General features: G+C 71.2%; 46 protein-coding genes and 1 pseudogene. 27 read left to right on the top strand and 20 right to left on the bottom strand.

What is annotated here, in order from left to right; all coding sequences use genetic code 11:
- The first annotated feature begins 42 nt into the window (after window positions 1-42).
- The 11 genes and pseudogenes from KDK95_RS15765 to KDK95_RS15715 all read left to right on the top strand — a co-directional run bounded on the left by KDK95_RS15765 (window position 43) and on the right by KDK95_RS15715 (window position 11,747).
- Window positions 43-1,263: a substrate-binding domain-containing protein gene (locus KDK95_RS15765; RefSeq protein WP_212518918.1), complete on the top strand. Its 1,221-nt coding sequence runs from the start codon at window positions 43-45 to the stop codon at window positions 1,261-1,263.
- A gap of 51 nt (window positions 1,264-1,314) precedes the next feature.
- The gene (locus tag KDK95_RS15760; RefSeq protein ID WP_212518917.1) at window positions 1,315-3,783 is read left to right on the top strand and encodes an ATP-binding cassette domain-containing protein; all 2,469 of its coding nucleotides are present in this window, start codon (window positions 1,315-1,317) and stop codon (window positions 3,781-3,783) included.
- Window positions 3,780-4,796 (top strand): ABC transporter permease, encoded by a 1,017-nt coding sequence (locus KDK95_RS15755; protein WP_212518916.1) that lies wholly within the window; start codon window positions 3,780-3,782, stop codon window positions 4,794-4,796. The genes KDK95_RS15760 and KDK95_RS15755 overlap by 4 nt, the downstream gene beginning before the upstream one ends.
- 47 nt (window positions 4,797-4,843) lie before the next feature.
- Window positions 4,844-5,254: a VOC family protein gene (locus KDK95_RS15750; protein ID WP_212518915.1), complete on the top strand. Its 411-nt coding sequence runs from the start codon at window positions 4,844-4,846 to the stop codon at window positions 5,252-5,254.
- Window positions 5,255-5,403: 149 nt separating this feature from the next.
- Window positions 5,404-6,720, top strand: coding sequence for a histidinol dehydrogenase (gene hisD, locus KDK95_RS15745; protein ID WP_212518914.1), 1,317 nt, complete (start codon window positions 5,404-5,406; stop codon window positions 6,718-6,720).
- Window positions 6,721-6,799: 79 nt separating this feature from the next.
- Complete coding sequence (locus tag KDK95_RS15740) at window positions 6,800-7,615, top strand: SDR family NAD(P)-dependent oxidoreductase (RefSeq protein ID WP_212518913.1); 816 nt, start codon at window positions 6,800-6,802, stop codon at window positions 7,613-7,615.
- 46 nt (window positions 7,616-7,661) lie between these two features.
- The gene (locus KDK95_RS15735; protein ID WP_212518912.1) at window positions 7,662-8,804 is read left to right on the top strand and encodes an FAD-dependent monooxygenase; all 1,143 of its coding nucleotides are present in this window, start codon (window positions 7,662-7,664) and stop codon (window positions 8,802-8,804) included.
- Window position 8,805: 1 nt separating this feature from the next.
- Window positions 8,806-9,219 (top strand): annotated as a pseudogene (locus KDK95_RS15730) (aldo/keto reductase); the annotation flags it as partial.
- A gap of 142 nt (window positions 9,220-9,361) precedes the next feature.
- Window positions 9,362-10,183, top strand: a complete 822-nt coding sequence (locus KDK95_RS15725; RefSeq protein ID WP_212518911.1) for an SAM-dependent methyltransferase — start codon at window positions 9,362-9,364, stop codon at window positions 10,181-10,183.
- Between the two features lie 200 nt (window positions 10,184-10,383).
- The gene (locus KDK95_RS15720; protein WP_212518910.1) at window positions 10,384-10,971 is read left to right on the top strand and encodes a hypothetical protein; all 588 of its coding nucleotides are present in this window, start codon (window positions 10,384-10,386) and stop codon (window positions 10,969-10,971) included.
- Between the two features lie 200 nt (window positions 10,972-11,171).
- Entirely contained in the window at window positions 11,172-11,747 is a 576-nt protein-coding gene (locus tag KDK95_RS15715) for a hypothetical protein (RefSeq protein WP_212518909.1), read from the top strand.
- Window positions 11,748-11,804: 57 nt separating this feature from the next.
- Here the strand turns inward: KDK95_RS15715 and KDK95_RS15710 are convergent, their stop codons facing one another.
- From KDK95_RS15710 to KDK95_RS15700, 3 genes are all read right to left on the bottom strand, one after another.
- On the bottom strand, window positions 11,805-12,239 hold the full coding sequence (locus KDK95_RS15710) for a DUF5709 domain-containing protein (RefSeq protein WP_212518908.1): 435 nt from the start codon (window positions 12,237-12,239) through the stop codon (window positions 11,805-11,807).
- Window positions 12,232-14,709: an ATP-dependent Clp protease ATP-binding subunit gene (locus KDK95_RS15705; protein ID WP_307844386.1), complete on the bottom strand. Its 2,478-nt coding sequence runs from the start codon at window positions 14,707-14,709 to the stop codon at window positions 12,232-12,234. The genes KDK95_RS15710 and KDK95_RS15705 overlap by 8 nt, the downstream gene beginning before the upstream one ends.
- Window positions 14,710-14,801: 92 nt before the next feature.
- A complete protein-coding gene (locus KDK95_RS15700; RefSeq protein WP_212518907.1) occupies window positions 14,802-15,917 on the bottom strand; it encodes a PP2C family protein-serine/threonine phosphatase in 1,116 nt (371 codons plus the stop codon).
- 143 nt (window positions 15,918-16,060) lie between these two features.
- Between KDK95_RS15700 and KDK95_RS15695 the strand changes: the two genes are divergently transcribed.
- From KDK95_RS15695 to KDK95_RS15650, 10 genes are all read left to right on the top strand, one after another.
- Entirely contained in the window at window positions 16,061-17,116 is a 1,056-nt protein-coding gene (locus tag KDK95_RS15695; protein WP_212518906.1) for a LacI family DNA-binding transcriptional regulator, read from the top strand.
- A 93-nt stretch (window positions 17,117-17,209) separates the two neighbouring features.
- The gene (gene araB, locus KDK95_RS15690; protein WP_212518905.1) at window positions 17,210-18,910 is read left to right on the top strand and encodes a ribulokinase; all 1,701 of its coding nucleotides are present in this window, start codon (window positions 17,210-17,212) and stop codon (window positions 18,908-18,910) included.
- Window positions 18,911-18,915: 5 nt separating this feature from the next.
- Complete coding sequence (locus KDK95_RS15685) at window positions 18,916-19,608, top strand: L-ribulose-5-phosphate 4-epimerase (protein ID WP_307844383.1); 693 nt, start codon at window positions 18,916-18,918, stop codon at window positions 19,606-19,608.
- The gene (gene araA, locus KDK95_RS15680; RefSeq protein WP_212518904.1) at window positions 19,608-21,101 is read left to right on the top strand and encodes an L-arabinose isomerase; all 1,494 of its coding nucleotides are present in this window, start codon (window positions 19,608-19,610) and stop codon (window positions 21,099-21,101) included. The genes KDK95_RS15685 and araA overlap by 1 nt, the downstream gene beginning before the upstream one ends.
- A gap of 193 nt (window positions 21,102-21,294) precedes the next feature.
- Complete coding sequence (locus KDK95_RS15675) at window positions 21,295-22,428, top strand: substrate-binding domain-containing protein (RefSeq protein WP_212518903.1); 1,134 nt, start codon at window positions 21,295-21,297, stop codon at window positions 22,426-22,428.
- A gap of 2 nt (window positions 22,429-22,430) precedes the next feature.
- Window positions 22,431-24,011, top strand: coding sequence for a sugar ABC transporter ATP-binding protein (locus KDK95_RS15670; RefSeq protein WP_212518902.1), 1,581 nt, complete (start codon window positions 22,431-22,433; stop codon window positions 24,009-24,011).
- Complete coding sequence (locus KDK95_RS15665) at window positions 24,008-25,027, top strand: ABC transporter permease (protein WP_212518901.1); 1,020 nt, start codon at window positions 24,008-24,010, stop codon at window positions 25,025-25,027. The genes KDK95_RS15670 and KDK95_RS15665 overlap by 4 nt, the downstream gene beginning before the upstream one ends.
- Before the next feature lie 86 nt (window positions 25,028-25,113).
- Window positions 25,114-26,259, top strand: a complete 1,146-nt coding sequence (locus tag KDK95_RS15660) for a substrate-binding domain-containing protein (RefSeq protein WP_212518900.1) — start codon at window positions 25,114-25,116, stop codon at window positions 26,257-26,259.
- Between the two features lie 22 nt (window positions 26,260-26,281).
- The gene (locus tag KDK95_RS15655; protein ID WP_212518899.1) at window positions 26,282-27,298 is read left to right on the top strand and encodes an ABC transporter permease; all 1,017 of its coding nucleotides are present in this window, start codon (window positions 26,282-26,284) and stop codon (window positions 27,296-27,298) included.
- Window positions 27,295-28,140, top strand: coding sequence for an ATP-binding cassette domain-containing protein (locus KDK95_RS15650; protein WP_212518898.1), 846 nt, complete (start codon window positions 27,295-27,297; stop codon window positions 28,138-28,140). The genes KDK95_RS15655 and KDK95_RS15650 overlap by 4 nt, the downstream gene beginning before the upstream one ends.
- A 154-nt stretch (window positions 28,141-28,294) precedes the next feature.
- On the opposite strand, the gene KDK95_RS35850 is transcribed toward KDK95_RS15650, so the two are convergent.
- Window positions 28,295-29,974 (bottom strand): glycoside hydrolase family 99 protein, encoded by a 1,680-nt coding sequence (locus tag KDK95_RS35850; protein WP_249161355.1) that lies wholly within the window; start codon window positions 29,972-29,974, stop codon window positions 28,295-28,297.
- A gap of 161 nt (window positions 29,975-30,135) precedes the next feature.
- Here KDK95_RS35850 and KDK95_RS15640 point away from each other — a divergent pair, with 161 nt between their 5' ends.
- Entirely contained in the window at window positions 30,136-31,710 is a 1,575-nt protein-coding gene (locus tag KDK95_RS15640; protein ID WP_212518897.1) for a purple acid phosphatase family protein, read from the top strand.
- A 269-nt stretch (window positions 31,711-31,979) separates the two neighbouring features.
- On the opposite strand, the gene KDK95_RS15635 is transcribed toward KDK95_RS15640, so the two are convergent.
- The 4 genes from KDK95_RS15635 to KDK95_RS15620 form a co-directional block, all read right to left on the bottom strand.
- A complete protein-coding gene (locus KDK95_RS15635; RefSeq protein ID WP_212518896.1) occupies window positions 31,980-32,345 on the bottom strand; it encodes a GNAT family N-acetyltransferase in 366 nt (121 codons plus the stop codon).
- Window positions 32,342-32,824, bottom strand: a complete 483-nt coding sequence (locus tag KDK95_RS15630; protein ID WP_212518895.1) for a cupin domain-containing protein — start codon at window positions 32,822-32,824, stop codon at window positions 32,342-32,344. The genes KDK95_RS15635 and KDK95_RS15630 overlap by 4 nt, the downstream gene beginning before the upstream one ends.
- On the bottom strand, window positions 32,824-34,479 hold the full coding sequence (locus KDK95_RS15625) for a chloride channel protein (RefSeq protein ID WP_212518894.1): 1,656 nt from the start codon (window positions 34,477-34,479) through the stop codon (window positions 32,824-32,826). Before KDK95_RS15625 ends, KDK95_RS15630 begins: the two co-directional genes overlap by 1 nt.
- Window positions 34,480-34,555: 76 nt before the next feature.
- A complete protein-coding gene (locus tag KDK95_RS15620; RefSeq protein WP_212518893.1) occupies window positions 34,556-35,035 on the bottom strand; it encodes a MarR family winged helix-turn-helix transcriptional regulator in 480 nt (159 codons plus the stop codon).
- Window positions 35,036-35,209: 174 nt separating this feature from the next.
- Here KDK95_RS15620 and KDK95_RS15615 point away from each other — a divergent pair, with 174 nt between their 5' ends.
- Window positions 35,210-36,088, top strand: coding sequence for a COG4705 family protein (locus KDK95_RS15615; RefSeq protein ID WP_212518892.1), 879 nt, complete (start codon window positions 35,210-35,212; stop codon window positions 36,086-36,088).
- Here KDK95_RS15615 and KDK95_RS15610 read toward each other — a convergent pair.
- The 5 genes from KDK95_RS15610 to KDK95_RS15590 form a co-directional block, all read right to left on the bottom strand.
- Complete coding sequence (locus tag KDK95_RS15610) at window positions 36,069-37,079, bottom strand: DUF3048 domain-containing protein (RefSeq protein ID WP_307844378.1); 1,011 nt, start codon at window positions 37,077-37,079, stop codon at window positions 36,069-36,071. The two genes, KDK95_RS15615 and KDK95_RS15610, sit on opposite strands and share 20 nt — an antisense overlap.
- A gap of 20 nt (window positions 37,080-37,099) precedes the next feature.
- A complete protein-coding gene (locus KDK95_RS15605; RefSeq protein WP_212518890.1) occupies window positions 37,100-38,260 on the bottom strand; it encodes a glycoside hydrolase family 3 N-terminal domain-containing protein in 1,161 nt (386 codons plus the stop codon).
- A 168-nt stretch (window positions 38,261-38,428) separates the two neighbouring features.
- Window positions 38,429-39,118, bottom strand: a complete 690-nt coding sequence (locus KDK95_RS15600) for a 4'-phosphopantetheinyl transferase family protein (protein WP_249161365.1) — start codon at window positions 39,116-39,118, stop codon at window positions 38,429-38,431.
- Between the two features lie 81 nt (window positions 39,119-39,199).
- A complete protein-coding gene (locus tag KDK95_RS15595) occupies window positions 39,200-40,471 on the bottom strand; it encodes a glycosyltransferase (protein WP_212518889.1) in 1,272 nt (423 codons plus the stop codon).
- A 153-nt stretch (window positions 40,472-40,624) separates the two neighbouring features.
- Entirely contained in the window at window positions 40,625-41,221 is a 597-nt protein-coding gene (locus tag KDK95_RS15590; protein WP_212518888.1) for a GNAT family N-acetyltransferase, read from the bottom strand.
- 100 nt (window positions 41,222-41,321) lie between these two features.
- Between KDK95_RS15590 and KDK95_RS15585 the strand changes: the two genes are divergently transcribed.
- Window positions 41,322-42,137, top strand: coding sequence for a HEAT repeat domain-containing protein (locus tag KDK95_RS15585; protein ID WP_212518887.1), 816 nt, complete (start codon window positions 41,322-41,324; stop codon window positions 42,135-42,137).
- Window positions 42,138-42,155: 18 nt separating this feature from the next.
- Here the strand turns inward: KDK95_RS15585 and KDK95_RS15580 are convergent, their stop codons facing one another.
- From KDK95_RS15580 to KDK95_RS15555, 6 genes are all read right to left on the bottom strand, one after another.
- Window positions 42,156-42,932 carry a GOLPH3/VPS74 family protein gene (locus KDK95_RS15580; protein ID WP_212518886.1) on the bottom strand — a complete coding sequence of 259 codons (777 nt, stop codon included), beginning with the start codon at window positions 42,930-42,932 and terminating at the stop codon, window positions 42,156-42,158.
- Between the two features lie 54 nt (window positions 42,933-42,986).
- Window positions 42,987-43,334: a ribosomal protein L7/L12 gene (locus tag KDK95_RS15575; RefSeq protein WP_212518885.1), complete on the bottom strand. Its 348-nt coding sequence runs from the start codon at window positions 43,332-43,334 to the stop codon at window positions 42,987-42,989.
- 46 nt (window positions 43,335-43,380) lie between these two features.
- On the bottom strand, window positions 43,381-44,580 hold the full coding sequence (locus KDK95_RS37715; protein ID WP_212518884.1) for an EfeM/EfeO family lipoprotein: 1,200 nt from the start codon (window positions 44,578-44,580) through the stop codon (window positions 43,381-43,383).
- Between the two features lie 50 nt (window positions 44,581-44,630).
- Window positions 44,631-45,512, bottom strand: coding sequence for an alkaline phosphatase family protein (locus tag KDK95_RS15565; protein WP_212518883.1), 882 nt, complete (start codon window positions 45,510-45,512; stop codon window positions 44,631-44,633).
- 115 nt (window positions 45,513-45,627) lie between these two features.
- On the bottom strand, window positions 45,628-46,620 hold the full coding sequence (gene trpS / locus KDK95_RS15560) for a tryptophan--tRNA ligase (RefSeq protein WP_212518882.1): 993 nt from the start codon (window positions 46,618-46,620) through the stop codon (window positions 45,628-45,630).
- Between the two features lie 227 nt (window positions 46,621-46,847).
- Window positions 46,848-47,630 carry a TetR/AcrR family transcriptional regulator gene (locus KDK95_RS15555; RefSeq protein WP_212518881.1) on the bottom strand — a complete coding sequence of 261 codons (783 nt, stop codon included), beginning with the start codon at window positions 47,628-47,630 and terminating at the stop codon, window positions 46,848-46,850.
- Between the two features lie 598 nt (window positions 47,631-48,228).
- On the opposite strand from KDK95_RS15555, the gene KDK95_RS15550 reads away from it, so the two are divergent.
- Window positions 48,229-50,289 (top strand): phosphocholine-specific phospholipase C, encoded by a 2,061-nt coding sequence (locus tag KDK95_RS15550; RefSeq protein WP_212518880.1) that lies wholly within the window; start codon window positions 48,229-48,231, stop codon window positions 50,287-50,289.
- Window positions 50,290-50,350: 61 nt separating this feature from the next.
- On the opposite strand, the gene KDK95_RS15545 is transcribed toward KDK95_RS15550, so the two are convergent.
- Complete coding sequence (locus tag KDK95_RS15545; protein ID WP_212518879.1) at window positions 50,351-51,529, bottom strand: alpha-hydroxy-acid oxidizing protein; 1,179 nt, start codon at window positions 51,527-51,529, stop codon at window positions 50,351-50,353.
- A 175-nt stretch (window positions 51,530-51,704) separates the two neighbouring features.
- On the opposite strand from KDK95_RS15545, the gene KDK95_RS15540 reads away from it, so the two are divergent.
- Complete coding sequence (locus KDK95_RS15540) at window positions 51,705-52,382, top strand: maleylpyruvate isomerase family mycothiol-dependent enzyme (RefSeq protein ID WP_212518878.1); 678 nt, start codon at window positions 51,705-51,707, stop codon at window positions 52,380-52,382.
- Between the two features lie 303 nt (window positions 52,383-52,685).
- A partial coding sequence (locus KDK95_RS15535; protein WP_212518877.1) for an MFS transporter occupies window positions 52,686-53,290 on the top strand: 605 nt, incomplete at its 3' end.

The raw sequence follows: 53,290 nt of genomic DNA, 5'->3' as shown, positions 1-53,290 counted from the left end.
ATCCGCCCTCCCGCCCCCTCCTCTAGTCAACGGAGACTAACCATGAGAAACCTCCCACGGCCGGTCGTCGGTCTGACGGCGCTCGCCCTGGCCGCGAGCCTCGGCCTGTCGGCGTGCTCCGCCAAGAAGACGGCCGCCGCGGCGTCGGGCTCGTCAGCCTCCGGCAACTGCGGGACCATCCCGACGGACTCGCCGAAGGACCCGGACAGCGTGCTGTCCTCGCTCTCCAGCTCGACCCGGGCCCTGTACAACGGCTACCCGGTGTCGGTCTACAAGAGCGCCTTCGCGGACTGGAAGCCGAAGTCCGGCACGAACAAGACCGTCGGCTTCCTGATCTCCGAGACCAACAACGGCTACCAGCTGGCGCTGGAGTCCATCCTCGCCGGGATGCTCAAGTCGGCCGGATACACCGTGGACGAGGTGACCTCCTCGGACCAGGTCACCGACCAGGTCGCGGACTTCAACCAGATGGTCGAGCAGAAGGTCGCGATGATCGTCTACGAGCCGCTGTCCTCCTCCGCCTTCACCACCGCCGTCTCCACCGCGGCGAGCGCGGGCATCCCGTCGATCTCGCTGCTGAACTCGGTGGACTCCGCCGACACGGTCAGCCTCGGCGCGAACGACTGGCTGCAGGGCGCCGAGATGGCCCAGTACGTCGCCAAGGAGATCGGCGGTTCCGGCAAGGTCCTCGACGTCCACGGCATATCCGGCGTCGGCATCGACACCGCCACCTACGCGGGCATCAAGGCCGTGTTCGCCGAGTGCTCCGGCATCACGACGGACGACACCATCTACGACCAGTTCGCCGACTCCACCGCGAAGAGCGCTGTGCAGACCTACCTGGAGACGCACCCGCAGAAGATCGCGGCGGCGATGACCTCCGGCGCCGGCGCCACCGGCGTGATGGAGGGCTTCCAGGCGGCGGGCAAGTCCGTGCCGATCATCGCGAACGACTCGATGGAGGACGGCCAGCTCGCGTACTGGTACCAGAACAAGAGCTCGTACAACGGCGTCGGCATCACCGCCACCCCGCCGCAGCTCGCCACCTCGGCCCTGTCCCTGGTCAACGCGCTGTTCAAGGGCGAGGGCATCAAGGTCTCGGCCGTCGTGCTCAACACCCCGCTGGTCACCGACGAGAACGTGGCCCAGTGGTACACCGCCGGCACGACCACGTCGTCGACCGGCAACGCCGGCGGCCCGAGCAGCCTCAACGTGCTGCCGACCGCCGAGCTGAACGAGCTGCTGAGCAACCCCGGCAGCTGAGCCCGGCACAGTCCCTGACTCGGACCACGGACCTCGGGAACGAATGAGCACATGGATACGATGACACCCACCGAACCCGCGCCGTCGACGGCCAACGCCACGACGCTGCTGCTGACGGTCGACGGGCTCGCGAAGTCCTTCGGCCCCACCAAGGCGCTGCGCAGCTGCTCGCTCGAGCTGCGCGGCGGCGAGGTGCACGCCCTGATGGGCGAGAACGGCTCGGGCAAATCCACCCTGGTGAAGATCCTGGCCGGGGTGCACCGGCCGGACGCCGGGCGGATCGAGCTCGCCGGAAGCGTCGTCTCGCCGCGGGGCCCGCGCGAGGCGATCGCTTCGGGGGTGGCCACCGTCTTCCAGGAAGTGCAGTGCGTCGCCCAGCAGTCCGTGCTGGACAACCTCTGGCTCGGCACGGACGGCGTGCTGCGCCGGGCCAGGGGTGCGGGCCTGGGCCCCGAGGAGCGCCGGGCCCGCGCGGGGCGGGTGCTGACCGATCTGCTCGGCACCTGCCCCGACCTCGACGCCCCGGCCGGCTCGCTCTCGCTGAGCGAGCGGCAGGCCGTGGCGATCGCGCGCTCCCTGCTGCGCGAGCCCGAGGTGCTGATCCTGGACGAGGCCACGTCCGCGTTGGACGTGGCCACGCGGGACAGACTGTTCGCCGCCTGCCGCGCGCTCACCGCACGCGGCGGGGCGGTGCTGTTCATCTCGCACCGGATGGACGAGGTCGAGCAGATCGCCGAGCGCGTCACGGTGCTGCGTTCCGGCGAGAGCGTCGGCACGCTGGAGAAGCACGAGGCGGACATCGCCACGCTGGTGCACCTGATGACCGGCGGCGAAGCGCTGGTCCAGTCCGCGGCCGCCGAGCGCCCCGAGCCCGGCGCGGTGGTGCTCGAGGGCCACGGTCTGAACCTGCGGGCCGGCGAGATCATCGGCCTGGCCGGCCTCGAGGGCCAGGGCCAGGACCACTACCTCAGGTCCCTGTCGAAACTCGCCGACGCCGGCACCCGGGTCGGGTACGTGGCGCGGGACCGGCGCGAGGAGTCGATCTTCCCGCCGCTGAGCATCCGGGAGAACTTCACCGCCTCGACGCTGGGCCAGGACGCCAGGGCCGGGCTGATCTCGACCTCGCGCGCCCGGGCCCGGTTCGACGCGTACCGCGAGCGGCTGAAGATCCGGCTCGGCAGGGACGGCGACGCGATCACCACGCTGTCCGGCGGCAACCAGCAGAAGGTCGTCATCGCCCGGGCGCTGGCCGGCGACCCGCAGGTGCTGCTCCTCAACGACCCGACCCGCGGCATCGACATCGGCGCCAAGCACGACGTGTACGCGCTGCTGCGCGACCTCGCCGCCTCCGGGATGGCGATCGTCATGCTCTCCACCGAGGTGGACGAGCACCTCGAGCTGATGGACCGGGTGCTGGTCTTCCGCGAGGGCGAGCCGGCCGCGGAGCTGGACCGGGCGAGCCTGAGCCGCTCCGCGCTGGTCACCGAGTTCTTCGGCCCCGCGGGCGCGCAGACGCCGGAGGCCGAGGCGCAGGCCCGGCCCGCGGCGGACCGGGGCGCGGTCGTCCGCTTCCTCGCCGAGCACACCTGGGTCGTGCCGGCGGTGCTCACCGTCGGACTGCTGATCGCGAACGTCGTCGTGCAGCACAGCTTCCTGGCCTGGCACTCCTGGATCCTGACCTTCGCCGAGCTGGCCACGCCGGGACTCGCCGCGATGGCTTCGACCCCTGCGATCCTCGGCGGCGGCGGCGGCATCGACATCTCGATCGCACCGCTGTTCGTCATGGTCTCCGTGGTCATCGAGGTGATGCTGCTCGGCAACAGCATCACGAGCGCGGCGGTCATCATCCCGGTGGCGGTGCTCGTCGGAGCGGCGGTCGGCGCCCTCAACGGAGTGCTGATCAACTACGGCCGCTACCAGGCTGTCGTCGCGACACTCTGCATGAACTTCATCCTCTCGGGCCTCGCGCTCGGCTACGCGCCCTCCCCGGCCAGCGGCACCTCCGGCTGGCTGACGTCGCTCGGATCGACCGTCGCCGGGATCCCCGGCGGCCTGATCCTGCTGGCGATCCCGCTGATCGCCTGGGCGCTGCTCGCCCGCACGCCGTTCGTCCGGACGCTGTGCGCGGTCGGCGGCAGCGAGATCACCGCGTACACGGCGGGCGTGAACGTGCCGCTGATCCGCACCCTGGGCTACACGCTCGGCGGCGCGATCGCCGGCCTGGCCGGCATCGCGATCACCGCGCAGCTGCACCAGGCCGAGGCCGACACCGGCTTCGTCACCCCGTTCATCCTGATGGCCATCGCGGCCGTAGCGCTCGGCGGCACCTCGCTCGGCGGCGGACGCGGCGGCCTGCTCGGCTCGCTGCTCGGCGCCGCGGTGATCTTCCTGATCGAGAACCTGCTCGGCGCCCTGCACATCTCCTCGTTCTGGTCGCAGGCCGTCTACGGCGCGACCCTCATCGCCGCGGTCCTGTTCGCGGCGCGCACCGCGACGCTCGGAAAGAAGGCCGCGCGATGACCACCCTCACCCAGACGCCCGCGCCGACGCGGGAGCGCGGCCTGTCCCCGATCGCAAGGCTCGCCGGGCTGCAGAGGCGCCTGCCGCTGCTGCAGATCGTCATCCTGGTGGCCCTCGTGCTCTACGTGGGCAACGCGGACGGCGACTACAGCTGGAACGACCTGCTCGCCCCGATCCTGCTGCAGGCGTCGTTCCTGGGCATCGCGGCGGCCGGCCAGACCCTCGTCATCCTGGTCGGCGGCCTCGACTTCTCGATCGCCGCCTACATCGTGGCCGGCAACCTGCTGGTGACGCACCTGGTCGGCAACGAGCACTGGAACTTCGGCGCCGTGGCGCTGCTGGTGGCCGCGATCTGCGTGGCCGGCGGCGGCTTCTCCGGCTGGCTGTGCCACAGGTTCAAGCTCGAGCCGCTGGTCATCACCCTCGCGATGAGCTCGATCGTGGTCGGCGTCCTGGTCGGCTCGAACACCGGCCTGCTCAACGGTTCCGGCCCGGGCTGGCTGCAGTCCTTTACGAATCAGACCTCGGACACCTTCGGCCTGCCGATCCCGCCGATCGTGGCGTTCTGGATCCTGCTGGCGGCGGCGATCACCGTCGTGCTGCTCAAGACCCCGCTCGGCCGCAGGCTCTACCTGGCCGGCGCGGGCCCGAAATCCGCGGATCTCGCGGGCGTGAGCACCCGGCGCGTGTGGACGGCGGCCTACGCGGCGAGCGCGCTGCTGGCCGGACTGGCCGGCGTGCTGCTGGCCGGGTTCAGCACCGGCGGCGACACGAACGTCGGCAACAGCTACCTGTTCCCGGGCCTGGCGGCGGTCATCGTCGGCGGCACGATGATGGGCGGCCGCGGCGACTACCTGCGCACCTGCCTCGGCGCGCTGATCGTCACCACGCTGAACTTCGTGATCTCCGTCAACAATCTGAGCGCGTCCGCGGCGAACGTCGTGTTCGGCGCCCTGATCCTGCTGGTCGTCGCGCTCTACGGACGCGAGCGCCGGCTGCGGGACCGCGTCTAGCCCGCAGCACCCCACCCACCTTTCCCGCATGAGAGAGAACCACAGCAATGCGACTGCATCACGCCGGGCTCAGCGTCCCCGACCTCGAACGCTCCCTGGACTGGTACTGCCGGGCGCTGAACCTCACGGAGGGCCACCGCTTCGAGGTGCCCTCGCTCGGGCTGCGCGGCGCGTTCGCGCTCGCCGCGGACGGGGCCGGCGTGGAATTGCTGGAGATGCACGGCGCGCTGCCCGGCGTCAACCGGGCGGACCCGCCGTCCGCCAACTCCGTGCACGGCTTCAACCACGTGTGCTTCGAGGTCACCGACCTGGAGTCGGTCTACGAGCACGCGCTGAGCCACGGCGCGGTCCCGGTCTGGGACCCGCGCGAGTCGCCAGAGCCGGGCGTGCGCATGGCGTACGTGACCGACCTGGACGGAAATCTCATCGAGCTGATCCACCGGGTGGTCAAGGCCTGACGGCATGGCCATGGCGCGAACCGGGGGAACGCTCCGACGCCGCCCTCCACGATCAGCAGTTGACCGCAATGCAGCGGCTACGCGCCCTGCACGACCCTGCCGGAGTCTTCGCCGGCCACCCGAATCAGTGATTGAAGAGGTCTGGAGCCATGGCCAAGCAGTACTTGAAGGAAGCCGTCCCCGCAGCCCAGGTCGCCAAGGACCTCGCCGGGGTCCGTACCGTGGTGGAGTCGGTGATCGCCGACATCCGGGAGAACGGCGACGCGGCCGTGCGCGAGTACTCGGCCAAGTTCGACAACTGGTCCCCCGACTCCTTCCGGCTGAGCGACGAGCAGATCGCCGCGATCGTGGCCGACGTGCCCGAGCAGGTCATCGAGGACATTGAGTTCGTCCAGGCGCAGGTGCGCCGGTTCGCCGAGGCCCAGCTCGCCTCGATGCGCGACGTGGAGATCGAAACCCTGCCGGGCGTCTACCTCGGCCATAAGCACGTGCCGGTGAGCGCGGCGGGCGCGTACGTGCCCGGCGGCAAGTACCCGCTCACGGCTTCGGCGCACATGACGATCATCACCGCGAAGGTCGCCGGCGTGGCCCGGGTCGCCGCCTGCACCCCGCCGATCCGCGGCGAGGTCCCCAAGGCCACCATCGCCGCGATGCACCTCGCCGGCGCCGACGAGATCTACCTGCTCGGCGGCGTGCAGGCCGTCACCGCGATGGCGCTGGGCACCGAGACCATCGGCAAGGTCGACCTGCTGGCCGGGCCGGGCAACGCGTACGTCGCCGAGGCCAAGCGGCAGCTGTTCGGCGAGGTCGGCATCGACCTGTTCGCCGGACCCACCGAGATCATGGTCGTCGCCGACGAGCACGCCGACCCCGAGGTCGTCGCCGTCGACCTGCTCTCCCAGGCCGAGCACGGCCCCGACTCCCCGGCAGTGCTGGTCACCACTTCGCGCGAGATCGGCGAGAAGGCCCTCGAGTACATCGAGAAGATCCTGCCCGGCATGAGCACCCGCGACTACGCGGGCCCGGCCTGGCGCGACCACGGCCAGATCATCGTCGTCGACGACCTCGACGAGGCCTTCGACGTGGCGGACTCCTTCGCTTCCGAACACGTCGAGGTGCTCACGGAAAACCCGCGCCAGGCCCTGGACAAGATGCACGACTACGGTGCGCTGTTCCTGGGCGAGGGCACCTGCGTCTCCTACGGCGACAAGGTCATCGGTACCAACCACGTGCTGCCGACGCGGGGTGCGGCCCGCTACACCGGCGGCCTGTGGGTCGGCAAGTACCTCAAGACCGTGACGTACCAGGAGGTGCGCGAGCCCGAGTCCGGCGCGCGGCTCGGCGAGGTGTGCGGCCGCGCCGCGCGCGTCGAGCTGTTCGAGGGCCACGCCCGCTCCGGGGACGTCCGGGCCGCGAAGGTGCGCGGCACCCGGCCCGAGTGGCTCAGCGAGGCCCTCGATGGCTGAGCCCGCCCCGGGTCGCGGGACCGGTGACGAGCAGGCTGGTCGCTCAGCCCCCGTCACCGGGGCCGGTCACGGTGTCACCGTGCCGGGCGACGACCCGGCACGGTACACCGCCGGTCCGGGCGGCGAGGCAGCCGGTCGCACGGCCCTCGTCACCGGGGCCGGAAACGGGCTGGGCCGAGCGATCGCCCTCGGCCTGGCCCGGGCCGGCGCCCGCGTCATCCTCGTCGGGCGCACCGCGGCCAAGCTCCAACAGACCGCGGCGCTCTTCCCCGACCCGGGGTCGGCCCGGATCGAGGTCTGCGACGTCTCCTCGCCGCCGTCCGTCGACGCCCTGCGCGCCGGCCTGGACGCGGGCGCCGAGGAGATCAGCATCCTGGTGAACAACGCGGGCATCGGCGGCCCGGTCAAGGCCCTGACGGACATCGAGCCGGAGGAGTGGGACGAGGTCTTCTCGGCGAACGTGCGCAGCATCTATCTGATGTGCCGGGCGTTCCTGCCGCAGATGACCGAGCGCGGCATCGGCGACGTGATCAACGTCGCGTCCGTCAGCGGCAAGCGCCCGCTGACCCGGCGCACCCCGTACACGGCCTCGAAGATGGCCGTGCTCGGCCTGACCCGCACGCTCGCGTTCGAGGTGGGCCCGGCGGGCGTCGCCGTGAACAGCCTCTCCCCCGGCCCGTGCCGGGGACCGCGGATGGAGCGCAACTTCACCCTCGAGGCGGCGGCGACCGGAACCACGTACGCCGAGGCCGAGGAGGCATTCGTCAGCCGCGCCGCGCTGCGCCGCCTGGTCGAGGAGGACGAGGTCGCGGCAGCCGTCCTCGCCATGCTGCGCATGCCCGGCCTGTGCGGCGCGGACATCGACCTGTCCGCGGGCATGATCGCCCCGGCCTGATTCTTCATCTCGAAATCGGCTTTTCGTACTTGCAAAGGAGCATGCCGTGGGCGTGCAGAAGGTTCTCGTCGTCGGCGGCGGCATCACCGGCAGCGTGCTGTCGCTCGCCCTGGCCCAGCGCGGCGTCCAGGTGGACCTGGTCGAGATCAGCCCCGTCTGGCACGGCGTCGGGCACGGCATCACCGTGCAGGGCAACGCGCTGGCCGCCTTCGAGAAGATCGGCATCCTCGACGACGTGCTCGCCCGCGGCGTGCCCTACGACAAGCTGAAGATGTGCAAGGCGGACGGCACGGTGATCGCCGAGGTGCCGACGCCGCGCACCGGCGGCGAGCGGCTCCCGGCGACGATGGGCGCGCTGCGCTCCGACCTGCAGAGCATCCTGTGCGACCGGATCTACGCGGCCGGCGTGAAAGTACGCCTCGGCCTGACGGCCACCTCGCTCGCGCAGGACGCGCAGCGCGCCTACGTCGAGTTCAGCGACGGCACCACCGGCACCTACGACCTCGTGGTCGGCGCGGACGGCATCCGGTCGAAGATGCGCGGCATGCTCGGCATCGACACCCTGCCGCAGCCGACCGGCATGAGCATCTGGCGCGTCGTGGCCGAGCGCCCCGCCGACACCGAGACCCACGAGGTCTACTACGGGGGCCCGCGTTACAAGGCCGGTTACTCCCCGATCTCGAAAGACAGTTGCTACGCCTACGTCCTTGACGAGGACGGCACGATCGCCGACTTCGGCGGAGGCGAGGGCGGACGGCCCGCGTGGGAGTTGATGTACGAGCGCTCCGAGGGCTACACCGGCAAGTGGGGCAAACTGCGCGAGGCCATCGGCCCGGAGTCGAACGTCGTGCACACCCGGATCGAGTGGCTGCTGGTCGAGGACCCGTGGTTCCGCGGCCGCGCCATCGTCATCGGCGACGCCGCGCACGCCTGCCCGCCGCTGATCGCCCAGGGTGCGGCGATGTGCGCCGAGGACGCCACCGTTCTCGCCGAGATGGTCACCGGCGACGCGCCGGTGGAGAAGGTGCTGCCCGCCTTCATGAAGCGGCGCATGCCGCGCGTCGAGATCGTGGTGCGCAACTCGATGAAGCTGGTCGGCTTCGAGATCGACGCCGGCGAGAGCACCGACCGCGACGTCGCGGTCACCATGAGCGAGGCGCTCGGCTTCCTCGCCTCCGGCGAGGCGTAGGCAAGTACCGCAGCAGGGTCTGATCCGCCACCTCGGCGTCAGCAACGCGACGGCGGATCAGGTCGCTGAGGCGAGGTCCATCGCGCCGATCGTGTGCGTGCAGAACATGTACAACCTCGCCTACCGTCACGACGATCCGATGATCGACGAGCTCGCGGAGGCTGGTATCGCATACGTGCCCTTCTTCCCCCTCGGCGGCTTCACCCCCCTCCAATCCGACGCACTCTCGGCCGTCGCCACCCGCCTCGCCGCGACGCCGATGTCCGTCGCCCTGGCATGGCTGCTGCATCGCTCGGCGAACATCCTGCTCATCCCCGGCACCGCGTCCAGCGCGCACCTCCGCGAGAACGCCGCGGGCGCGGGGATCACACTCACGGAAGACGACCTGGCCGCCCTCGACAAGATCGGCCGCTAGGGAAGGAGCGGTCAACCCGCGCATGACCGCGGGACCGGTGGTCCGATTCCGGGCGGCGTCGGCTGAGAGGAATTCGCCTCGGGTTGCGGTACCGGGCGTGACTCCGCTCTGGTATCAATGGCGGTGCGAAGGAGGTCGCCTGATGCAGCATCGACCCGCGTGGGCACCGGATGAGATCGACATCGAGCGGCCGTCGGTGGCGCGGATGTACGACTGGTTCCTCGGTGGCTCGCACAATTTCGCCTGCGATCGGGCGCTGGCCGAGCAGGCGATGAAGGTCTTCCCGGACGCGCCGCACGTGGTACGGGCGAATCGGTCGTTCCTGTACCGGGCCGTGACGGCGCTGTGCGAGCTGGGAATCGACCAGTTCCTCGACCTGGGGTCGGGGATTCCCACCGCGGGCAACGTGCACGAGGTGGCGTCGGCCGCCCGGCCGGGGGCGCGGACGGTGTATGTGGATTCTGATCCGGTGGCGGTGGCGCACGCGTCGGCGCTGCTGTCGGGGACGCCGTCGGTGAGCGTGCTGCACGCGGACCTGCGGGATCCGGACGCGGTGCTGCGGGACGCGGTGCGCGCGGGAGGCCTGGATCTGTCGCGGCCGGTCGGCGTGCTGCTGGTGTCGGTGCTGCCGTTCGTGCCGGACGCCGACGATCCGGCCGGAATCGTCGCGGCGTACCGGGAGGGGACGGTCCCCGGCTCCTACCTCGCCGTGAGCCACGGCACCAACGACTACCGGCCGAAGGCCGTCGGCGAGGTCGAGGACGTCTACGCGAACACGACGCAGCCGGGGGTGTTCCGGAGCAAGGCGGAGCTGGCCCGGATCCTCGAGGGCTACGAGATGCTGCCGCCGGGGCTGACCGACCTGATTCACTGGCGGCCGGAGCCGGGGGCGCTCGAGTCGGATCCGCTGAACGGGGACGTGTCTCGGTACAGCTTGATCGGCGGGGTCGGCATCAAGCGGTAGCGGGCCGGCTGCCGGTCGTGCACCTGCTGCCGCCAGCGGGCCCGCTGGCGGCAGCAGGCGGCCCGCCGGGAGCGGGCCGGCCGCCGACCTGTTCGGATCAGGCACGTGAACGGCGTCGAGCCGGTCTTCCCGCGCATCGGCGAGCGGGCACGACGCAGGACGCGCTGGACCTGCTGCCGGAGGCATAGTAAGCAGGACCGATGACGATCCCCTCGGTTCCGGTCACCGCGGCGGAGTTCCCGCTCGTGCTGCTGCGCCGGATGGCCGACTACCAGCCGCAGCTCGTCGAGGACGCGCGCACCCGCCTCGGGTACGACGTGTCCGAGATGCGCGCGGTGAACGCCACCTGGCAGCGGATGCTGCGCAGCAGGCACTCGCGCGGTCCGCTGGGGCAGCTGCACAGCGTTCTCGGCAGGCCGGTGGAGGTCGTCGAGCGCACGGTGGGCGACGCGCCGTGCCGCTGCGAGCAGTGGGAGTTGCCGCAGGAGGTGTGGCCGGGCCTGCGCTTCGAAGCGTTCATCGGGCCCGGCGACATGCTGCTGAAGGAGCATCTGGTGCGCGCCCCGGGCGCGGCTCGGCCTGTGCTGCGCGGACTCGGCGACCTGACGCCGTGGTCGTGCGTGCTCGGGGACGTCGCGGTGGCGTTCGGGCGGCTGCGGCAGCTCGAAGGCTCGGCGCCGACGCGCGATCTGGCCCTGATCGACGATATCGACGACGGGTCCGGTCAAAAGATCACGGTGGCGGCCGAATTCGTCTACGGGCTGCTGCAGTCGGCGTATCGGTATTGATCATATCCCTGTGATCAAAGCGTCCCGAGACGTGGAATCTCCCTGGTCACGATGCGGGACCGCGGCCGTCGGTCCGTTCGGCTACCCAGGCATACCGCATGGCTCTACAATCCCTGGGAATCGTTCTGGAATCTGCAGCCGCGGGAATATGGCTGCTGTTTTCCGTGTCGCAACGGATCTTCTCTGGGAGGGCACAACACATGGATCTGAGCAAACTCGGTCGGACCGAGCAAGTAATTTCGGCGGTGGGCCTGCTGCTGTTCGTCTTCAGTTTCCTGCCGTGGTACTCGATCAGCTACCTGGGTCTCAGCTGGAGCGCCGACGCCTGGTCGGACCCCAGCGGGTTCCTCGACTGGTTCCCGGTCCTGCTGCTGCTCGCCTACGGGGTGATCCTCGCGCTCCCGGCCTTCGGCGTCGCGCTCGACATCCCGACGCTCGCCGGCGCCGTCAACCGGGCGTTCATCGGGCTCGCGCTGTCCGCGTTCGCGGTGCTGCTGTTCGCGATCCAGGGCCTGACCTACCCGTCGGCCGACGGCTACGGCGGCCCGTCCTGGGCGTACTTCGTCGCACTGGTTCTCGCGCTGGCCGCGGGCGCGCAGAGCTACCTCGGCTTCACCCGGCAGGGCGGCTCCTTCGCCCAGGTCAGCGAGGGATTCAAGGCCCGTACGCAGGGCGCGGCGCCGGCCCAGCAGGTGCCGGCCCAGCAGCAGTACGAGCAGCAGCCGTACCAGCAGCCCGAGGAGCAGGGCCAGCAGCCGCCGGCCCCGCCGGTCTGATCGCGCGGGTGCGACTGACGACGGGGGCGCGTTCCGCGGAGCGCGCCCCCGTCGGCGTCAGTCCTCTTCGTGCATCGAGTGGTAGCGGATCTCGCCGTTGTCCATCAGGTGCACGGCGGCCTCCTCGGCCCCGGCGGCGTACGCGTCGGTCCCGACGTCCTCCGCCATCAGCCGCCCGTCCGACACCAGCCGCCCGGAGCGCGGACCCGGGCCGTCGGCCCAGCGGTCGTCGACGACGTCCGGCGCGTCGGCGTCGATCTCCGGCTCCTCCTCGGCGAGGAGTTGGTCCAGGCTCTCGCCCGCGCGCGCCTCGGCCTCAGTGACGCCGTACCAGTTCGAGGCGCCGTAGTGATCGGGCGGCTCGATGCCGGTGTCCAGCGGGTCGTCCTCGTAGTCGTCGGTGGACAGGTCGTCCGCGGGCTCGAGGACGCCGTCGTCCTCGGGATCGTCGTAGGTGTACTCGTCGTACTGGTAGTCACTGGTCTCAGTCATCGTTCTCCGCACCTCCAGCGAGACGCACGGTCAGCTTTCCGTCCTCGCCCACGTCGGCGACGATCGTGTCCCCCGGCTTGGCCGTGCCGTCGAGCAGCAGCACGGCGAGCCGGTTGTCGAGCTCCGTCTGCAGCGTACGGCGCAACGGCCGCGCACCGAACTCCGGCCGGTGCCCGAGCTCGACGAGCCTGCGCTTGGCCTCGTCGGTCACCTCCAGTTCCATGCCCTGCGCCTTGACACGGCGCCGGCTCCGGTCGAGCAGGAGCTCGATGATGCTGCTCAGGTCCTGCTCGGTGAGCGCGTGGAAGACCACGATCTCGTCGATCCGGTTCAAGAACTCCGGCAGGAAGCGCTTCGCCAGCTGCTCCATCAGCTGGTCCCGGATCTCGTCCGCGCGGCCCTGGTGCGCGAGGATCAGCTGAGAGCCGACGTTGCTCGTCAGGATGACCACCGTGTGCCGGAAGTCGACCGTGCGGCCCTTCGCGTCGGTCAGCCGGCCGTCGTCGAGGACCTGGAGCAGGGTGTTGAACACGTCCGGGTGCGCCTTCTCGATCTCGTCGAAGAGCAGCACGCTGTACGGACGGCGGCGCACCTTGTCGGTCAGCTGCGCGGCGTCCTCGTAGCCGACGTACCCGGGCGGGGAGCCGACGAGCCGGGAGACGGTGTGCTTCTCCTGGAACTCGCTCATGTCGAAGCGGATCATCCGGTCCTCGTCGCCGAACAGCAGCTGCGCGAGCGCCTTGGCGAGCTCGGTCTTGCCGACCCCGGTCGGGCCGAGGAAGAGGAACGAGCCGACCGGGCGGTTCGGGTCGCCCATCCCGGCGCGGTTGCGGCGCACCGCCTCGGCGACGGCGGCCACGGCCTCGTCCTGGCCGACGACCCGCTCGTGCAGGGCGTCCTCGAGGCCGAGCAGCCGCTGCTTCTCGCTCTCCGTCAGCTGGGCGACCGGGATGCCGGTGCGCCGGGAGACGATCTCGGCGATGTCGTTCGCCGTCACCTGCATCACGCCCTCGCGGCGCTCCTCGACTCCGGCCAGCTCGGCCTCGACGCGGTCGATCTCCGACTTGAGCTCGTTGGCCTTCTCGTAGTCCTCGGCGCCGACGGCCTGGTCCTTCTCGCGGCGCAGCCTGGCGAGCTCGTCCTCGCGCGAGACGACGTCGGTGGACTTGCCGAGCGAGCGCAGCCGGATCCGCGCGCCGGCCTGGTCGACGAGGTCGATCGCCTTGTCCGGCAGGAAGCGGTCGGAGACGTAGCGGTCGGACAGCTCCGCGGCGGCCACGAGCGCGTCGTCGGAGAAGCGGACCTGGTGGTGGGCCTCGTAGGAGTCCCTGAGGCCCTCGAGGATCTGGATCGTCTCCTCGACCGTCGGCTCGGGGATCATCACCGGCTGGAACCGGCGCTCCAGCGCGGCGTCCTTCTCGACGTGGCGGCGGTACTCGTCGATGGTCGTGGCGCCGACGACGTGCAGCTCGCCGCGGGCGAGGGCGGGCTTGAGGATGTTGCCCGCGTCCATCGCGCCCTCGCCGCCGGAGCCCGCGCCGACGACCGTGTGCAGCTCGTCGATGAACAGGATCGTGGAGTCCGAGGCGCCGCGCACCTCCTCGATCACGCCCTTGAGCCGCTCCTCGAACTCGCCGCGGTACTTCGCCCCGGCGACCAGGCCGGGCAGGTCGAGGGCGACGACGCGCTTGCCCTCCAGCGTCTTCGGCACCTCGCCGGCCACGATCCGCTGCGCGAGCCCCTCGACGATCGCGGTCTTGCCGACGCCGGGCTCGCCGATCAGCACCGGGTTGTTCTTGCCGCGCCGGGAGAGGATCTCGATCGTCTGCTCGATCTCCCCCGCGCGCCCGACCACCGGGTCGAGCCTGCCCGCGCGGGCCTCCTCGGTCAGGTCGCGGCCGTACTGGTCGAGCGTGGGCGTGTCGGAATCGGCTCGGGGGCGCCGGCCGCGCGGGGCGGAGGGGTCGGAGACCTCGATCCGCTGGCCGCGCAGGAAGCGGCCGGCGCCGGAGTCCGGGTCGTCGAGCAGGGCGGCGAGGATGTGCTCGGCGCCGATGTACGAGGCGCCCTCGCCCTGCGAGCGGGCGTGCGCGCCGAGCAGCACGCGCTTGGCCGCCGGAGTCAGGCCCGGCTCGGCGGACGCCGCCTCGCTCTCCCCCGGCAGCGCCGCCTCGATCGCCTTCGCCACCTGGTCCGGATCCGCGCCCGCGCGGGAGAACGCGGAGCGGGTCGGCTCGATCCGCGTCGCCGCCCACAGCAGGTGCTCGGTGTCCAGGTCGGCGCTGCCGTCCGCCTGCGCGCGCACGGAGGCCTGGGTCAGCAGCTCCCGCGCCGACTCGGTGAGCAGCCGTCCGATGGGCACCCGCTGCACGGCCGGCGGCGAGCTCGCCGGCGACATGCCGAAGAAGCGGCCGAGCAGTTCGCCGAACGGGTCCTGTCCGCCGAATCCGCCGTAGGACGAGATGGACACGGGGCTCACTCCTTCTCGGTGATGCGGGGCGACGCTCAGACCGTACGTAGCGGTGCCGCGCCGCCGCCGCCGGAGTGGGCCGATCGAGCGAATCAGCCCGCCGGAGCGGGCGGATGCGCGGCGGGCCGCTGGACCGTGAGGATCGCGATGTCGTCCTGCTGGCGCCCGCGCGAGAAGGCCCGCGCGTCCCGGCGCAGCGCCTCGGCGACCCGCTCGGCCGGCACGCCGCGCGCGGCCCACAGGGCCCGCTCCGGCGGGTAGAACTCGCCCTTGCGCGAGCGCGATTCGCTCAGCCCGTCGGTGTAGAGCACCAGGCATTCGCCGGGCAGCAGCTCGAAGGCGTTGAGCTCGCGCGGGGCGTCGAGCAGGTCGCCGAGCCCGAGCGGCAGGCCGACGGAGGCGAGCTCGACCGGCACCGGCCCGCCGCGCCGGCCGAGCAGGATCGGCGGCAGGTGGCCGCAGTCGACGGCGAGCGCCTTGGGCTGGCCTACCGGCCCGATGTGCAGCACGAGCGCGGTGGCGAAGCGCTCGGAGCGCCCGGCCTGGACGGCGAAGGCGTTGTGCCGCGCGAGGGCCGATTCGAGCGCGTCGACGACGTCCAGCAGCTCCGGTTCGCGGTACGCGGCCTCCCGGAACGCCCCGACGATGCCGAAGGCCGCGCCCATCGCCGGCAAACCTTTTCCCTGCACGTCGCCGATCAGCACCCGGGTGCCGAACGGGCTGGCCACGACGTCGTACACGTCCCCGCCGACCAGCTTGTCCTCGTCGACGGGCTCGTACACGCCGCCGACCACGACCTCCGGGGTGTGCTGCGGCAGCGGGGGCAGGATCTCGCGCTGCATCGCGGTCGCGGTGAAGCGCAGCCTGGCCATCCGCTCGTTGCGCCGGATCCGCTGCCGGCACAGCACCACGGCGGCGACGCCGAACAGGAGCACGACGGCCACCGAGAGCAGCGCGTCGCGGCTGCGCGGGTCCGGATAGTAGAGCAGTTCGGCGATCGTGACGCCCAGGCTCCAGGCCGCCACGAACACCGTCTGCCGCACGGTCGCGAAGCCCGCCATGATGGCCGGCAGGAAGACGAAAAGTCCGATGAGCCGGGTATTGGTGCCCAGCACGACTCCCGTGCCCAGCACGATCGCGGTGAGGGTGACCGTCCAGGTCAGCACCGAGACGAGAGCCGGCGGCCTGGGTTGCGCGGGGCTGCTCATAGTGACACAAATGGTACCTAACCGGCCGCTCGCGGGCCCGTCGCGCCTCGCGGACGCCACGTTTCCAAAGCGTGACCGGAGCTTCGCGCCGAGCGGCCCCTCAAGCCTTGACCCGCCAAAATGTTTGCGCTATCAATTTCCCCATGCAATCCACTGGGAATGGTCGGGCACCCGTCATGGCCGACGTCGCGCAGGCCGCCGGCGTCTCGCACCAGACGGTCTCTCGCGTGCTCAACGACCACCCCAATGTGAAGCCGGCCACCCGGGAGCGGGTGCTCGCGGCCATCAGGGAACTGGGCTACCGGCCGAACGTGGCCGCCCGGGCCCTGGTGACCCGCCGTACCCGTACCCTCGGCGTCATCAGTTTCAACACGACGCTCTACGGTCCGGCCTCGATGCTCTACGGGATCGAGCAGGCGGCCAAGGACCTCGACTACTTCGTCGCGGTCGCCGCCCTGTCCGCGCTGGACCGGCGCTCGGTGCTGGACGCCGTCGAGCGGCTGCGCGACCAGGCCGTCGAGGGCATGATCGTGATAGCCCCGCAGAACAGCGCGGTCAACGCGCTCTCGCAGGTGCGCTCCGACATCCCGCTCGTCGCCGTCGGCTGCGGCACTCACGCCGCCCTGTCCTCGGTCGCCGTCGACAACGAGGCGGGCGCCGAGCGGGCCACGAACTACCTGCTCGACCTGGGCCACCGCACCGTGCACCATGTGGCCGGGCCGCGCTCCTGGCTGGACGCGCAGGAGCGCGAGGCCGGCTGGCGGCGCACCCTGCTGGCCCGCGGCGCCGCGGTGCCGGAGCCGATCTACGGCGGAGACTGGAGCGCGCGCAGCGGCTTCGAGATCGGCCGGGAGATCGCCGGGCGGGTCCGCGACGGGCAGGACCCGGTCACGGCCGTGTTCTGCGCCAACGACCACACCGCGCTCGGCCTGCTGCGCGCCGTGCAGCAGGCGGGGCTGAAGGTGCCGGAGGAGCTGAGCATCATCGGCTTCGACGACATCCCCGAGGCGGAGTACTTCGGTCCGCCGCTGACCACCATCCGGCAGGACTTCGACGAGGTCGGGCGGCGCGCCCTGGCCACCGTGATCGACCTGGTGGACAACGCGGCGGCGGGCGCGCCCGCCCCGCGCCAGGCGCCCCGGGTGACCGTGGGCCCCAGCCTGGTGGTGCGCGCCTCCACCGCCCCGCCGCAGGTCTAGCTCTCAACCGCAGCAGATCGACCACTACTCAGCACACGTACAGCGCACGATCCCCGATCCACCTCCGCGAACGATGCCGATGGGAACTCGACGATGAGCACCGACGCCGATTTTGTTAACGCTCACAATCCACACCTTGATAAATACGTGATCGGCGTGGACTACGGCACGCTCTCCGGTCGGGCCCTGGTCGTGCGCGTCTCGGACGGCGCCGAGCTGGGCAGCGCCGTGCACGAGTACGCCAGCGCGGTCATCGAGCGGGCGCTGCCGGCCACCGGCGCCAAGCTGCCGCCGGACTGGGCGCTGCAGGACCCTGACGACTACCGGGAGGTGCTGCGGCGCGCGGTGCCGGAGGCGCTGCGGGTCGCGGGCGTCGCGGCGCAGGAGGTCGTGGGCATCGGCGTGGACTTCACCGCGTGCACCGTGCTGCCGACCCTTAAGGACGGCACGCCGCTGTGCGAGCTGCCCGAGTTCCGCGACCGGCCGCACGCGTATGTGAAGCTGTGGAAGCACCACGCGGCCCAGTCGCACGCCGACCGGATCAATGCGCTGGCTCACGAGCGGGGCGAGCCGTGGATCGGGCGCTACGGCGGCAAGATCTCCTCGGAGTGGGAGTACGCGAAGGGCCTCCAGTTGCTGGAGGAGGACCCTGAGATCTACCACCGCGCCGAGCGCTGGATCGAGGCGACGGACTGGATCACCTGGCAGCTGACGGGCACCGAGTCGCGCAACGCCTGCACCGCCGGGTACAAGGGCATCCTGCAGGACGGCGCGCGGCCGGGCGCCGAGTACCTGGCCGCGCTCAACCCGGAGTTCACCGGCTTCACCGCGAAGCTCGAGTATCCGATCTCGCAGCTCGGCGAGCGGGCCGGCGGGCTGACCAAGGAGGCGGCCGGCTGGACCGGGCTGCCGGAGGGCATCGCGGTCAGCGTCGGCAACGTGGACGCGCACGTGACGGCTCCCGCGGTCAAGGCGGTCGAGCCGGGCCGGATGGTCGCGATCATGGGTACCTCGACCTGCCACGTCGTGTCCGGCCCCGGCGGCGGGGCGCCTGCGGACGTGGCCGGCATGTGCGGCGTCGTGGACGGCGGCATCATCGCCGGTCTGTGGGGCTACGAGGCCGGGCAGAGCGGCGTCGGCGACATATTCGCCTGGTTCGTCAACGGCTTCGTCGGGCCGGAGTTGCACGCGGCCGCGATCGAGCGGGGCATCTCGCTGCACGAGCTGCTCACCGAGCGGGCCGCCGCGCAGGCGCCCGGCGAGCACGGCCTGGTCGCGCTCGACTGGCAGTCCGGCAACCGCTCGGTACTCGTCGACCATGCGCTCTCCGGCGTGATCCTCGGCCTGACGCTGGCCACCGAGCCGCACGAGGTCTACCGGGCGCTGCTGGAGGCCACCGCCTTCGGCACCCGGGTGATCGTCGAGGCGCTGAAGGCGGGCGGGGTCGAGGTGGTCGAGTACATCGCGGCGGGCGGGCTGACCAAGAACAGCTTCCTGATGCAGATGTACTCCGACGTGCTGCGCTGCCCGGTCAGCATCGCCGGCTCGGCGCAGGCTCCCGCGCTGGGGGCGGCGATCCACGCGGCGGTGGCGGCCGGGGCGTACCCGGACGTGCCGGCCGCCGCGCACGCGATGGGCAGCGTGATCCCGAGCGCCTACACCCCGGATGCGGACCGCGCCGCCGCCTACGACCTGCTGTTCGCCGAGTACCTGACCCTGCACGACCACTTCGGCCGCGGCGGCAACGACGTGCTGCACCGGCTGCGCGAGATCAAGGCTGGAACCCAGAAGTGAGCACTGTGACATCAGAGATATCCGCGGACGTGCGGGCCGCGGTCGAGGCCGCCAAGGCCGACGTCTGCGCCCTGCACGCCTACCTGCCCGCGGCCGAGCTGGTCGCCTGGACCTCCGGCAACGTCTCGGCCCGGGTGCCCGGCGCCGACCTGATGGTGATCAAGCCGAGCGGCCTGGAGTACGCGGACCTGACCCCCGCCTCGATGGTCGTGTGCGACCTGTACGGCAACAGGGTCGAAGGCGACTACGCGCCGTCGAGCGACACCGGCTCGCACGCCTACGTCTACCGGCACCGCCCGGACGTGAACGGCGTGGTGCACACCCACTCCCCCTACGCGACCTCCTGGGCCGCGCGCGCCGAGGCGATCCCGTGCTGCCTGACGGCGATCGCGGACGAGTTCGGCGGCGACATCCCGGTCGGGCCCTTCGCCCTGATCGGCGACGAAGCCATCGGGGAGGGAATCGTCGAGACGCTGGAGGGGAGCAACTCGCCCGCCGTCCTGATGCGCAACCACGGAGTGTTCACCATCGGCGCCTCCGCGCGGGCCGCGGTCAAGGCCGCGGTGATGGTCGAGGACGCGGCGCGCACCGTGCACCTGGCCCGGCTGCTCGGCCCGGTGACTCGACTCGACGACGCCGACATCGCTTCGCTGCACGACCGGTACACGAACGTCTACGGCCAGAAGGGCGCCAAGTGATGTCTGAGAAGACTGTCTGGTTTCTGACGGGAAGCCAGGGCCTTTACGGCGAGGACACGCTGCGCCAGGTCGCCGACCAGTCCCAGCGGATCGCCGGGACTCTGGCCGACTCCGGCCTGCCGGTGCGGATCGAGTGGCGCCCGGTGCTGCTGACCGCGGACTCGATCCGCCGGGCCCTGACGGACGCCTCGGCCGACGACTCGGTGGCCGGCGTGATCACCTGGATGCACACCTTCTCCCCCGCGAAGATGTGGATCGGGGGCCTGAGCGCCCTGGACAAGCCGCTGCTGCACCTGCACACCCAAGCCGACGCGCCGCTGCCGTGGTCCACCATCGACATGGACTTCATGAACCTCAACCAGGCCGCGCACGGCGACCGGGAGTACGCGCACATCAACGTGCGCGTCGGGGTGGCCAGGAAGACCGTGGCCGGGCACGTCTCCGACCCGGCGGTCATCGCACGCATCGACGACTGGGCGCGCGCGGCGCTGGCGAGGGCCGATCTGCGCACCCTGAAGCTGGTGCGCTTCGGCGACAACATGCGCGACGTGGCGGTGACCGAGGGCGACAAGGTCGAGGCGCAGATCCGGCTCGGCGCCTCCATCAACACCTACGGCGTCAACGATCTCGTCGAGGCCGTCGACGGCGCCGAGGAATCCGCGATCGACGCACTGGTCAACGAGTACGAAGACGTATATACTGTGGATGCGTCACTGCGGAGGGGCGGCGAGCGGCACGGCTCGCTGCGCTACGCGGCGCGGATCGAGGCCGGCCTGCGGCAGTTCCTGACCGCCGGCGGCTACGGCGCCTTCACCACCAACTTCGAGGACCTCGGCGGCCTGCGGCAGCTGCCCGGCCTGGCCGTGCAGCGCCTGATGGCCGACGGCTACGGCTTCGGCGGCGAGGGCGACTGGAAGACCGCGCTGCTGCTGCGAGCGCTGAAGACCGCGGGCGCCGGCCGGGCCGGCGGGACCTCCTTCATGGAGGACTACACCTACCACCTGGAGCCCGGCAAGGAGCTGATCCTCGGCGCGCACATGCTCGAGGTCTGCCCCTCGATCGCCTCGGCCACCCCGTCCTGCGAGATCCACCCGCTGGGCATCGGCGGCCGCGAGGACCCGGTGCGCCTGGTGTTCGACGCCGCGCCCGGACCGGCGATCGTGGCCGGCCTGGCCGACCTCGGCGACCGGCTGCGGATCATCGCCAACGAGATCGACGTGGTCGACCCGCCCGAGCCGCTGCCCGCCCTGCCGGTCGCCCGCGCCGTGTGGGCCCCGCGCCCGGACTGGCGCACCTCCGTCGAGTCCTGGCTCACGGCCGGGGCCCCGCACCACACCGTCCTGTCCTGCGCGATCGACCGCGAGGTGCTGACCGACCTCGCCGACCAGCTCGGCGTCGAGCTCGTGACGATCGGCGCGGACACCACCGTGCGCCGCTTCGCCCAGGAGCTGCGCTGGAACGCCGCGTACCACCGGCTGGCCCGCGGCCTCTAGACCAGCGCGGGCGGCGGGCGAGGGCCGCACACCCCCCGCCGCCCGCGCTCCCCAAAGACTTCCGCCGCATTCCCGGCGGGACGCACCACCGGCACCATTCGCTCCACCTCGCACCAAAGCGCACCACGAGAACCGAGGCACCACCCACTTTTCCAGCACCACCAACCCTCACACTCTCGAAGGGCACTGATCAATGAGGATCAAGCGACACCAGACCGCCGTTGCCGCCACGGCACTGATAATCGCGCTCACCGCCGCCGGCTGCTCGAAGTCAAGCGGAAGCACCACCAGCGCCAGCTCGAGCACGACGGCCGCGGCGGTCACCCTGACGGGCAACGTGTCGTTCAACGACGCGAACCTCACCGCCCTGGACACTAAGATCGCCGCGGCGCTCAAGGGCAAGAGCCTGTCCGGCGTCAACATCGCCATGGTCGTCAACGTGGCCGCCGACTACTGGAACGCGGGCAAGACCGGCTTCCAGGCGGGCTGCACCGCCCTCGGCATCAGCTCCTCGAACTGCATCTTCTACGCGCCGCCGAACGGCACGCTGACCGAGCAGGACTCCGAGCTCGAGTCGCTGCGCGGCAAGGGAATCACCGGCTACTCGATCTCCGCGATCGACCCGGCGTCGGCCAAGTCCGCCATCGCGACCGACGTGTCCAAGGGCATCTTCGTGCTCGCCATCGACTCCCCGCTGCCCGGCACCGCCGCGCAGGGCCTCTACCTGGGCACCCCGAACGAGCAGGCCGGCTACCAGGCCGGCGAGGCGATGAAGACCGAGCTCGGCGGGAAGGGCAACGTCGCGATCCTGGTCGGCTCGCTCACCGCGGCCAACGCGACCGAGCGCATCGCCGGCTTCAAGCAGGCGCTGGCCGGCACGAGCATCAACGTGACGGTCACCGAGAACGACAACCTGTCCGCCTCGACCGCCCAGTCGGACGCCGAGACGATCCTGGCCAACCACCCGGACATCAAGGGCCTGTACGGCGTCTACTCCTACGACGGCCCGGCCCTGGCCAAGGCCGTCACCACGGCGGGCAAGACCGGCCAGATCGCGATCGTCTCCGACGACACCGACCCGGCCACCCTGTCCGCGGTCCAGTCCGGCACCATCGCCGCGACCGTCGCGCAGATGCCGTACTACCAGGGCTACACCGGCGCCTACATCCTGGCGGCGGAGAAGGTCCTCGGCTCGGACGCGACGATGGCCATCGTCAAGCCCTACCTCGAGTCGGACGGCACCACGCTCAGCTCCGGCGTCGGCGTGATCACCAAGTCGGACTACTCGCAGTACACCTCCCTCGAGACCCAGCTCGGAATCGGCTGACGATGACAGTGGAACCGACTCTCGAGAAGTCGGCGCCCTCCCTCGGCCGCGCGGTCGTCGCGCGGCTGAGGGGGGTTCACAAGACCTACGGCCCGGTGCGCGTGCTGGACCTGCCCGAGCTCGACCTCTACGCCGGCCAGGTGGTCGGCGTGGTGGGCGAGAACGGCGCGGGCAAGTCCACGCTGATGGGCACCCTGGCCGGGTCTGTGCGCCGCGACGGAGGCGAGATCGAGATCGACGGGCAGGAGCTGGTCGCCGGCTCCACGGCCGAGTCCGCGCGGCTCGGGGTGTCCCTGGTCTCCCAGGAGTTCCCGCTGGTCGGACAGCTCTCGGTGGCGGAGAACCTGCTGCTCGGCCGACGGCCGGCGGACTCGCGCCGCCGGGTCGTGGTCGACCGCGGGGCGCAACGGCGCGCCGCAGAGGCGATGCTCGCCGCGATCGGCCTCGACCCGGCGACGATCCCGGTGCGCCGCGCCGTGCGCGAACTGCCGGTGCCCGCCCGCCAGTTGATCGAGATCGCCAAGGGCTGGGGCCGCGAGCCCAAGCTGCTGATCCTGGACGAGCCGACCTCCTCGCTCGGCCCGGTCGAGGCCCGACTGGTGCTGGACCTGGCCCGGCGGGCCGCCGATCAGGGCGGCGCGGTGCTGTTCATCGGGCACCGGCTTGACGAGGTGCGGGAGATCGCCGACCGGGTGATCGTGCTGCGCAACGGCCGGCTGGTCGCGGACCTGACGCCCGAGGAGGCGACCGAGGACCGGCTCATCCGCGAGATGGTCGGCAACGAGGTCGCGCACAGCGAGCCGAAGAACGCGCCGGCGAGCGCCCCGACGCTGCTGGAGATCACCGACCTCACCGCGGACGGCCTCGGCCCGGTGGACCTGACGGTGCGCGAGGGCGAGATCCTCGGCATCGCCGGGCTGATGGGCTCGGGTCGCAGCAGGCTGATCCACACCATCGCGGGCGCGCAGCCGTCGACCGGCGGGTCGATGACGCTGGCCGGCAAGACCTACGCACCGAAGAACGCCGAGCAGGGCGTGGCGGCCGGGATCGCGATGATCCCGGAGGACCGCAAGCAGCAGTCGCTCGTGCTGTTCGCCCCGATCCGGGACAACGTCACGGTCAGCGTGCTGCGGCGGATCAGCAGCCGCGGCGTGCTCGGGCCGCGCAGGCTGCGCGCCGAGGCCGTGAAGATCACCGACAACGTCAAGGTGCGCATGCAGTCCGTGGACCAGCCGATCGGCTCGCTCTCCGGCGGCAACCAGCAGCGCGCGATCTTCGGCCGGGCCTTCGCGGCCGAGCCGAGGCTGCTGCTGCTGGACGAGCCGACCCGCGGCGTGGACGTCGGCTCGAAGGCGCAGATCTACGAGCTGATCGACCGGGCCGCCGAGTCCGGCATGGCCGTGGTCGCCGCCTCCTCGGAGCTCGAGGAGCTGCTCTGGATCTGCCACCGCATCGCGGTGATGCACCGCGGCCGGGTGGCCGCCGTCATCGAACGCGCCGATGCCACCAAGGAGAACATCATGACCGCCGCGGCGACCGGAGTCGCGCAATCCCGCACCGAGCTGAACGGAAACCCGACGTGAGCGCCCCGACTCTGACCCCAGCCGACGCGCCGGCGGCCGCGCCCTCGGCCGGCTCGAACCTGCTGCGCAAGCTCGCGGCGACCCCGGAGGCCGGCGTCGTGCTGGCCTGCCTGGTCGCCTTCATCGGGTTCTCCATCGCGGCCCCCACCTACTATTCGACCGACAACCTCCAGGTGATGGGCCGCGACCTGGCCGAGTTCGGCATTCTGGCCATCGGCGAGTCCTTCGTCATCCTGACCGGCGGCATCGACCTGTCGGTCGGCGGCCTGGCGGGCTTCGCCGGCATCCTGGCCGGCTGGTTCAACGTCAACGAGGGCCTGCCGGGCCCGGTGGCGATCGTCCTGACCCTGGCGGTCTGCGCCGCGATCGGCCTGTGGCACGGCACCATGGTCAACAAGCTGAACGTGCCGCCGTTCGTCATCACCCTGGTGACCTTCACGATCTGCAAGGGCCTGGCCCTGTCGGTCACCTCGGGAACCCCGATCACCGGCATGTCCAACATCTTCGGCGACCTGTCGCTGTACTACGTCGGCCCGGTGCCGGTCCCCGCGCTGATCTTCCTCGTCGTGGCCGTGGCGACCTGGTTCGCCCTGGAGCGCACCTACGTGGGCCGGCAGATCTACGCGGTCGGCGGCAACGCGGAGGCCGCCCGGCTGGCCGGCATCCCGGTCAAGCGCCGGGTCACCAGCACCTACGTGGTCAGCTCCACGCTCGCCGGCCTCGTCGGCATCCTGATCATCGGACGGCTCGGCGTCGCCGACCCGTCGGTGGCCGCCTCGGGCTACGAGCTGACCGCGATCGCGGCGGCCGTCGTCGGCGGCGTGTCCCTGTTCGGCGGCGAGGGCCGGATCGTCGGCATCGCGGCCGGCGCGATCCTGCTCGAGCTCATCACCAACGGCCTCAACGCCGTGAACGTGAGCGAGTACTACCAGACCGTCGCGCAGGGCGTGGTGCTCGGCGTCGCGATCCTGGCCGACCGGATCAGGGCCCAGTACTTCGGCGGCAGCAGACGCTGACGCCGAGGAATATAAACCCACATAACAACTGAATACTGTCACCACTGACTTATCAGCCGACACACAGCGACGAAGAGGTCTGCTTCATGTCTGGATCGATAGCAGGACAGGAATTCCCCTCCGCGCCGGCCACCACCGGCGCGGAGGGCGGGTCGCTCGAGCGGCGGTCCGTGCTGCGGGCGCTCGGCCTCGGCGGCGGGGCGGCGCTGGCCGCCACGGCGCTGGCCGCGTGCAGCAGCAGCCGCACCTCGAGCTCCACCGGCAGCATCGGCGACTTCCCGAAGACCTCGGCCTGGAAGTTCGCCTTCATCAACCACGTCACCACCAACTCCTTCTTCGCACCCACCCAGAGCGGCATGAAGGACGCGGCGAGCCTGCTCGGGCTGCCCGCGCCCACCTGGACGGGTTCGGAGAACGGCGTGGTCTCCGAGATGGTCAGCGCCTTCGAGACCGCGATCTCCGCCAACGTGGCCGGGATCGCGATCCCGCTCACCGACTCCAACGCGTTCATCGCCCCCACCAAGGCGGCGCTCGCGGCGGGCATCCCGGTGATCGCGTACAACGCCAACGCCTCCGGCAACTACGCGCTCGCCTACGTCGGCCAGGACCTCTACCAGTCCGGCTACCAGATGGGCCTGAAGATCGCCACGGAGGTCACCTCGGGCGACATCCTGGTCGGCATCTCCCAGCCCGGCTCGCTCAACGTGCAGCCGCGCCTCGACGGACTCAAGGCCGCCCTCGCGGCCAAGGCGCCCGGCGTGACCGTGCACACGGTGGACACCGGCGCCGCGCAGGCCGACGAGCTCTCGGCGATGGAGTCGGCCTACCAGGGCCTGAAGGCCGCGAAGGGCATCTACGCGGTGGACGCCGGCTCGACCGCGTCGATCGCCGAGATGATCTCCAAGTACGGCATCAAGGGCCAGGTCCACGCGGGCGGCTACGACCTGCTCGCGGACTCCATCACCGGCGTGAGCTCCGGCGCGCTGGACTTCACCATCGACCAGTCGGCGTACCTGCAGGGGTTCCTGCCGGTGCTGTACATGTTCATGTACCGGATGACCGGCACGCTGGTCTTCCCGCCGGCCACGGACACCGGCCTGACCTTCGTCACCTCGGAGAACGTCAGCCCGTATGCGAGCTCGAAGAGCTGGATCGAGGGCGGCGCCAACAAGGCGGTCGTCCCGATGCCCAGCTCGATCGGCCTGCCCGCGCCGTCCACCGTCCAGAGCTAGGTCCAGAGGCCTGGAGAGATTCATGGCACAGCAAACCCCTCAGCTCACGCGCTCCGCACCGTCGGCCCCCGCCGCCCGGACCGGGTTCGGCACAGGCCTGCTGCGGCGCCGCGAGCTGAGCATCGTGCTGGTGACGATCGCCGCGTTCGCGTACTTCTCGCTGGGAAGCTACGGCTCGGCGTTCAACACCACGAACAACTACCACATCATCATGCAGTACTTCGCGCCCTGGGCGATCATCGCCGCGGGCGAGTCGATGCTGCTGATCTGCGGCGAGATCGACCTGTCGGCCGGCTTCACCTACACCTTCGTGCCCTTCGTCATGATGGCCTTCTACAACCAGGGCCTGGACGTTCCGCTCTCGCTGGTGCTGGCGATCCTCGTGTCGATGGGCATCGGCCTGGTCAATGGCCTGATCCGCACGGTCTTCAACCTGTCCTCGTTCATCACGACGCTCGGCATGGGCTTCTTCCTCGAGGGCATGACCTACATCCAGTCGAACGCGGAGCCCACTCCCCCGCCGCTGACCGGCACGCTGGCCGACGTGCTCGGCGGCTGGCGCTGGTCGGAGCTGGTCTGGGCCCTGCTCATCATCGTCCTGATGCAGGTGGCGCTGTCGTACACCAAGTACGGGGTGTACGCGCAGGCCGCCGGCGGCAACCCGCTGAGCGCGGCGGAGTCCGGCATCAAGGTCAACCGCGTGAAGGTCGCGACGTTCATGCTGACCAGCCTCTTCGCCGGGCTGGCCGGAATCGTGGACCAGGTGCGGGTCGGCTCCTTCGACCCCACCAGCGGCGGATCCCAGATGATGTTCATGGCCGTGGCCGCCGCGGTCATCGGCGGCACGGCGCTGCTGGGCGGTTCCGGCACCGTGATCGGCGCGCTGTTCGGCGCCGTCCTGCTGGCGATCATCCAGAACGGCTTCACCCTGACCGGCGTCAACGCGTACGCGTTCGACGTCGTGATCGGCGTGGCCGTGGTCGCCGCGATGCTGCTCAACGTGTACATCTCGAGCCTGCGAAGGAAGTACCTGCGATGAGCGAGGAGGAGACGGACACCCCGGGCGCCGACGTGCCGCATCAGGCCGCGGCCCCGGACGAGAACGGTGCCGGGACCGAATCCGGTCCGGGCGCGTCCGGGCCGGGCGCCGAGGCCCTGCGCGTGGAGGGCATCTCAAAGCGCTTCGGCCCGGTCACCGCGCTGCGCGACATCAACCTGCACGTGCGCGCCGGCGAGGTGCTCGGCCTGCTCGGCGACAACGGCGCCGGCAAGTCGACCCTGATCAAGATCATCACCGGCTTCCACCGGCCGGACTCCGGCAGGATCGTCCTCGGCGGCGAGGAGGTCTCCCTGCGCTCGGTCGCGCACGCGCGCTCGCTGGGCGTCGAGACCGTGTACCAGGACCTCGCGCTGGTCGACGAGCTGCCGGTGTACCTCAACTTCTTCCTCAACAAGGAGCTGACCGCAGGTCCGTTCCTGCGGCACGGGGCGATGCGGCGGCGGGCGGTCGACGCACTGGCCGAGGTCGGCATCAACATCCCCTCCGTCAGCGCCGAGGTCAGAGCGCTGTCCGGCGGCCAGCGCCAGGCCATCGCGGTCGCCCGCGCGGTCAACACGGCCGCCAAGGTGCTCCTGCTCGACGAGCCCCTAGCCGCGATGGGCGCCCGCGAAGGCGGTCAGATCCTGCGTCTGATCGACCGGCTGCGGCAGCGCGGCGACCTGGCGATCATCCTGATCGCGCACAACTACAGCCAGGTCATGGACGTCTGCGACCGGGTGAACCTCCTGCAGCACGGGGAGATCACCTTCGACCGCCCGACGGCCGAGACCTCGGTCGCCGAGCTCCTCGAACTCGTCCACGCCGAGTACCGGATGGCGTGACGCGTCGAAGGACACGAGCAGGACCGGGCCGGCGGCGAGCGGAGTGAGCCGGCCCGGTCCGTCGTGTCCGGGGATCGCGCCGGACGACCGGTCGGCGCCCGGTCTCGTCTCGGGGTGACGACGATACGGCTACGACGGCCCGCTCTAGACGCGTCTAGCTGCCGTACACCTGCAACTCCGAGAGCTGACCCGCCGGCCAGCCGGTGTTGGCCGTGAAGGTGAGCTTCACGTAGCGGGCCGGGGCCGCCGCGAACGTGGCGGTGGCGGTGTTGCCGGTCGACGGGTTGAACGTATACCCGGCGGACGCCGCCAGGGTCGTGTACGTCGAGCCGTCGGTGCTGCCCTGGATGGTGATCGTCTGGGTGCGCGTTGCCCACGACGTCGACGGCGGCAGGTCCATCACGATCCTGCCGACCGGGACCGGCGAGCCCAGGTCGACCTGCAGCCACTGCGGGAAGGCGTTGTCCGTGCTTTCCCAATAGGTGCTCGTGTTGCCGTCCACGGCGTTCGCGGGCGTGTAGGCCTGGGTGTACCCGCTGCCGGTGGCCGGCTTGTTCAGGGCGAGGTTCGTGCCGGGCGTGGTTCCGCCGCCGCTGACGACGGGCTGGGTCGGGCGGACGTTCGTCAGGGCGATCTGGCCCTTGAGCATCCGTCCGCCGTCCGCGGTAAGCCGCAGGTAGTAGTCCGCCGAGCAGGCGGTGCCGTCCTCGTCGAGGGAGTTGAGGCCCGAGTTGCTCGGCACGTACGCCTGGGTCGGCGCGGTGTTGACGATCTGGTTGCCCTCGCCGAACTCGTCGAACATGGAGATGTAGATCCCCTGCGCGCCGACGCGGACCATGTTGTAGAACTGCTCCCACATGAAGTCGCCGTGCGCGCGCTGGTTCGCCGAGAGGTCGCCGGGCAGAACGCAGGGCTGGTAGTCGATGCCGTTCGCGTTGCAGTAGGCCTGATCGCCGACGTTCACGTTCGTGTAGAAGCTGTCCGAGTCGGCCGACGTGCCGATCCGGCCCACCATCCACGGCGAGATCATGTTGAAGGCCGAGTAGACGCTCAGGTAGCCGGAGCGCGAGTCGTTGACGCCGGTGCGCCAGTAGGTCGGGACGCCGCCCATCACGTAGCAGCCCTGGCTCTGGAACCACTGGATGACGGAGAGGCAGTCGGACGCGGCCCACGGGTGGTTGGCGTCGTTGAAGCCGAAGCCCCATATCCCGACGACCGGCTTGCCGTTCTGGTGCGCGTACGCGGAGGACGACGTGTACTGCGACATCACGTTCGTCCAGTCGGCGGGCATCTCGGTGGCCATGTTCGTCCAGCCGGTGGCGTCGTACATGATGTAGAACTTGCGGCCATGCGCCTGCGCCGAGGTGTTCAGCTTGGCGGTGATCGCGTTGCGGGTCGGGCCCTCGCTGCCGTTCGGGTCGAAGCGCTGCAGCGCGATGGTGTCGATCGCGTTGGCCTGCATGAGCGAGCAGTGCGCGTCGATGACCTGCTGGTCGTATGAGGAGAAGAGGTTCGGCGCGCCGCCGTTGTTGAGGTTCGCGTACGCGGTGGTGTATCCGGTGTCGTAGATCGTCATGTCCGGCCAGGCCTTGAGGTTCTGGTTGCTCGGCGACGGCGGCTGCGCCTCGTTCTGGCTCCAGTGCCACCAGGCGTCGATCGGGGCGCCGTCGCCGATGCACGCGAACCAGCCCTGGTAGCCGACCGTGATCTTGCCGACGACATCGCCGGCGGCGCTCGCGGCCGCGGCGGGTGACGCGGACAGGGCGCCGAGGGCCGCCTGGGCCGCCGGCAGCGCGGCGGCGGAGAGGAGAAGCTTTCTGCGGGTGATGGGCATGCGCTGGAGAGTAGAACTCCAGACACATGGTCGCAATAATGGCAAGCAAGTTTCGTAACTTACGCAAGTAGGCGTGCAAAACTTTGCAGACGGTTCGTTCTTCCCGACACGTTCGCCTGGGTTCCCACACGGGTTCACGCCGTTCTGCGAAGCTGGAGGCCATGGGTGACTGCTGCACGCTGAGCCGCCGTCAGATCCTGAGCATGGCCACGGCGGGAGCCGCGGCCGGGTTCCTCATCCCAGGGGCGGCGATGAATCCCGCCCAGGCCGCCGCCGCGAAGGCCGCGGGCGTCTACCCGCAGGACCTCGAGCTGGTCACCGTCACCGACGACGGCTTCGTGCTGACCTGGTACACCGCGACCGGGCCCGCGCCGGCGATACCGTTTCAGCCGAGCCAGGAGCCGGCCGCCGTCGCCACGGACGGCTACGTGCGCTACGGGACCGACCCGGACCGGCTGGACTGCGTCGCGGTGCAGCGCGGCGGGGAGACGGCGTACCACCACGTCGAGGTGACGGGGCTGCGGCCGGGGACCACGTACTACTATCAGGCATTTTCCGCGCAGGTGCAGGTGCCTGCGCGGCAGCTGCCCGAGCTGACGTATCCGGCCGGCGGCGTCGTCCTGCCGGCAGATCCGACGGACGCTCAGCTCCTGGCCCTGCTCGGCCAACTGCTGTCCTCGGGCGTGGTCGACTCGGCCGCGCCGGGCTCGGTCACGACGCTGGTGCCGCCGCGCGGCCGGCACCTGTTCACGATCGCGCTGGCCAACGACCTGCATATCGGCGAGACCGTCAGCGGGCTGGTGATCGCGAACTTCCCTCCCGGCTTCGAGCAGCCGGCGGGGCTGCCGCCGTACCCGGTCGTGATGACGGAGGCGATGACGCAGGACGCCGCGCGGCTCGGCGCGCACGCGCTGCTGGTGGCCGGGGACATCAGCTCGGCGGCGCTGTCCGAGGAGCTGATCGACTCGAAGCAGCTGCTGGACAAGTTCGGGCCGCTGCGACTCGGCGGCGAACTCGGGCCGCGCGGCTACGTCGTCGCGCGCGGCAACCACGACCAGCCGAAGACCGGCTCGGCGTACGAGACGTGCGCGGCCGTGGACGGCGCCTCAGGCTTCTTCGACTGCCTGCCGGCCGTGTACGACCTGCCGCAGGGCACGTTGACCCAGACCGAGCTCGGCGGCATGCGGTTCATCGGCCTCGACACCACGACGCTCGACACTCCGAGCGGCGCGATCGACGATGCGCAGTTCGAGCAGCTGACCGAGGTCCTCGGGCAGGATCCCGAGCGGCCGACACTGGTGTTCGGCCACCACCCGGTCACCGACGAGGCGGCGCTGACGACGATCGCGGGGCCGGGCTTCGATCTCGACCGCGCCGACGCCACGCGACTGGAGGCGCTGTACGCCGCCACACCCGGGGTGTTCTTCCACCACAGCGGCCACACGCACCGCAACCGGCGCACGAGCTCACCGACCGCGGCGAACGTCGAGTTCCTCGAGGTCGCGGCCACCAAGGAGTACCCGGGGGGCTTCGCGCTGCTGAAGGTCTACGAGGGCGGCTACACGGTCAACTTCCACAAGAGCAGCACCGCGCCGGCGCGGCAGTGGAGCCAGACGTCGAGCGGCGAGTACCTGGGGCTCTACCCGGCCTACACGCTGGGCACCGCCGCGGACCGCAACCACGTGGTCGGCCGCGATTTCTCCGGCCTGCGGCGACTTCCGCGGCCTGGTCTGTGACCGGACCGGGGCGAGGGGGTAGGTTGGCTCCATGCGTTGTCCTAGCACGAGCGGCCCGGGGGGCATAGCCGCACGCAGGCTCCGGTCGAGCGTCCGTCCCGCCTGGTGCCGTCGTCCGCTGCGCTGCAGCACCGCGATCGGCCCGCGCCACCGCTGCGCGGCCCGTCCCCGGCGCACCTGCAGCTGAGCAGCCGACCACGCTGCCGTGGCCCGAGGCGGGCCTGTCCGCCGACCCGACGGTCGGTATCGCGCCGGCTGCTCGGCCGAACCTACCCGTCGTGATGCAGCAGACGCATCGTGCGGTCCGCGGCGATGAGCGATCCGACAGCCGCGAGCTCGCCCGCGCGCGGCTTGCGGACCACGTCGCGGTAGCCCGGGTGCAGATCGGCCCACCGGCGCGCGTACGGGCACAGCGCGAGCACCGTGTGGCCCTCCGCGCGCGCGTCGTCGAACACCCGGCGCAGCAGCAGCGAGCCGATCCCGAGGTCGTGCTTGCCCGGCTCGACCTCGACGCTCGGCGCGAGGACCGTCTCGCGCACCAGGATCGCGCTGGCGCAGCCGACCAGCCTGCCGTCCAGGTAGGCGGCGTACCTCTGCTCGAGCTCGCGCTCGTCCTCGATCACCAGCTTGCTCATGGCAGAACCCTTCCGCACTCGGGGCACAGGCGCGGCAGCAGGCAGGCGGCCTCGCCGCCCTCGTCCGCCTCCTCGCGCGCCTCCAACCGGCGAAGCTGCTCCGGATCGCTCGGCAGCCTGATCGACATGCCGGCCCGCTTCCGGTGCACCGTCAGGTAGGCCAGCCCCTCGGGCCCGGCCTCCAGCGAGCGGCGCGAGCCGTGCGGGAGCCAGATCAGCGCATGCGGCGCGAGGGCGATCGCCTCGCTGTCGGTGCGCAGTGTGCCGCCGCCGGCCAGCGGCAGCAGCATCACGTCGACATCGGGCTCCCGGTGCAGTTCGACGGTCTGGTCCGGGCGCAGCCGGATCAGGTTCGCGTCCAGCTGGCGGTCCGTCTCCTCCAGCCGCCACAGCGCCCCGGAGGCCGTGGACGCGGACTGGGCCAGCACCCAGTCGAGGTCGGCGAGCAGACGCGGTTCGGGTTCGGTCCTCGTACTCATCAATCCTCACCTGCAAGTGACGTGGCGTACTCGCGTACGCCGAGGTGGCGCTCCCGGTGGTGTTCCTCGTGATGGTCTTTGCGGCGGGCGTGCAGGAGCTGCTTGAGGTCGATCATGCCGACGACGCGGGTCGGGTCGGCGCGATCGACGACGGGCGCGCGTGTCGTCTCGTGCACGGCGAAGGCGTTGGCGACCTCGCGCAGCGTCTGGTCGGCGTATATCAGGGTTCGCGGCGGCTCGAGCGGCAGCTCGGCCGGCTCCGGGGTCATCACTTCGTGCGCGAAGAAGATCTCGAGGGGGTCGGTGGAGTACTCGCGGGTCAGGTGCAGGCCGCGGCGCGCGATCTTCTCGGTGAGCACGGACCGCTTGAGCAGCAGCACCGAGAGCAGGTACGCGCTCACCGAGGCCGCGAGCAGCGGCACCAGGTCGTTCCACGCGTGGGTGAGTTCGAGGGTGAACACGACGCCGGTGAGCGGGGAGCGCATCACGCCGCCGACGACGGCCGCGAGACCGGCCATGGCCCAGAAGCCGGGGAACACGTGCGGCAGCACGTCGCCCTCCAGCGCGCCGAGCGAGCCGCCGATCATGAAGACGGGCGCGAGCACGCCGCCGGAGGTGCCGGAGCCGAGCGACAGCGACCAGATCAGCGTCTTGACGACGAGGATGCCCAGGATCAGCGAGAGCGCGGCGCGCCCGGTGAGCAGCTGGTCGATCACGTCGTATCCGACGCCGAGCGCGCGCGGCTCGACCAGGCCGCCGATGCCGATGACGGCGCCGCCGATCGCGGGCCACCACATCCAGTGGAAGGGCAGCTTCTTGAAGCCGTCCTCCGCGAGGTAGACCAGGCCGGTGGCGCCGATCGCGAGCAGGCCGCCGGTGATGCCGGGGATCAGCGAGAGCGCGATCGCGGCCGGGCCGGGGTGCACGAGGTCGGCCACCGGGAAGATCGGGCCGCTGCCGAGCAGCCAGCCGCGGCAGACGACGGCCACGGTCACGGCCGAGGCCACCGGGACGAGGCTGCGCGGGCGCCACTCGAACAGCAGCAGCTCGACCGCCAGCAGCACGGAGGCGAGCGGGGCGTTGAAGGTCGCGGCCATGCCGGAGGCCGCGCCCGCCACGAGCAGGGTCTTGCGCTCGTCGGCGGTCAGCTTCAGGGCCTGGGCGAGAATCGAGCCGACCGCGCCGCCGGTCATGATGATCGGGCCCTCGGCGCCGAACGGGCCGCCCGAGCCGATGCTGATCGCCGCGGAGATCGGCTTGAGGATCGCGACCCGCGGCTGCACCCGGCTGCCGCCGATCAGGATCGACTCGATCGCCTCGGGCATGCCGTGCCCCCGGATCTTCTCGGAGCCGTAGCGCGCCATCAGGCCCACGAGCAGCCCGCCGACGACCGGAGCCAGCAGCACCAGGAGCCACGGATGCCGGATCGCGCCCGGCGCGACCAGCGCCGTCGAGACGCGCTGGTAGAAGACGAGGTTCGTGATCAGCCCGATCAGCCGCAGCAGGCAGTACGCCGCCCCGGCCCCGGCCGCGCCGACGATCAGCGCGAGACCGGTGATCGGCAGCACCCGGGCGGTCAGCGAGAAGTCCCCGAGGTGACGCGGGAGCTCGACCTGCCGACGCCGCTGCTCCGCCGCTGTCGGACTCTCGCTCATGCCCCGGCCTCGTCGGTGCTCGGCCGGCGCACGAGCTCGCGCGCAGCAGTGCGCACCGGTTCGCTCGCGAACTCCCTCACAGGGCCACCGGCCCCTTCGCCCCGGCGGCGACCGCGTCGCCGGCGAGCTGCACGAAGCGCCCGGCCGCCTCGGCGGCATGGTCCCGGTCGGCCGGCGGCATGCCGTCGAGCACCTCTTCGAGCAGCCGGTGCCTCCGCTCCAGCACGGCCGTGACGACCTCGCGCCCGGCGTCCGTCACCTCGACGGTCACGATGCTGCGGCTGTGCGGGTCGGTGCCGCGGGCGACGTAGCCGGGCCCTTCGAGCTTGTCGACCATACGGGTCACCGAGGACGCCGCCGTGCCCAGCGCGGCGGCCAGCGTCGTGCAGGAGACCCGGCCGAGGCCGTCGAGCGTGCGCAGCAGCCGGAACTGCGGGACCGTCACCGCGCTGTCCAGCGCGTCCAGGCTCTGCACCGTGATGCCGACCAGGGCCTGGGTCAGCCGCTCGAACGCGGCCACATCGGCCCGCGGCGCGGCGAGGGGCGTCTTCGTCACCGTAGGATTCACAGCACAAGTTTTGCACTACGCAAGACTTGCGGTCAACAAGCAATCACGGACTCCGTCGACTCCGGCCGCGCACCGAGGCACCTCTAAAGAAACGGCTAAGAACGGCCGCCCGGGGCCCGCGGCGGCACTCCGGCGCCCCGAACGCTGGCATACTTCGGGGGCGTGAACGCAGCAGCAGCCGGCAATCCGCAGCACACCCCCCACTCCCGCGGCCGGGGCAGGTCCCCGCTGACCACTCCCGGCGCGCTGCGCGTGCCCGAGGTGGCACTCGCGTTCTGGGTGGTGAAGCTGCTCTCCACCGCGATGGGCGAGTCGACGTCCGACGCGCTGGTCAACTCCTCGCTGGGCGCGCCCGTGGCGGTCGTGCTCGGCTTCGCCGCGTTCCTCGCGGCGCTCTTCATCCAGTTCAAGCAGGCGCGCTACCGGGCCTGGAGCTACTGGCTCGCGGTGTGCGGCGTCGGCGTGTTCGGCACCATGGCGGCCGACGTGATGCACGTCGTCCTGCACGTGCCGTACACGGCGTCCTCGATCTTCTACGCCATACTCCTCGCGGCCGTCTTCATCAGCTGGAGCCGGATCGAGAACACGCTCTCGATCCACAGCATCGACACCCCGCGCCGCGAGGGCTTCTACTGGGCCGCGGTCGTGGCGACCTTCGCGATGGGCACCGCGCTCGGCGACTTCACCGCGAACACGCTCAAGCTCGGCTACTGGCCGTCGGCCGCGCTGTTCGCCGGCATCATCCTGATCCCGCTGATCGGCTGGCGGCTGCTGCGCTGGAACACGGTGTTCTGCTTCTGGGCCGCGTACGTGGTGACCCGCCCGCTCGGCGCCTCGATCGCGGACGGCCTCGGCAAGCCGAAGAACGTCAGCGGCATGGGCATCGGGGACGGCCCGGTCGCGGGCGTGCTGGTCGTGCTGATCGTCGCGCTCGTCGCATACCTCGCCGTATCGAAGTCGGACGTGCAGAAGTCCCCGACACGCGAGCAGTCCGCGCCGGGCTGGACCGACGAGCAGGACCTCACGCGGGTTCGAGGATGATCCACAGCTGCCCCGGCGCGAAGGTCATCGTCTGCCCATCGAAGGTGTAGCTCGTCATATCGGCGGCGGTCGGGCGCGACCAGGAGCCCGCGTACGCCCTACCGCCGCGCAGCACCACATCCGCGCCCGAGCCGACCGTCGGCGCGTACGGCGAGAGCTGGCTCGGGACGTCGCGGAATCCATGCGGGGACGTGGTCTCCGCGACCTTCTGGATCACGATCGTCGGCGCGCCCATCTGGGCGCCGTCCGTCGTCTGCGCGGCCTTCCCGTCCATCGCGACGAGGTACTTGCCGCCGGCCGCGTCCCAGGTGAAGGTGAAGGACGCGGCGGGCATCCGGGCCGTGAACGAGGCGGTGGCCACTCCCCCGGCCGGCGCCGTGCCGAAGCGGAATCCGACGTCGCGCGCCACGGCTGAATCAGGGTACTTCTGCAGGACGGCGGCCGGGCTCACGTACTCGTTGTATGGGGCCGGGCGGTCGCCGCTGCGGGAGAAGGCGTTCGGGACCTGCGTCGGCGAGGCGTTGAAGACGTCCGCCCGCGCCAGCAGCGGCAGGAACTTCGACAGCGCGCCCGAATAGGCGAACGCGACCTTGCCGTACTGCTGAAGGATCGGCAGATCGCTCTCCCGGGCGCTGCGCACCGGCCCGATCACCCCGCCGGACGGCAGGTGGTTCGCGTCGAAGACCGCCAGGAAGCGGGAGAGGCCGCCCTCGACCTCGATCGCGTAGACGACGTCGGCCGAGTCGATCCCCGTCTGCGGGCGCGCGTAGACGATGTTGTCGATCTTCACGGCGACGATCCGGCCCGCGGAGCCCGGCAGGCCGGTCAGCGGGTTGACCGCGGGACCCGAGCCGGGCGTCGGGCCGCCGGCCGCGCCGCCGTTCCCGCTGCCCTTGACCAGCAGCGGGATCAGGATCGCGGCGAGCACGACGAGCGCGAGCGCGCCCGCGGCGATCAGCTTGGTGCGTGCCGAGGCGGATCCGAGGCCCACACTGTGATTATGCGGCCATGTCAAGCCAGCTTCGAGCGCAGCGCGTCGACCCGGGAGACGGCCGCGTCGAACGACGAAGCGGTCAGCTGGCCGCCCTGCAGCGCGGCCGCGAGCGCCTTGGTGGCCTCCTCGCCCTGCGAGACGCTGCCCGAGGAGCACAGCAGCAGGTCCATGCCCGCGGACGCCGCGTCCACCGCGCGCTGGCCGGCGCCGCCGTAGGCCTTCAGGGCGCCCGCCTCGAGCGCGTCGGTGATCGTCACACCGGTGTAGCCGAGCCGCTGGCGCAGCTCGCCCTGCACGATCGTGGACGACAGGCCCGCCGGGCGGTTCCCGTCCAGGGCCGGGTACACGGCCCAGGAGACCATGATCAGGTCGACGCCGACCGAGATCGCGGCGCGGTACGGCAGCTCGTCCACCGAGCGCAGCTGGCTGAGCGGCTGGTTCAGGGTGACCGGCACGTTGTCCGTGTCCTCGTTGGTCGAGGCGGTGCCGAGGCCCGGGAAGTGCTTCGCGGTCGCCGCCACGCCGCCCTGCTGCTGGGCCGTGATGAACGCGGCGCCCGCGGTGGAGACGATCTGCGGGTCGTTGCTGTACGAGCGCTGCGCCGAGTCGATGAAGTCGCCGGGCACCGCGTACACGTCGAGGACCGGCGCCAGGTTGACGTTCAGGCCCGCGTCGGAGAGCGTCTGCGCGGCGCCGGTGCCCGCGGCGGCGGCCGCGGCGGCCGGGTTCGCGGACTCGCCGATGCTGAACTCGGACTGGGTGGGGTTGCCGTCGGCGATGCGCCGGACCTCGCCGCCCTCCTGGTCGGTCATCAGCAGCAGCGGCAGGTGCACGGGGCTCTCCTGCTGCGCGGCGTCGAGCTCCTTCGCGTCCGCGTCCAGCTGGGAGACGCTGGTGATGTTGTCCGCGAAGAAGATCACGCCGCCGACCTCCCCCTCGCGCACCAGCGTGAGGAGGCTGGAGGGCACGGTCGTGCCGCTGAAGGAGTAGATCACCCGCTGCCCGGCGAGCTGCACCGGGCTCAGAGCCGCCGTCGACGCCGGGGCCGAGGCCGAGGAGGACTGGGCGCTAGCGCTGGAGGACTGCGCCGCCGCCGAACTGGACTCGGCGGAGGTGCCGGCCGAGGTCGCCGGGTGCGGAGCGGTCTTCGCGCTCGCGCAGGCGGCGGTCGCCAGCACGCAGCTGAGCAGCAGACCGGTCGCGGTCGCGGTGCGGCGGCGCCGTACGGGCCGGCGGGCTGGACGGGCAGAGGCGGTCCGAGTACTGATGCGAGACTCCTCGTCGGATCTGGCTGATTCGTCGCACGGGGTTGGCCGCGTCGAGTCTAGAACGGATCTCGCCGACCATCAGACCACCTCGCCGACCGCCGTCGCGATGAGGCCGGCGGACACCGCCCAGCGGCCGGCGAAGCCGCGCGGGGCCCCGGCGTCCCCGGTGAGCAGCCTGGCCTCGAAGGTTCCGTCGAGCCGCAGCTCGATGTCGGCCTCCTCGAAGCCGAGCCAGCGGCGGGTGAGCGGGAACCACGCCTTGTACACCGACTCCTTGGCGCTGAACAGCACCCGGTCCCAGTGCACCGCGTTCGGCACGCCCTCGGCGAGCGCGGCCAGCCGCTCCCGCTCCGCGGCGAGCGAGACCAGGTCGAGCACGCCCTCGGGCAGCGGCGCGTGCACCTCGGCGTCGATGCCCAGCGCGGCGATCTCGTCCGCGCGGGCCACCGCCGCCGCGCAGTAGCCCGCGCAGTGCGTCATGCTGCCCACGACGCCCTCGGGCCACTGCGGCTCGCGCTGCTCGCCCGGCAGGATCGGCACCGGGGGGTAGCCGAGCTCCTGCAGGGCGCGCCGGGCGCAGCGGCGTACCGCGGCGAACTCGACCCGGCGCTTTGCCACCGCCCGGGCGATGTGCTCGCGCTCCTCCGGGAAGAGCCCGGCCTCTATGGTCTCGGGGTATCCGGCGTCCGGGGCCGCGCCGCCCGCGGGCGCTTCGGGGATGACCGCCTGGGCCCAGCGGACCCGGTCGGGCAGCAGGCCATCGAGCAATGTGACGTCCTGACTCACCGCTGGCGACCTTCCGCAGTCCGCTGTGCCCTCAACCCCCGTGGCTGAAGATTTCCGGGCAGCCTACGCCACCCGGAACGGCTCCAGCGCCACGGGCGGCGGTACGGTCAGTGAAGCCGCGGTGAGCGTCACCGAACCCTTACCCGCCGCCGCGCCGGCCGGAATCAGCACCCGGACGGACTTGCGGTGCGTCTTCCGGATCAGCGAGCCGTACGCCATGATCATCCGGGTTCTGCTGAACTTGTAGCGGTTGCGGGTCATCGCCTGGAAGAAGTGGGCGTGCTGGCCGAGCGCCTCGATCCAGGCGTGCGCCAGCGCGGCGGGCTCCGGCTCGGCGATCAGGCCGTGCCCGGCGACGATCGAGGCGCAGTCGCCGACGTCCGTGGCCACCGGGACCGCGCCGCAGAGCATGCCCTCGATCAGGCACAGCGGGGCCGCCTCGCCGAACGCGGAGGTGAGCGCGACCACGTCGGCCGCCGCGTAGATCGCCTCCGGGTCGCCGCGCACCCCGAGCAGGTGCACCCGGCCGCGCTCCGCGGCCAGCCCGAGCGCGGCGAGGTCCGCGAGCAGCCCCTGGTTGGCCGGGGTCATCCCGGCGCCGCAGAGCATCACGTGCGCGTCCGGCCGCAGGTCGAGGAACTCGCGCGCGGCGGCCAGGAAGAGCGGGACGTTCTTCATCCGGTCGTACCGGGCGGCGAAGACCACGACGGGCGCCTCGGCCGGGATGCCCAGCGAGGCGCGCACCACGGCCCGGCCGCGGCGGCTGGGCTTGAACCGCCGCAGGTCCACCCCGTTGGGGATGACGTGCAGCAGCTCCTCCGGAACGCCCGCCGCCGCGTACGCGTCGCGGGTGGACTCCGCGCAGCAGACCGCGGCGGCCAGCTGCCCGCCGAAGGCCGCCCGGCGCAGCTCCTCGAAGGCCGGCCCCTGGTTCTCCGGATCGGAGCGGTGCAGGCACGTGATCACCGGCCGACCGTGCAGGTCGGCCCGGTTGACCAGGCCCAGAGGCTGCTCCTTGAGGGTGAGGATCACGTCCGTCTGCGCGGCGAGGGCGGAGAGCCGCTCGATCTCGCCGGCGGTGTAGGGCGTGCGCTCGTCGGCGCCGCGCCCCAGCGTGTCCACCGCGAGGCCCTGGGCCGTCAACCGCCGGTAGCACGCGTCCTCGTGCATCGGCTGGTAGGTCGCCTCGCGGCGCACTTCGCTGTGAATGCTCAGCAGGCTGTGCTGCTGACCGCGGCGCCCGTGCAGGCCGGAGAGCACATCCGTGTGCAGGATGCGCGCGCCGCCGCTGAAGAAGCCCTCGTAGATCGAGAGCACCCGCATTGAACCGGTCATTGGCACATCGTGAACGACGCCGCTGCGAAATGGGCGTTGTCGGCGCACCGAAATCCAAAAACTTTCGGTGAACTTTGCCTCACCGGACCGCGATCTACCCGGAACGCCTCTGAAGTGCGCAGACGGGAGAGTTTCCCCCTGAGTCCCCCGGATTCACTCGGTTCCTTCGAGTCCCCACTCGGCGCGCAGCAGGGAGCCGATCCAGGCGTCCTTGCGCACTCCGCGATGAACCAGGAAGGCGCGCAGCGTGCCCTCCCGGACGAAGCCGGCCTTCTCGACGACGCGCCACGAGGCCGTGTTTCCGGCGACCGCCCGCCACTCGACGCGGGCGAGCCCGAGCTCCGCGAAGGCCCAGCGGCACACCCCGCGCACCGCCTCGGTCATGTACCCGCGGCCGCGCGCCCCCGGCGCCGTCCAGTAGCCGATCTCCCCCTCGCCGCCGCACGCGCTGCCCAGCCCCGCGATCCGGTGCAGGCCCACGGCCGCGACCGGCTCTCCGGTCGCGGCGAGGAAGACCCCGAACACGACGTCCGTGCCGGCCGCCCGACCCCGCGGCGAGCTCTCGCGGACGTAGTGCTCGGCGTGCTCGCGCTCGTAGGGCACCGGTACCGGCACGTAGGACTGGATCAGCGGATCCTGGCACGCGGCGGCGATCGCGTCGATGTCCGCCTCCGTCCACGGGCGCAGGATCAGCCGCTCGGTGCGGAGCACGACTTCGGTGAAATCGCACGTCGGCGGGGCGGTTGTCATGGCCGTCACCGTACGCCGACGTCGGCGGACCAGGCCAATGGATTAACAGCGGCCGCGGCCGCGTCGCCGCGGTGGCGATCTCGGTGCCACACTGGGGCACATGTCCACGCTCCCGCTTCCGCCCGACCTGCTGGCCAGGCTGCTCGACTACGACGAGGACGACGAGCAGTCCAGCGAGGCGCACTTCGATCAGATGGAGGAGGTCTTCGCGGCGCTCGACTCGACGGCGAACCGGCTCGGTCTCGCGCAGGCGTTCTGGGCCGAGGACGACGAGTCGGTGCGGGCGCTCGGGTTCGACCTGCTCGCCGTGCAGGCGCACCGCTTCGACTGGCACGTGCAGCCGCTGATCGAGGCCGCGGACGCGGTGCCGCTGGAGGGCGCAGCCCGGGCCGGGCTGAAGCTGCGCCGCGCCGCCGCCAACGCGCTGGCCTGCATCGTCGACGACGCGCGGGTGCTCGAGCCGCTCCTGCGCTTCGCCGCGGACGAGGACGCGGTCGTGCGCTGGCAGGTGGCCCGCGGCATCCCGGTCGGCATCGACCCGCTGCCGCAGCGGGCCGTCGACGTGCTCACCGCCATGCTCCGCGACGAGGACTCCGACGTGCGCGACTGGGCCGCCTTCGCCCTCGGCGTGCGCGAGAACGACACCCCGGAGCTGCGCGACGCCCTGGCCCGCCTGCTGTTCGACGCGGACGACAACACCGCCGCCGAGGCCGCCTACGCGCTCGCCCGCCGCAAGGACGCCCGCGTGCTCCCGGTCCTCCAGCGGGTGCTGCCGCAGCTGTCCGTCGGCAGGCTCTACTTCGAGGCGGCCGGCGCTCTGGCCGACCCGGAGCTGCTGCCCACCCTGAACGGCCTCAAGGACGCCGGCCTGCTCGACATCGACCTGGACCGCGCCATAGAGGCGTGCGGCGGCTGAGCCCTTTGCGAGGCTCGGTCAGTGACCGTGGTGATGTCCCGAACCCGAGTCCCCATATCCGCCGTGGTGGCTCGGCGACGTCCCGTGGTGGTCGATCGCACCCGTGTGCTCGATCCGATACTCGTATCGCAGCAGCTTCCCCAACTCCGCGGTCAGTTGTGCGATCCCGTCGGAAACCGCCTGGGCAACGATCTGCGCCACGGCGGCTTCCTCGACGGCGGCACTGGAAGCCGCGGAGTCGGCGACCTCCTGGTAACTGCGAAGCCGGGAGATCCGCATGCGCGCCAACGGCGAGAACCTGTAGAGGTGCCGGTCCAGGCCGCAGGCGTGGATAAGCCCGGCGAGCGCGCGATCTGCATCGTCGCTCTCACGGCCGCGGGCGACGCGGTTGATCCGGGCCACGGCGGCATCGCGCCGCGCCGGATCCAGCAGCGTGGCGAGCATGGGTGCCGCCAGCCGGCCGCGGTGGCGTTCGAGATGGAGCACGCCTTGATCAGCCAGGATCGACAGGTACCTGTTGACCATCCCGAAGCCTGCCGGGGTGTCTTTGATCCAGCTGCCCAGCGTGGGTGCGCTGTTCGCGCTGAGCGAGGCAAGGGCGCTGTCCAGCCGGCCGTCCCCGGTCCTCGCCGCGTCGAGCACCTTGATCCTGTTGGCGTTCATCGTGATTCGGTGCGCGAGCGCCAGGTCGACGAGAACCGAAGCGCGCAGGGCGTACTTGAGCCGATCCGCCTCCCGTATCCTCCCGCTACGCGGCACGAGTGCGATCAGCACCAAGTCTTCCCCCGAAGTCATGGTCCTGATGGTAGGCGCTTTGGCAGATCAGGTCCATACTCCGCGGAATCGCGCCTATCGCCGCTTCCGGTAGTTCGGGTCGAGCGAGTCGACGTAGTCCTTGGCTTCCTTGAGCCCGACGCCGGTGTTCTCTCGGTAGATCTTGATGGCCTGGATCTTCTTGTTGGCGGCCATCGCCTCGAAGAACGCGGGGGGCAGCCGCGGGTCCCTCGGCATGCTGCCCATACCCGTGCCCATGCCCACCACCGCGTCCTGCGGCTCGAACGCCGTCGGGGCTCCGGGCGGCGGGAGGTACGGGGGCGGCGGCAGGAATTCCTCGCGTCCGTTCAGGCCCAGGTGGTGGATGAGCATGGCCACCTGGGCTTCGAGGCGTTCGATGCGCTGAGCGGTTTCGAGGTCCATAGACCGATCGTAGAGATTCGGGCGCTGCCACGCAGCCGTTTCCCTGCTACGCGCCGGTTCTCGGGTAGAGCAGCGCCGGGACTCCGGACAGGGTCTCGAGCACCTGGCCCAGGTCGGCGTCGAGGCGCTGCCGCTGGGCGCTGTCGAGGGCTGATACGGGGCGCCACGTCCCCCTGGCGTCCACGTCCGCCGCGAGGACGTGCTGGAGTGCCGCCAGGCCCTGCCTCGCCGACGTCAGGAGCTGCGGGTCGGAGCGGGTGATGAGGGGCGCGAGGACGCTCAGCAACTCCGCTGTGCCCTCGGTATTCGCCTCGACGGTGGCGAGCACCGTGCCGCTGCCGTAGTCGGCGATGCCGGTGAGCTGGAACTGCAGGGCGTTCTCGAGGATCTCGTGGGCCCGCAGCGAGAGGTCGCCGGGGTCGATCTCCTCGCTGGGGAAGTCCTGCTGCAGCGCGGCCACGGAGGCGACGAGGGACTTGGTGAGGGCGCGGACCTTCGCCGGCGCCTGATCGTGCCAGAGGGCGTATTCGATGGCGAAGAAGCCGGTCCAGCTGCCGTCGGTCACGCCGCGGGGCAGGCCGCCGGCCATGCCGTCCAGCTCCCCGTCGAAGTCGCCGAAGGCGTTGTAGGCGGCGCCCAGGCGCTCGTAGTCGAGGTGGGCGGTGAGCCACGCCTGTTTGGCTTCCGCCAGGTCGCCGCGGGCCACGTCGGCGTCCAGCGTGCGGCTGTCGGCGAGGAGCTTCGGGAGCTGGGACTCGACCCATCTGGTGTATTCGTGGACCGGGGCCTGCAGGTCGAGGTCCGGCATCGCGCGGTAGCCGGGGACGGCGGCATCCGTGGTGCCGGTGACGCTGATGGCGGCGGACGTGCCGATCTTTCCGTCGCTGAAGACGCAGCGGACGGCGTAGATGCCGGCGCCGAGGTCTGTGTCCAGGGCGAGGGTCGCGTGCGGGGCCAGGTCCTGGATCTCGGCGTAGACCTTGTCGCGCTCGCCGTCGTCGATGACGTACACGTTCACGTAGTCGTGGGAGTCGTCGGTGACCTGGAAGGTCACCGGGCCCGCGTGGAGGCCGCCCGGGGGCGCGCCGCAGCTGCCTGGCGGCTGGGCCAGGTCGAGGACGTGCCGGGCGGGGTCGGAGGCGTGCGCGGCGACGGCCAGGCCTGCCGCCGCCGCGCACGCGATCGCCGCCGCCGACGCGCCGATCCGCAGCAGGGGGCGGAAGGGGCGGAGGCGATCCGTGATCACTTTGCGAGGGTTATCTCAGCACTCGATTCCACAGGCCGGTCGTCCGGCGCTCAGCCCCAGATGTCGGTGATCGTGGTGGCACCCGAGCTGTTGCCGGCCTCGCTCAGGCCGTACATCGTCTCGAGCGTCGCGAGCACGTTGTAGTGGTTGACGGTCTCGTCGTACGTACCGGTGGTCACGTCGGCGCCGTAGAAGATCGTCGGGACCTGGTTGTTCTCGGTGTAGTCGTCCTCGTCCCAGGTGACGATCAGCAGGCTGTTGTTGCTCTTGGCCCACGTGGCGTATGCCGAGAGGTTGCTCTTCAGCCAGGTGTCGGCCGCGGCGATGGTGCCGTCGTGCATGTCGTCCTCGAGGTTCGGGATGACGAAGGACACGGTCGGCAGGCTCGAGTAGCTCGACGAGGCCGGGAACGAGGAGAACGGCAGCGAGTCCGAGCCCGGGACGTTGCTGAAGTTGATCCACGGCGAGTGCTTGCGGGCGTACTCGCCGGAGGTGCAGGTCGTCGAGCCGGTCGAGGGCAGGCCCTCCGAGTAGCCCTTGAACGTGTAGCCGGCCGCCAGCAGCTCGGAGCCGAGGTTGGCGGTGCTGCCCTCGCTGACCGGGCACTTGTCCGAGCTCAGGCCGAAGGTGCTGCCGGCGAACAGGGCCATGTAGTTCGGCTCGCTCGGGTGGGTGACGGCGTACGACGACGTCATCAGGGCGCCGCCGTCGGCCAGGGTGTTCATGTACGGGGCGCTGCTGTTGCCGATGATGTCGCTGTAGGAGTGGTTCTCCTCCATGACGATCACGACGTGGCTGTAGGTCGGGATCGAGGACGCGGCGAGCTTGGCCGTCGCGGCGGTGTGGCCGCCGGGGACCATGACGAATGCGGTGACCATGCCGGCCACGCCGAGGACGGCGGCGGGCAGGGCGGATCGCAGGCTCAAGCGCATGGGTAAACTCCGTGGGTAGTATGCGGCAGAGTCCTTACATAACGGATACTCCTCAGGAGCGGTGCCGTCCAGCTGGCCGGCACGCGTCGCCGACGTGAACAGTGTCCGGACGGAATCAAGGTTCGAGCAGTCCGAGCGCTTCCTTCACGGCGCTCACCTTGGCGCCTGCCAGCTCGCGGGCCCGCGCGGAGCCGCGGCGCAGGACGGCGGTGACGTGATCGGCGTGCGCGTCGAGTTCGTCGTAGCGCTTGCGGATCGGGGCGAGGGTGGCGACGACGGCGTCGGCTACGGCCGTCTTGAGTTCGCCGTAGCGGTCGAAGTGGCCGGACAGCTCGCGCGGGTCGCCGCCGGTGCACGCGGCGAGGATGTCGAGCAGGTTGGAAACCCCGGGCTGTGTGTCGGGCTCGTAGCGCACGGCGTTCTCGGTGTCGGTGACGGCGCGCATCACCTTGCGGCGCAGGGTGGCCTCGTCGTCGAGCAGGAGCAGCACGCCGGCGGCGCTCGCGCTGGACTTGCTCATCTTGGCCTCGGGTGACGCGAGGTCCCGCAGCCGGGCGGCGACCGGCGGGTTGACGGCGCGCGGCAGGGTGAAGGTCTCGCCGTAGCGCGAGTTGAAGCGCGCGGCGATGTCGCGGGCGAGTTCGACGTGCTGCTTCTGGTCCTCTCCCACCGGAACCTCGTCGGTGTCGTAGAGCAGGATGTCGCCGGCCATCAGGATCGGGTACGTGAGCAGCGACATGCGCACGTGCCGCTGCCTCTCCGACTTCTCCTTGAACTGGATCATCCGCTGCGCCTCGCCGTAGCCGGTGACGCATTCCAGCAGGTAGTGCACCTCGGCGTGCTGGGGCACGTGCGATTGGACCAGGAAGACGCAGCGGTCCGGGTCGGTGCCCGAGGCGAGCAGCAGTTGCGCGAACTCGACGGTGCGCCGCCGGACGGCGGCGGGGTCGTGTTCGAGGGTGAGGGCGTGCAGGTCGGAGACGAAGATGACGGTGTCGGCCGGGTCGGCGGCGAGCCGCTGGGCGTCGACGATCGGGCGGATGGCACCGATCAGGTTGCCGAGGTGCAGGTCGCCGGAGGGGGTGAAGCCGGTCAGTCGGCGGGCCACGGTGGTTCTCCTTCGTCGCAGGGTGCTGGTCACGGGTTCTTGCCGGGCCCGGACGGGCTGCGACGCGGAGGAACGCGAAACGGCCGCCCGGAGGTCGGGCGGCCGCGGATATTCGGAGATGCGCGGAAGTCTGGTGCCGCCCGGCTAGGGACGCCACCAGCTGCGGAGCTGGATCGCGGTGCGCATGCGGTCGATCGTACCACCGGGTGCGGGCCGCAGCGCCTGCCTCAGGCCTGGTCGGGGGTGAGGAACAGCGGCATCGAGGAGGCCGGCGCCGCGCGCGGGTACCGGACGCCGCCCGCCGGGGCCGGCCCCGTCTTCGGCGGCAGGGCGAGCCCGAAGGGCGTCAGGACGTAGTACGCCAGCGAGGGAAGCAACCCCGGCAGTTCGGCCGCCCGGCCGACCACCACACGCTGGTATACCGCTGTGTAGACACCGCCGATGACGGTGTCGATGACCGTCATCCGGTTGACCTCCTTGGGCAGCTCGGGAGCGCCGGAGAAGAAGCCGCGGAACCGGTGCAGCAGCTCGGCGCGCTTGCGCCGCGCCTCCGGGCCGACCATCTCGATCTCGACGATCGCCGCCTCAGCGAACGCGGGCGTGCCCGCCAGGATCTCCAGCAGCCGCTCCAGGTGCCGCCAGACCGCCGAGTACCAGTCGTCGGACCCCTCGCGGTATTCCTTCTCCAGCACGCCGAGCAGCATGTCGGTGCCCTGCGTGTACGCCGCGAGGAAGGCCGCCTCCTTGCCGTCGAAGTGCTCGTAGAAGGCCGGCCTGGTCACGCCCGCGGCCCGGCAGATCTCGGTCACCGTGGCGTTCGCGTAGCCGTGCTCGGCGACCGTGCGCACCAGGCCGTCGTAGAGCCGGTCGCGCTGCGTGGCCAGGATCAGCTCGCGCGGAAGCCGGCTCGGCCCGCGCTTGATCGCCCGCTCGGGATCGCGTCCGTCCCGTCCGCCGGGCAGCTGGATCGCGAGCTTCCCGCCGGATGCGGCCATCGTCGATATCGCCATGAAAAAGGCCCCTTTCCTTCCCGCTGCCGCGGCGGAAACCCCACCAGGTTTCCTGCCCACCGTCCGTGCCCTCCGCGGCGCCCGGCCTTGATCAAGGCCCGAACGCCGCCACGGAACTGCTTGGGATTATGCCGCGTTCCCGCTGTTTTTCCAGCCCCCCTCTTGACGTCAGCACCCATATTCGGGCAGGTGGGCCGGAGTGCCGATGACATACTCCGAACGAATATACGAACCATGCGGCACAGTGCGGCGGTGGGCGGTCCCGGCATGTCGCCGCTGGCCTCGCATGATGCATATGCACGTGCCGCTACCCTCCGCAGCCGTGCCGCATCAACATACGGGCTAGCTCGGACGAGGGGGCCGGGCGGGCGCTGTGAAGTGAAACCATTTTGCCGACAGCAGACGGGATCTTGACAGTCTCCAGGCCGGAACCCGGCGGGTGACCCCGCGGTCACCCTGCGCTGGCCGGGCCTTACTTGTTCATACAGGTTTCCGGGATTCTTCGTCCGGGCTTCCCTGCGGGGCCGCCCCCTGAGACGGTGTCGGGAAGCAGACTGGTGCCCGCCCAGTCCCGTCGCCCGAAAGGCCCGCGCCCTCCATGGCCGTCAACACCAACCGCCGCCGCTTCATCCAGCTGTCCGGAGGAGCCGCGGCCGCGTCCATCCTGTCCACCTCCATCGCCAAGGCCGCCTCGATCCCGGCGACCCGGACCACCGGCACGATCAAGGACGTCGAGCACATCGTCGTCCTGATGCAGGAGAACCGGTCCTTCGACCACTACTTCGGGACGTTGCGCGGCGTGCGCGGCTACGGCGACCCGCGCCCGGTCACCCAGCCCTCTGGCCAGTCGGTCTTCCACCAGCCGAACGGCACCGGCACCCTGCTGCCGTTCCACCCGACCGCCAAGGACCTCGGCCTGCAGTTCCTCGAGGACCTCGCGCACGACTGGAACAGCACGCACGAGGCGTGGAACGGCGGCGCCTGGAACCAGTGGATCGCCGCGAAGGGCACCACGACCATGGCGTACCTGGACCGGGACGACATCCCGTTCCACTACGCGCTGGCCGACGCGTTCACCGTCTGCGACGCCTACCACTGCTCGATGATGGGCCCGACCGACCCGAACCGCTACTACATGTGGACCGGCTACGTCGGCAACGACGGCCAGGGCGGCGGCCCGGTGCTGGACAACGCCGAGGCGGGCTACGACTGGTCCACCTACCCGGAGCGCCTCGAGGCGGCCGGCGTGTCCTGGAAGGTCTACCAGGACGTCGGCACCGGCCTGACCGCCGACGGCTACTGGGGCTGGACCTCGGACGCGTACATCGGCAACTACGGCGACAACTCGCTGCTGTACTTCCACCAGTACCAGAACGCCGCCGCGGGCACCCCGCTGGCCGACAAGGCGAAGACCGGCACCGACACCGAGTCCACCGGTACGCTCGACTACTTCGACATCCTCAAGGCCGACGTGCGGTCCGGCAACCTGCCCCAGGTGTCCTACATCGTCGCGCCCGAGGCGTTCTGCGAGCACCCGAACTGGCCGGCCAACTACGGCGCCTGGTACATCGCGCAGGTCCTCGAGGCGCTGACCGCCGACCCGGACGTGTGGAGCAAGACCGCGCTCTTCATCACCTTCGACGAGAACGACGGCTTCTTCGACCACGTAGTCCCGCCGGTGCCGCCGACCTCCGCGGCCAAGGGCGCCTCGACGGTGGACGTGAGCCTGGACCTGTTCGCCGGGAACAGCGAGTTCACCGCTGGCCCCTACGGCCTCGGCCCGCGCGTGCCGATGCTGGTCGTCTCCCCGTGGAGCACCGGCGGCTACGTGAACTCCGAGGTGTTCGACCACACCTCGATCATCCGCTTCATCGAGAAGCGCTTCGGCGTGAGCGAGCCGAACGTCTCCGACTGGCGGCGCACCGTCTGCGGCGACCTGACCTCGGCCTTCGACTTCTCGAAGGAGGGCTGCGAGCCGAAGGGCCTGCCGAGCACCTCGGCGTACGTCCCGGCCGACCGCAACCGGCACGCGAGCTACGTGCCGGCCGTGCCGACCGACCAGAGCATGCCGGTGCAGGAGCCGGGCCTGCGCCTGGCCCGCCCGCTGCCCTACAACCTGGCCGCCGACGCGAAGGTGACGGCCGGCCAGGTCGAGCTGGACTTCGCCAACCTCGGCTCGGTCGGCGCCGTCTTCCACGTCGTGTCCTCGGTCGACCAGTCGGGCCCGTGGGACTACACGGTCTCGGCCGGCAAGAAGCTGGCGGGCACCTGGGCCGCCTCGGCCGGGTACGCCTTCGAGGTGCACGGCCCGAACGGCTTCCTGCGCGAGGCCAACGGCTCCGCGGCGTCGGCCGGCCTGGACGTGACGGCCCGCCACCTCGGCGGCGGCCAGGGCGAGGTGCTGCTGAGCTTCGTCAACCACGGCGAGACCTCGGTCGAGGTGACGCTGGCCGACGCGTACGGCAACGCGGGCGGCCACGGCTCGTTCCGGGTCCGCGCGGGCGGCGCCGCCGAGCAGACCGTGCGCACCAACCGGGCCAACGGCTGGTACGACGTGTCGGTGACGGCGTCGACCGACTCCGGCTACCTGCGCCGCTTCGCCGGCCATGTGGAGAACGGCCGGCCGAGCACCAGCGACCCGGCGATCGCCACCTCCTGATCCGCCCCGACCGGGCCGATCAGCCCGAGTCCGGCCCGGATCATCCCGAGTCCGGCCCCGATCAGCCGCTGACCCCGGAGACTCTGCGCAGGGTCTCCGGGGTCAGCGCGTCCAGCGTCGGGTATCCGTCCACGGCCATGATCAGGTCGGCCTCGGCGAGCAGGCTGCGCAGCACGTGTACGAGCCCTGCGGTGCCGCCGAGCGCGAGGCCGTAGACGTAGGGGCGGCCGATCGCGACGGCCGTCGCCCCGAGCGCCAGGGCCTTGACCGCGTCGGCGCCGGAGCGCACGCCCGAATCGAAGATCACCGGCAGGCCGTCGGCCGCCTCGACGACGCCGGGCAGCGCGTCGAGGGCGGGCAGGCCGCCGTTCGCCTGCCGTCCGCCGTGGTTCGAGCAGTAGACGCCGTCCACGCCCGCGTCCTTGGCCCGGCGCACGTCGTCCGGGTGGCACAGGCCCTTGAGGATCAGCGGCAGCTTCGTCAGGGACCTGAGCCAGGGAAGGTCCTCCCAGGTCAGCGGGTTTCCGAAGACGCCGGCCCAGTGCAGGATCGCGCCACCCGGGTTCTGCTCCGGCGGCTGGGCCAGCCGGGAGCGGAAGACCGGGTCGGTGAAGTAGTTGGCCAGGCAGTGCCCGCGCAGCTGGGGGAAGTTGCCGGTGCTCAGGTCGCGCGGCCGCCAGCCGGGAACCCAGGTGTCCAGCGTGACGACGATGCCGCGGTACCCGGCCTGCTCGGCGCGGCGCACGAGGCTCTCGGCGAGTTCGCGGTCGGTGGGCGTGTAGAGCTGGAAGAAACCGGGGCCCTCGCCGAGTTCCCGCGCGACGTCCTCGAGCGGGTCCACGGAGAGGGTCGAGGCGATCATCGGCACGTCCAGCTGCGCCGCGGCCCGCGCCGCGGCCAGGTCGCCGTGCCCGTCGGCGCAGCACAGCCCGAGCACGCCGATCGGGGCGAGCATCAGCGGGCTCGGATATCTGCGCCCGAACAGCTCCACCGACAGGTCGCGCTGCTTCGCCCCGACGAGCATGCGCGGGATCAGCCCCCAGCGGGCGAACGCCTCCACGTTGGCCCGCTGCGTCGCCTCGTCCCCGGCCCCTCCGGCGACATACGACCAGACCGACGGCGCGAGCGCGGCCCGCGCGCGTTCTTCGAGCTCCGCGTACGCCATCGGCAGTTCCGGGAGGACGCCCTGCAGGGCGTTGAAGTAGATCTCGTGCTGGTAGTCGCCATAGGGCTGGGGCATCTGCTCACCGTACCTTCGGCAGGGCGAGTGTGGCGACAGCCGTCACCGCCAGAAGGGCGACGCAGATGAGCAGACTCGCGTGCAGGCCGGGGACGAACCCGGAACGGCTCAGGACCGCGCTGACGGAGCAGCCCGACCCCTCGTAAGTTACTCCTGAGTAGGCTACTCTCGCGGCATGGATGCCGCTGAGTGTTACCGCGCGGTCCGCGCGCGCATGATCGAGCTCGCCGACGGGCTGAGCGAGGAGCAGTTGGCGACGCCGGTGCCCGCGTGCCCGGCGTGGACGGTGCGGGACACGTACGCGCACCTGGCCGGGGTCTGCACCGAGGTGCTCGACGGCACGCAGGCCGGCCGCGCCACGGACGCCGACACGGCGCGCCAGGTCGGCGAGCGGGCCGGCCGCGGGATCGCGCAGCTGTGCGCGGAGTGGGCCGACCGCGGCCCCGAGATGGACGCGCGGCTCGCCGGGGAGAAGGGCTACCGCTACAACCTGATGGCCTTCGACGCATGGAACCACGAGCAGGACGTACGCAACGCCCTAGGCATGCCGCAGGCCCGCAAGGACCAGACGACCGAGGTGGTCAGCGCGATGATCACCGACATGTTCGCGCGCGGCTGGCGCAAGGCACAGCTCGCCCCGGCCGTCCGCCTCGTAACGCCGACCGACGACGCGGTCGTCGGGGTCGGCGAGCCGGTCGCCACGCTGGAGACGAGCGAGTTCGACCTGGCGAGGATGCTCTCCGGCCGCCGGACGCACGAGGAGATGGCCGCGATGGGCTGGGCCGGCGAGCCCGCCGACCTGATCGAGCGGCTACACATGTTCACGCCGCCGGCCCAAGCACTCGGCGAATAGCAGACGATCCCCGATGCGGCTGCAGTCGCCCAGGAACGTCGGAGGCAGCGGCTAGCCTCGGCGCCGTGAAGCCGCCACGGCACGCTCACACCACCGGCCCAAGCACTCGGCGAACAGCGAGCGGTCGATCCCAGATACGGCTAAGGCCGCCCAGGAACGTCGGAGGCGACAGCTAACCTCCGTGCCGTGAAGCTGCCACGGCACGCTCACACCACCGGCCAGGGCGCTCGGCGAGCAGCGGTCGATCCCAGATACAGCTAAGGCCGCCCAGGAACGTCGGAGGCGACAGCTAACCTCCGTGCCGTGAAGCTGCCACGGCATGTCCGCCTCCTGATCGCGGCGCGGGCGATCAACCAGCTCGGCGCGTTCTCGCTGGCGTTCCTGACCGTGCTGCTGAACCAGGAGCTCGGCGCGAGTCTGGTCGCGGCGGGCGCGGTGTCGGCGGCGTTCGGGCTCGCCACGATCCCGAGCAGGCTGCTCGGCGGGCGGCTGGCGGACCGGCTCGGGAGGCGTCGCACGATCCTGATCGGGCTGGTCGGCTGCGCGGCGGCGCAGATCGGGATCGCGGCCTCGCCAGACCTGGCCGCGGCCACGGCGAGCGCGATCCTGCTCGGGCTCGCCTTCGAGCTCTACGAGCCCCCGAGCCAGGCGATGATCGCCGACGCGGTCGCGCCCGTCGGCCGCGCCGCGGCGTACTCCCTGCTCACCACCGCCCTCGCGGTCGGCAACCTGGGTGCGGGCCTGGTCGCGGACGTCGTCGGCCGCTCGAATCTGCGCTGGCTGTTCGTGGTCGACGCGGCGACCTGCCTGGCCTGCGCGCTCGTCATCCGGCTCGCCCTACCCGGCGAGGAGCCCTCGGGCGACGTCCTGGAGCCGGAGCACTCCCCCGCGCCCGGAGTCTCCCACCC

The sequence above is a fragment of the Actinospica acidithermotolerans genome (assembly GCF_018139625.1).
Classification (GTDB): domain Bacteria; phylum Actinomycetota; class Actinomycetes; order Streptomycetales; family Catenulisporaceae; genus Actinospica; species Actinospica acidithermotolerans.
This window is presented reverse-complemented; position numbering and strand designations above follow the sequence as displayed.

Coding starts and splice junctions, on each gene's coding strand:
- KDK95_RS15765 (WP_212518918.1), top strand. CDS start 43: ATGAGAAACCTCCCACGGCCGGTCGTCGGTCTGACGGCGCTCGCCCTG.
- KDK95_RS15760 (WP_212518917.1), top strand. CDS start 1,315: ATGGATACGATGACACCCACCGAACCCGCGCCGTCGACGGCCAACGCC.
- KDK95_RS15755 (WP_212518916.1), top strand. CDS start 3,780: ATGACCACCCTCACCCAGACGCCCGCGCCGACGCGGGAGCGCGGCCTG.
- KDK95_RS15750 (WP_212518915.1), top strand. CDS start 4,844: ATGCGACTGCATCACGCCGGGCTCAGCGTCCCCGACCTCGAACGCTCC.
- hisD (WP_212518914.1), top strand. CDS start 5,404: ATGGCCAAGCAGTACTTGAAGGAAGCCGTCCCCGCAGCCCAGGTCGCC.
- KDK95_RS15725 (WP_212518911.1), top strand. CDS start 9,362: ATGCAGCATCGACCCGCGTGGGCACCGGATGAGATCGACATCGAGCGG.
- KDK95_RS15720 (WP_212518910.1), top strand. CDS start 10,384: ATGACGATCCCCTCGGTTCCGGTCACCGCGGCGGAGTTCCCGCTCGTG.
- KDK95_RS15715 (WP_212518909.1), top strand. CDS start 11,172: ATGGATCTGAGCAAACTCGGTCGGACCGAGCAAGTAATTTCGGCGGTG.
- KDK95_RS15710 (WP_212518908.1), bottom strand. CDS start 12,239: ATGACTGAGACCAGTGACTACCAGTACGACGAGTACACCTACGACGAT.
- KDK95_RS15700 (WP_212518907.1), bottom strand. CDS start 15,917: ATGAGCAGCCCCGCGCAACCCAGGCCGCCGGCTCTCGTCTCGGTGCTG.
- KDK95_RS15695 (WP_212518906.1), top strand. CDS start 16,061: ATGCAATCCACTGGGAATGGTCGGGCACCCGTCATGGCCGACGTCGCG.
- araB (WP_212518905.1), top strand. CDS start 17,210: ATGAGCACCGACGCCGATTTTGTTAACGCTCACAATCCACACCTTGAT.
- araA (WP_212518904.1), top strand. CDS start 19,608: ATGTCTGAGAAGACTGTCTGGTTTCTGACGGGAAGCCAGGGCCTTTAC.
- KDK95_RS15675 (WP_212518903.1), top strand. CDS start 21,295: ATGAGGATCAAGCGACACCAGACCGCCGTTGCCGCCACGGCACTGATA.
- KDK95_RS15670 (WP_212518902.1), top strand. CDS start 22,431: ATGACAGTGGAACCGACTCTCGAGAAGTCGGCGCCCTCCCTCGGCCGC.
- KDK95_RS15660 (WP_212518900.1), top strand. CDS start 25,114: ATGTCTGGATCGATAGCAGGACAGGAATTCCCCTCCGCGCCGGCCACC.
- KDK95_RS15655 (WP_212518899.1), top strand. CDS start 26,282: ATGGCACAGCAAACCCCTCAGCTCACGCGCTCCGCACCGTCGGCCCCC.
- KDK95_RS15650 (WP_212518898.1), top strand. CDS start 27,295: ATGAGCGAGGAGGAGACGGACACCCCGGGCGCCGACGTGCCGCATCAG.
- KDK95_RS35850 (WP_249161355.1), bottom strand. CDS start 29,974: ATGCCCATCACCCGCAGAAAGCTTCTCCTCTCCGCCGCCGCGCTGCCG.
- KDK95_RS15640 (WP_212518897.1), top strand. CDS start 30,136: ATGGGTGACTGCTGCACGCTGAGCCGCCGTCAGATCCTGAGCATGGCC.
- KDK95_RS15635 (WP_212518896.1), bottom strand. CDS start 32,345: ATGAGCAAGCTGGTGATCGAGGACGAGCGCGAGCTCGAGCAGAGGTAC.
- KDK95_RS15630 (WP_212518895.1), bottom strand. CDS start 32,824: ATGAGTACGAGGACCGAACCCGAACCGCGTCTGCTCGCCGACCTCGAC.
- KDK95_RS15625 (WP_212518894.1), bottom strand. CDS start 34,479: ATGAGCGAGAGTCCGACAGCGGCGGAGCAGCGGCGTCGGCAGGTCGAG.
- KDK95_RS15595 (WP_212518889.1), bottom strand. CDS start 40,471: ATGACCGGTTCAATGCGGGTGCTCTCGATCTACGAGGGCTTCTTCAGC.
- KDK95_RS15590 (WP_212518888.1), bottom strand. CDS start 41,221: ATGACAACCGCCCCGCCGACGTGCGATTTCACCGAAGTCGTGCTCCGC.
- KDK95_RS15585 (WP_212518887.1), top strand. CDS start 41,322: ATGTCCACGCTCCCGCTTCCGCCCGACCTGCTGGCCAGGCTGCTCGAC.
- KDK95_RS15580 (WP_212518886.1), bottom strand. CDS start 42,932: ATGACTTCGGGGGAAGACTTGGTGCTGATCGCACTCGTGCCGCGTAGC.
- KDK95_RS15575 (WP_212518885.1), bottom strand. CDS start 43,334: ATGGACCTCGAAACCGCTCAGCGCATCGAACGCCTCGAAGCCCAGGTG.
- KDK95_RS15565 (WP_212518883.1), bottom strand. CDS start 45,512: ATGCGCTTGAGCCTGCGATCCGCCCTGCCCGCCGCCGTCCTCGGCGTG.
- KDK95_RS15555 (WP_212518881.1), bottom strand. CDS start 47,630: ATGGCGATATCGACGATGGCCGCATCCGGCGGGAAGCTCGCGATCCAG.
- KDK95_RS15550 (WP_212518880.1), top strand. CDS start 48,229: ATGGCCGTCAACACCAACCGCCGCCGCTTCATCCAGCTGTCCGGAGGA.
- KDK95_RS15545 (WP_212518879.1), bottom strand. CDS start 51,529: ATGCCCCAGCCCTATGGCGACTACCAGCACGAGATCTACTTCAACGCC.
- KDK95_RS15540 (WP_212518878.1), top strand. CDS start 51,705: ATGGATGCCGCTGAGTGTTACCGCGCGGTCCGCGCGCGCATGATCGAG.